The organism is Micromonospora sp. NBRC 101691 (assembly GCF_030269285.1).
GTDB lineage: Bacteria > Actinomycetota > Actinomycetes > Mycobacteriales > Micromonosporaceae > Micromonospora > Micromonospora echinospora.
Window position 1 is genome coordinate 57,672 of sequence record NZ_BSTB01000022.1, and the last position, 57,671, is coordinate 115,342.

The 57,671-nt window shown below is 70.9% G+C and carries 50 protein-coding genes and 2 tRNA genes (2 of these 52 cut by a window edge); 26 read left to right on the plus strand and 26 right to left on the minus strand.

What is annotated here, in order from left to right; genetic code table 11:
* Positions 1–103: the 5' end (the start) of a hypothetical protein gene (locus QSK20_RS26890; RefSeq protein WP_285791403.1), read on the minus strand. Its footprint begins 485 nt before the window's first position; only the first 103 of its 588 coding nucleotides appear in the window; the start codon lies at positions 101–103; its stop codon lies beyond the left edge, outside the window.
* Between the two features lie 304 nt (positions 104–407).
* On the opposite strand from QSK20_RS26890, the gene QSK20_RS26895 reads away from it, so the two are divergent.
* Positions 408–761, plus strand: a complete 354-nt coding sequence (locus QSK20_RS26895) for a hypothetical protein (protein WP_285791404.1) — start codon at positions 408–410, stop codon at positions 759–761.
* Between the two features lie 212 nt (positions 762–973).
* Here the strand turns inward: QSK20_RS26895 and QSK20_RS26900 are convergent, their stop codons facing one another.
* Together QSK20_RS26900 and QSK20_RS26905 are read right to left on the minus strand one after the other, a co-directional pair.
* Positions 974–1,207, minus strand: coding sequence for a hypothetical protein (locus tag QSK20_RS26900; protein ID WP_285791405.1), 234 nt, complete (start codon positions 1,205–1,207; stop codon positions 974–976).
* A gap of 155 nt (positions 1,208–1,362) precedes the next feature.
* Positions 1,363–2,406: a trypsin-like serine peptidase gene (locus tag QSK20_RS26905; RefSeq protein ID WP_285791406.1), complete on the minus strand. Its 1,044-nt coding sequence runs from the start codon at positions 2,404–2,406 to the stop codon at positions 1,363–1,365.
* Positions 2,407–2,616: 210 nt separating this feature from the next.
* On the opposite strand from QSK20_RS26905, the gene QSK20_RS26910 reads away from it, so the two are divergent.
* From QSK20_RS26910 to QSK20_RS26935, 6 genes are all read left to right on the plus strand, one after another.
* On the plus strand, positions 2,617–3,729 hold the full coding sequence (locus QSK20_RS26910; protein WP_285791407.1) for an NB-ARC domain-containing protein: 1,113 nt from the start codon (positions 2,617–2,619) through the stop codon (positions 3,727–3,729).
* Between the two features lie 309 nt (positions 3,730–4,038).
* Positions 4,039–6,435 carry a lantibiotic dehydratase gene (locus QSK20_RS26915; protein ID WP_285791476.1) on the plus strand — a complete coding sequence of 799 codons (2,397 nt, stop codon included), beginning with the start codon at positions 4,039–4,041 and terminating at the stop codon, positions 6,433–6,435.
* On the plus strand, positions 6,432–8,765 hold the full coding sequence (locus QSK20_RS26920; RefSeq protein ID WP_285791408.1) for a lantibiotic dehydratase: 2,334 nt from the start codon (positions 6,432–6,434) through the stop codon (positions 8,763–8,765). The genes QSK20_RS26915 and QSK20_RS26920 overlap by 4 nt, the downstream gene beginning before the upstream one ends.
* 20 nt (positions 8,766–8,785) lie before the next feature.
* Positions 8,786–9,742, plus strand: a complete 957-nt coding sequence (locus tag QSK20_RS26925; RefSeq protein ID WP_285791409.1) for an ABC transporter ATP-binding protein — start codon at positions 8,786–8,788, stop codon at positions 9,740–9,742.
* A gap of 71 nt (positions 9,743–9,813) precedes the next feature.
* Complete coding sequence (locus QSK20_RS26930; protein ID WP_285791477.1) at positions 9,814–10,566, plus strand: ABC transporter permease; 753 nt, start codon at positions 9,814–9,816, stop codon at positions 10,564–10,566.
* A complete protein-coding gene (locus tag QSK20_RS26935) occupies positions 10,553–11,338 on the plus strand; it encodes an ABC transporter permease (protein ID WP_285791410.1) in 786 nt (261 codons plus the stop codon). The genes QSK20_RS26930 and QSK20_RS26935 overlap by 14 nt, the downstream gene beginning before the upstream one ends.
* A 66-nt stretch (positions 11,339–11,404) precedes the next feature.
* Here QSK20_RS26935 and QSK20_RS26940 read toward each other — a convergent pair whose 3' ends face one another.
* Complete coding sequence (locus tag QSK20_RS26940; protein ID WP_285791411.1) at positions 11,405–12,712, minus strand: condensation domain-containing protein; 1,308 nt, start codon at positions 12,710–12,712, stop codon at positions 11,405–11,407.
* A gap of 339 nt (positions 12,713–13,051) precedes the next feature.
* The gene (locus QSK20_RS26945; protein ID WP_285791412.1) at positions 13,052–13,282 is read right to left on the minus strand and encodes a phosphopantetheine-binding protein; all 231 of its coding nucleotides are present in this window, start codon (positions 13,280–13,282) and stop codon (positions 13,052–13,054) included.
* A gap of 259 nt (positions 13,283–13,541) precedes the next feature.
* Between QSK20_RS26945 and QSK20_RS26950 the strand changes: the two genes are divergently transcribed.
* Positions 13,542–14,399 carry a phytanoyl-CoA dioxygenase family protein gene (locus QSK20_RS26950; protein WP_285791413.1) on the plus strand — a complete coding sequence of 286 codons (858 nt, stop codon included), beginning with the start codon at positions 13,542–13,544 and terminating at the stop codon, positions 14,397–14,399.
* A 67-nt stretch (positions 14,400–14,466) separates the two neighbouring features.
* A complete protein-coding gene (locus QSK20_RS26955) occupies positions 14,467–15,456 on the plus strand; it encodes an NAD-dependent epimerase/dehydratase family protein (protein ID WP_285791414.1) in 990 nt (329 codons plus the stop codon).
* A gap of 51 nt (positions 15,457–15,507) precedes the next feature.
* On the opposite strand, the gene QSK20_RS26960 is transcribed toward QSK20_RS26955, so the two are convergent.
* From QSK20_RS26960 to QSK20_RS26970, 3 genes are all read right to left on the minus strand, one after another.
* Positions 15,508–16,341 carry an SAM-dependent methyltransferase gene (locus tag QSK20_RS26960; protein ID WP_285791415.1) on the minus strand — a complete coding sequence of 278 codons (834 nt, stop codon included), beginning with the start codon at positions 16,339–16,341 and terminating at the stop codon, positions 15,508–15,510.
* 59 nt (positions 16,342–16,400) lie between these two features.
* Positions 16,401–17,618, minus strand: a complete 1,218-nt coding sequence (locus tag QSK20_RS26965) for a cytochrome P450 (RefSeq protein WP_285791416.1) — start codon at positions 17,616–17,618, stop codon at positions 16,401–16,403.
* A gap of 326 nt (positions 17,619–17,944) precedes the next feature.
* A complete protein-coding gene (locus QSK20_RS26970; RefSeq protein ID WP_285791417.1) occupies positions 17,945–18,904 on the minus strand; it encodes a sulfotransferase domain-containing protein in 960 nt (319 codons plus the stop codon).
* Positions 18,905–19,758: 854 nt separating this feature from the next.
* Here QSK20_RS26970 and QSK20_RS26975 point away from each other — a divergent pair.
* Positions 19,759–21,564 (plus strand): hypothetical protein, encoded by a 1,806-nt coding sequence (locus QSK20_RS26975; protein ID WP_285791418.1) that lies wholly within the window; start codon positions 19,759–19,761, stop codon positions 21,562–21,564.
* 140 nt (positions 21,565–21,704) lie between these two features.
* On the opposite strand, the gene QSK20_RS26980 is transcribed toward QSK20_RS26975, so the two are convergent.
* Positions 21,705–22,442, minus strand: a complete 738-nt coding sequence (locus tag QSK20_RS26980; RefSeq protein ID WP_285791419.1) for an SDR family oxidoreductase — start codon at positions 22,440–22,442, stop codon at positions 21,705–21,707.
* A gap of 409 nt (positions 22,443–22,851) precedes the next feature.
* Here QSK20_RS26980 and abc-f point away from each other — a divergent pair, with 409 nt between their 5' ends.
* The gene (abc-f, locus tag QSK20_RS26985) at positions 22,852–24,489 is read left to right on the plus strand and encodes a ribosomal protection-like ABC-F family protein (RefSeq protein ID WP_285791420.1); all 1,638 of its coding nucleotides are present in this window, start codon (positions 22,852–22,854) and stop codon (positions 24,487–24,489) included.
* An 84-nt stretch (positions 24,490–24,573) separates the two neighbouring features.
* Here the strand turns inward: abc-f and QSK20_RS26990 are convergent, their stop codons facing one another.
* The 4 genes from QSK20_RS26990 to QSK20_RS27005 form a co-directional block, all read right to left on the minus strand.
* On the minus strand, positions 24,574–25,608 hold the full coding sequence (locus QSK20_RS26990) for a hemolysin family protein (protein WP_285791421.1): 1,035 nt from the start codon (positions 25,606–25,608) through the stop codon (positions 24,574–24,576).
* Positions 25,605–26,948 (minus strand): hemolysin family protein, encoded by a 1,344-nt coding sequence (locus tag QSK20_RS26995; protein ID WP_285791422.1) that lies wholly within the window; start codon positions 26,946–26,948, stop codon positions 25,605–25,607. Before QSK20_RS26995 ends, QSK20_RS26990 begins: the two co-directional genes overlap by 4 nt.
* Positions 26,949–27,133: 185 nt before the next feature.
* Positions 27,134–28,231 (minus strand): sporulation protein, encoded by a 1,098-nt coding sequence (locus QSK20_RS27000; protein ID WP_285791423.1) that lies wholly within the window; start codon positions 28,229–28,231, stop codon positions 27,134–27,136.
* Positions 28,232–28,438: 207 nt separating this feature from the next.
* Positions 28,439–29,749 (minus strand): hemolysin family protein, encoded by a 1,311-nt coding sequence (locus QSK20_RS27005; RefSeq protein ID WP_285791424.1) that lies wholly within the window; start codon positions 29,747–29,749, stop codon positions 28,439–28,441.
* Between the two features lie 125 nt (positions 29,750–29,874).
* Between QSK20_RS27005 and QSK20_RS27010 the strand changes: the two genes are divergently transcribed.
* Complete coding sequence (locus QSK20_RS27010; RefSeq protein WP_285791425.1) at positions 29,875–30,915, plus strand: sodium:calcium antiporter; 1,041 nt, start codon at positions 29,875–29,877, stop codon at positions 30,913–30,915.
* Between the two features lie 20 nt (positions 30,916–30,935).
* Here QSK20_RS27010 and QSK20_RS27015 read toward each other — a convergent pair whose 3' ends face one another.
* The gene (locus QSK20_RS27015; RefSeq protein ID WP_285791426.1) at positions 30,936–31,880 is read right to left on the minus strand and encodes an SDR family oxidoreductase; all 945 of its coding nucleotides are present in this window, start codon (positions 31,878–31,880) and stop codon (positions 30,936–30,938) included.
* A 197-nt stretch (positions 31,881–32,077) separates the two neighbouring features.
* Here QSK20_RS27015 and QSK20_RS27020 point away from each other — a divergent pair, with 197 nt between their 5' ends.
* Positions 32,078–32,917: a helix-turn-helix transcriptional regulator gene (locus tag QSK20_RS27020; RefSeq protein WP_352232317.1), complete on the plus strand. Its 840-nt coding sequence runs from the start codon at positions 32,078–32,080 to the stop codon at positions 32,915–32,917.
* Between the two features lie 10 nt (positions 32,918–32,927).
* Here QSK20_RS27020 and QSK20_RS27025 read toward each other — a convergent pair whose 3' ends face one another.
* Both QSK20_RS27025 and QSK20_RS27030 read right to left on the minus strand, forming a co-directional pair.
* Entirely contained in the window at positions 32,928–33,344 is a 417-nt protein-coding gene (locus QSK20_RS27025; RefSeq protein ID WP_285791427.1) for an Atu4866 domain-containing protein, read from the minus strand.
* Position 33,345: 1 nt separating this feature from the next.
* Entirely contained in the window at positions 33,346–34,068 is a 723-nt protein-coding gene (locus QSK20_RS27030; RefSeq protein WP_285791428.1) for an SDR family oxidoreductase, read from the minus strand.
* Positions 34,069–34,165: 97 nt separating this feature from the next.
* Here QSK20_RS27030 and QSK20_RS27035 point away from each other — a divergent pair, with 97 nt between their 5' ends.
* Positions 34,166–35,017, plus strand: coding sequence for a helix-turn-helix transcriptional regulator (locus QSK20_RS27035; RefSeq protein WP_285791429.1), 852 nt, complete (start codon positions 34,166–34,168; stop codon positions 35,015–35,017).
* Positions 35,018–35,060: 43 nt separating this feature from the next.
* Here the strand turns inward: QSK20_RS27035 and QSK20_RS27040 are convergent, their stop codons facing one another.
* A complete protein-coding gene (locus QSK20_RS27040) occupies positions 35,061–36,272 on the minus strand; it encodes a sensor histidine kinase (RefSeq protein WP_285791430.1) in 1,212 nt (403 codons plus the stop codon).
* 90 nt (positions 36,273–36,362) lie between these two features.
* Here QSK20_RS27040 and QSK20_RS27045 point away from each other — a divergent pair, with 90 nt between their 5' ends.
* The 7 genes from QSK20_RS27045 (at position 36,363) to QSK20_RS27075 (ending at position 42,046) form a co-directional block, all read left to right on the plus strand.
* On the plus strand, positions 36,363–37,592 hold the full coding sequence (locus QSK20_RS27045; RefSeq protein WP_285791431.1) for a sensor histidine kinase: 1,230 nt from the start codon (positions 36,363–36,365) through the stop codon (positions 37,590–37,592).
* A gap of 178 nt (positions 37,593–37,770) precedes the next feature.
* A complete protein-coding gene (locus tag QSK20_RS27050; protein WP_285791432.1) occupies positions 37,771–38,418 on the plus strand; it encodes a response regulator in 648 nt (215 codons plus the stop codon).
* 147 nt (positions 38,419–38,565) lie between these two features.
* The gene (locus QSK20_RS27055; RefSeq protein WP_285791433.1) at positions 38,566–39,303 is read left to right on the plus strand and encodes a hypothetical protein; all 738 of its coding nucleotides are present in this window, start codon (positions 38,566–38,568) and stop codon (positions 39,301–39,303) included.
* Positions 39,304–39,450: 147 nt separating this feature from the next.
* Complete coding sequence (locus QSK20_RS27060) at positions 39,451–39,630, plus strand: hypothetical protein (protein WP_285791434.1); 180 nt, start codon at positions 39,451–39,453, stop codon at positions 39,628–39,630.
* Between the two features lie 87 nt (positions 39,631–39,717).
* Positions 39,718–40,137 carry a peptidase inhibitor family I36 protein gene (locus tag QSK20_RS27065; RefSeq protein ID WP_285791435.1) on the plus strand — a complete coding sequence of 140 codons (420 nt, stop codon included), beginning with the start codon at positions 39,718–39,720 and terminating at the stop codon, positions 40,135–40,137.
* A 207-nt stretch (positions 40,138–40,344) separates the two neighbouring features.
* Entirely contained in the window at positions 40,345–40,878 is a 534-nt protein-coding gene (locus tag QSK20_RS27070) for a SigE family RNA polymerase sigma factor (protein ID WP_285791436.1), read from the plus strand.
* Positions 40,865–42,046: a hypothetical protein gene (locus QSK20_RS27075; protein WP_285791437.1), complete on the plus strand. Its 1,182-nt coding sequence runs from the start codon at positions 40,865–40,867 to the stop codon at positions 42,044–42,046. The genes QSK20_RS27070 and QSK20_RS27075 overlap by 14 nt, the downstream gene beginning before the upstream one ends.
* A gap of 239 nt (positions 42,047–42,285) precedes the next feature.
* Here the strand turns inward: QSK20_RS27075 and QSK20_RS27080 are convergent, their stop codons facing one another.
* The 5 genes from QSK20_RS27080 to QSK20_RS27100 form a co-directional block, all read right to left on the minus strand.
* Positions 42,286–42,942, minus strand: coding sequence for a response regulator (locus tag QSK20_RS27080; protein WP_285791438.1), 657 nt, complete (start codon positions 42,940–42,942; stop codon positions 42,286–42,288).
* Positions 42,939–44,042, minus strand: a complete 1,104-nt coding sequence (locus QSK20_RS27085) for a sensor histidine kinase (RefSeq protein ID WP_285791439.1) — start codon at positions 44,040–44,042, stop codon at positions 42,939–42,941. The genes QSK20_RS27080 and QSK20_RS27085 overlap by 4 nt, the downstream gene beginning before the upstream one ends.
* Positions 44,043–44,141: 99 nt before the next feature.
* On the minus strand, positions 44,142–46,358 hold the full coding sequence (locus QSK20_RS27090) for an MMPL family transporter (protein WP_285791440.1): 2,217 nt from the start codon (positions 46,356–46,358) through the stop codon (positions 44,142–44,144).
* Between the two features lie 510 nt (positions 46,359–46,868).
* Positions 46,869–47,126 carry a hypothetical protein gene (locus QSK20_RS27095; RefSeq protein WP_285791441.1) on the minus strand — a complete coding sequence of 86 codons (258 nt, stop codon included), beginning with the start codon at positions 47,124–47,126 and terminating at the stop codon, positions 46,869–46,871.
* Between the two features lie 162 nt (positions 47,127–47,288).
* Entirely contained in the window at positions 47,289–47,531 is a 243-nt protein-coding gene (locus QSK20_RS27100) for a helix-turn-helix domain-containing protein (RefSeq protein ID WP_285791442.1), read from the minus strand.
* 100 nt (positions 47,532–47,631) lie between these two features.
* On the opposite strand from QSK20_RS27100, the gene QSK20_RS27105 reads away from it, so the two are divergent.
* Together QSK20_RS27105 and QSK20_RS27110 are read left to right on the plus strand one after the other, a co-directional pair.
* Entirely contained in the window at positions 47,632–48,600 is a 969-nt protein-coding gene (locus QSK20_RS27105; protein ID WP_285791443.1) for an AAA family ATPase, read from the plus strand.
* A complete protein-coding gene (locus QSK20_RS27110; protein ID WP_285791444.1) occupies positions 48,593–51,118 on the plus strand; it encodes a S8 family peptidase in 2,526 nt (841 codons plus the stop codon). Before QSK20_RS27105 ends, QSK20_RS27110 begins: the two co-directional genes overlap by 8 nt.
* 182 nt (positions 51,119–51,300) lie before the next feature.
* On the opposite strand, the gene QSK20_RS27115 is transcribed toward QSK20_RS27110, so the two are convergent.
* Together QSK20_RS27115 and QSK20_RS27120 are read right to left on the minus strand one after the other, a co-directional pair.
* Positions 51,301–51,373 (minus strand) — tRNA-Arg (locus QSK20_RS27115).
* 35 nt (positions 51,374–51,408) lie between these two features.
* Positions 51,409–51,499 (minus strand) — tRNA-Ser (locus QSK20_RS27120).
* 158 nt (positions 51,500–51,657) lie between these two features.
* Between QSK20_RS27120 and QSK20_RS27125 the strand changes: the two genes are divergently transcribed.
* Positions 51,658–52,911 (plus strand): hypothetical protein, encoded by a 1,254-nt coding sequence (locus QSK20_RS27125; RefSeq protein WP_285791445.1) that lies wholly within the window; start codon positions 51,658–51,660, stop codon positions 52,909–52,911.
* Here the strand turns inward: QSK20_RS27125 and QSK20_RS27130 are convergent.
* Positions 52,872–53,642, minus strand: a complete 771-nt coding sequence (locus tag QSK20_RS27130) for a CPBP family intramembrane glutamic endopeptidase (RefSeq protein ID WP_285791446.1) — start codon at positions 53,640–53,642, stop codon at positions 52,872–52,874. The genes QSK20_RS27125 and QSK20_RS27130 overlap by 40 nt on opposite strands.
* A gap of 244 nt (positions 53,643–53,886) precedes the next feature.
* On the opposite strand from QSK20_RS27130, the gene QSK20_RS27135 reads away from it, so the two are divergent.
* On the plus strand, positions 53,887–55,002 hold the full coding sequence (locus tag QSK20_RS27135) for a globin domain-containing protein (RefSeq protein WP_285791447.1): 1,116 nt from the start codon (positions 53,887–53,889) through the stop codon (positions 55,000–55,002).
* Positions 55,003–55,079: 77 nt separating this feature from the next.
* Here the strand turns inward: QSK20_RS27135 and QSK20_RS27140 are convergent, their stop codons facing one another.
* Positions 55,080–56,612, minus strand: a complete 1,533-nt coding sequence (locus QSK20_RS27140; RefSeq protein ID WP_285791479.1) for a peptide deformylase — start codon at positions 56,610–56,612, stop codon at positions 55,080–55,082.
* A 276-nt stretch (positions 56,613–56,888) separates the two neighbouring features.
* Here QSK20_RS27140 and QSK20_RS27145 point away from each other — a divergent pair, with 276 nt between their 5' ends.
* A protein-coding gene (locus tag QSK20_RS27145) for a hypothetical protein (protein ID WP_502889039.1) crosses the window boundary here: on the plus strand, positions 56,889–57,671 show its 5' portion. 6 nt of this gene lie beyond the right edge of the window; 783 of the gene's 789 nt are visible here — the first part of the coding sequence; it begins with the start codon at positions 56,889–56,891; its stop codon lies beyond the right edge, outside the window.

Consider the following 57,671-nt stretch of genomic DNA (forward strand, 5'->3'; position numbering starts at 1 on the left):
CCAGGACGAGGGCCACCGCCACCAGTCCCGCCCCGGTGGCCAGCAGCCGCTCTTCCCGGCGTGCCCCCGTCCCGTGAACCGGGTCGGGCCTGCCGACCGGCACCGTCCAATCCACCCGTACGCGCACCCGCGCCCCCTCACCACGACCACCGGCACCGCAGCCGCACCGGCAGGACTTAGGCGAGTGTACAAAAATCTGTGCCGGCAGCCAGCCCGGCCCGCGCCCCACCGCCGCGCGACCGGCGGCCGGTGGCCGGTCGCCGGCCGGGGGACGGCGGCAGCGCCGACCCGGATCGGAGAGCTCACCCCCGACGCACCCGTAGCAAAGTCATGACATTTTCGTGTTTCGCGATTCCTCATTTTGGTATTGACTGTCACGGATGTCTTCGACGATGGAAGGACGACAGATGCGCAAGCCTCTCGCCGCGATCGGGATCGCCTCCGCACTCACCGGCCTGCTGGCCCTCGCCACGCCGGCCAGCGCCGCTCCGGGCGACCCGACCAGCGGGCAGCCGGGCGGGGCCCCGATCGTCGCTGCCACCTGCGAGTGGGTGGTCACCTGGCCGTCGGCGGGCGTGTACGAGCTGCCGACCCGGATGGACCCCGCGCTGAAGGTCAAGAACTCCGGTGACCGCGTCGGCGGTGGCTACTGCATGGAGCACTACAACACCAGCGAGCTGGAGTGGTACGTCTCCGTGTCGTGCAGTTGCGCCAGCGACGGGATCGGCTGGATGCGCCGCAACGCGCTCCGCCCGGCCTGATCCGGCACGCGGTCCGGCCCCGTCCATCCCGGGCACGGGGCCGGACCGCGCCATGTCCGGGCGCGATGCGTGCGGGCGCGATGCGTGCGGGCGCGATGCGTGCGGGCGCGATGTGTGCGGGCGCGATGTGTGCGGGCGCGATGTGTGGGGACGCGAATGCGTGCGGGTCGCGCCGGCCGGGCGACGTCAGGGCGCCCGGTGCGGGCCACGCCTCACCGGGGCGGCATCGGCGCCGGCTCGGCCTCGTCCATCCGCTCCGGGCTCCAGTAGGAGGAGTCCGGGGACGGCAGCCGGGTGCTGGTAGCGCCGGTGTCACCGACCGCTCCCCCGGTCGACCCGGACTCCTCCGTTCCGGACCGGCGCGCCGTGACCACCCCGGCCACCACGACGGCGACCAGGACGACGGCAACCGCCGCTCCCACCGCGGCGCCCCAGCCACGTGTCATCTCGACTCCCCTCCAAGGTTTCACGTCCTCGGCAGGCGGTCCTCGACGGCCGGCCACCGGACGGACGTGAACGACCACGACTGTGGGACGCGGGCCGGCCCCGACCGGATCCAGTGGACCACGGTCGGGGCCGGACGGGACTGTCACCGGTGGGATCAGGTGCGGTTCGCGACCGAGTTGAAGACGTCCATCACCGCGGTGTCGAAGTACGGGCTCCGGTTGACGCCGGCGCCGTCCAGGGTGCTCATGATGCCGTTGACGTAGCCGTAGGCGTCGTTGTACTGCCGCAGCCAGACCGAGCCGCTGGACCCGCCGGTGAAGCCGCAGTTGAGGGCGATCTTGTTCTCCTGGAAGGGCCAGATGCCGGGCCGGTACGTGGTGCCCTGGCAGTACTGCTGCCAGCCGCCGTCGAACGGCGGGGCCGCCGGGTAGGCGAGGATGGTGATGGGCTGCTCGTAGCTGTAGTTGACGGAGAGGCCGTTGCCGCCGACCACGTCGACCACACGCTGGGAGCCGTTCGGCCACACGGTGACGTAGGCGACGTCCCGGTCCAGGTTGCTGTCGTTGATCCAGACGTTGAAGGTGGTCAGGTACTTCGCCGACCAGCGGCCGTACGGCTCGGCGCCGTAGTTGTAGAGCGGGACGAAGATCCAGTTCTGCATCCACTGGCCGCCCCGGCCACCGTGGACGCAGTGCCCGGCGCTCATCACCAGCAGCTTCGAGCCGCTGTTGACGGTGCCCGCCGAACAGACGTAGTTCTTTCCGTCCGCCGGGTTGTAGAAGAAGACCTTGCCGACGGTCGCGGAGGCGGCGACGGCCACGGAGGGGTCGCCCTCGGCGGCACCGGCGGCGCCGGCCGCATTCGGAACGGTCGGCGCGGCGGGCGGCGTGGACGCGGGCTCACCCGTCGGACGCGCCCCCTTCCGCGTGGCACCGGCCTTCCCGACCAGCGCGTCCGCCGACAGGGCGGTCCGCATCCGCTCGGGGGTCCAGTAGTTGCTGGCCTGGTCGGCCACGCTCAGCCCGCTCCGCGCGGCGGTCGCCGAGGTGGTCGCCCGGGCCGTGCTGACCGCAGTGTCGCCGGCGCCCCCGGCGGCCGGTGCCGCCTGTGCGCCGGTGGTGCCGACCAGCGCCATTCCCGCAGCGAGCGCGGCGGCCGCGGCGACCGCGCCGATTCGCCGGATGTCTGGAAGGTGCATGTCCTCTCCCCTCGGGTGGCATCGGCGCTCGTCGAAGCGCCTGGCACAGCATGGCCAGCCGGCGGAGGCCCTGGGAAGCGGTGCGCACCGTCAACCCTGTCGCTGACAGTTCTTCCACAAGATGACACATCGTCACCGGGGAATACCTGGGAGTGATATACATCGGTATCGGTTACCGGGAACCGCGTCGCTCGCGTGGGGAGACAACTCATGGGCCGGCTCAGCCGTCCGCTCGTACCAACGGGTGCCCTGACCGACTTCTACGAACAACTGCACGCCCTGCACCTCGCAGCCGGCCAGCCCAGCATGCGCCGGCTGCAACGGCTGACCCGCACCGATCGACGTCCCACGGGGATCAACCCCACGTCGATCCACGCCGCCTTCGTCCGCCCGCACCCGGCCCGGTGGGAGGTGGTGGCGGAGATCGTCCGGGTGCTCGGCGGTGACGTCGACCGCTTCGCCACGCTGTGGCGCAGAGCACGGCACTGCCAGGTCCGGGACGACCCGGACGGCTTGCCGCCCGCCCGCCCCGAACCGGCGACGCGCGTGCCCGTACCCCGGGAACTACCGCCGGACGTGCTGCCGTTCACCGGACGCGATCCGCTGTGCGACACGCTCGACGGCCTGCTGACCGAGGGCACCGACCGGGCGGCGATGATGACGGTGCTGCTCACCGGGGCGTCCGGGGTCGGCAAGAGCGCGTTGGCCGTGCACTGGGCCCACCGGGTGGCCGGACGGTTCCCGGACGGTCAGCTCTACGTGGACCTGCGTGGCGAGGACCCGGGTGAGCCACCGTCGGCGACCGAGGTGCTCGTGGCCTTCCTCCACGCCCTCGGCGACACCGCCGACCTGCCCGGCACCCCGGCCGCTCTGGCCGCCCGCTACCGGACCCGGATCTCGGGCCGGCGCATGCTGGTGCTGCTGGACAACGCGGCCTCGGCCGAACAGGTGCGCCTCCTGCTGCCCGGGTCGCCCGGTTGCCTCGTCCTGGTGACCAGCCGGGACAGCCTGGCCACGCTGGTCGTCCGGCACGGCGCGCGACGGTTGGAGCTGGGCCCGCTGGACGCCGGGGCAGCCATCGAGTTGCTCCGCGACCTGATCGGCGACCGGATCGACGCGGAGACGGAGACGGCCCACGCTCTGGTCCAGCGTTGTGGCGGCCAGCCGCTCGCGCTCCGTGTCGCGGCGGAACGGGCGACGGCCCTCGGCAGCGTCCCGCTGTCCACGCTCTTCGGGGCGACCGCCGCGCCCGCCCGCAGGACGACCGGGTGCACCCCCGAGCCCCGACGGCCCGTCCGCGTCCGCCTTCCCGGCGGCGGGTAGCGACCGGCCACCGGCTCGACGCCGCAGGCCGCCACGGGTCAGACGGAACGAAACGCCGGCCGCCGCACCCGATGACTGAGCAGACAGTCAGCACGCACCGATGGTCGACGCTCCGGTTCCCCCTGCTCACCACATGTGTCGGCGCACCCCGTCCGGTCTCCAACGGCCCGGCGGAGCCCCTTGGCGGATCTTCATCGACGGGTAAGATCACGCGGGTCGACAGGTCCCCCTCCCCCCGCACCCTGTGGCGATCCGCATCGCTTCGGAAGGGCTGTCCCGATGAGACACGATCCAGTGACAGACGTGGCGATGATTCCCGGATCCACCGCCGCCTCCCGGCGGGCCGCCGAACCGGGTCGCCGGGTGGCCCTCCCCTCGGGCCAGTGGGCTGCCTGGAACCAGGTGATCCTGCGCGCGCCGGGCTTCCCCGCCGCCGGGCTGGACGCGCTCGCCTCCCCCGAGATCGGACGCGCGGCCGACGCCGCGCTCGACGCGCCGGCCGGTGGTGAGCAGGACCAGACGTACCGGGCGGTGTTCGAACGGGAGATCCTCCGCGTGGGGGCCGCGCTCCAGGACGTCGCCCGGGGCGACCGGTTCCGGCTCGCCCTCGGCTGGCAGAACCACCGCGCGCTGGCGACGGCGGTCGAGCCGCTGCTGCGTCGCCGGCTCGGCACCGACCGGCGGCACAGCAACCACCGTCAGCACGAGGAGCTGGTGGCCGGCTACTGGCAGCGCTACTGCCTCAAGAACGACACCATCGGGTTCTTCGGCCCGGTGGGCTGGACCCGGCTGGATCCCGACCGGCCGGCCACCACCCTGACCGCCGGGCCGGGCCTGGTCGACCGCTTCGAGGTGTTCTTCGAGTCCTGGGCCATGGACCGCCTGGCCACGGTGATCGCAGCCGAGTCCGGCATGCCGGCCTGGCTGCCCCCGCGCCGGATGCCGTACGTGCGGCTCGACGGCGACACCGCCCGGCTCCCCGGCCGGCCACCGATCCCGCTGACCGACCTGGAGGCGTCGATCCTCCGCCACTGCGACGGGGTAACCCCGGCGGTGGAGGTGGCCGCCGTGGTCCGCGCCGAGGTGCCCACCCGGCCGGACGACGCCGAGGTGTTCGACGCCCTGAACCGGCTGTGCCGCCGGCGGCTGGCGAGCTGGAAGCTGGAACTGCCGCTCACCCCGTGGCCGGAGCGCTACCTGGAGCGGGCCCTGCGCCGGATCGGCGATCCGGAACTGGCCCGGACCCAGTCCGGACGGTTGGACCGACTACTCGCCGCCCGCGAGGCGGTCCGCGCGGCGACCGCCGACGCGGCCCCGGATCGCCTGGTCACCGCGCTGCGCGAGCTGGACCGGAGGTTCGTCGAGGAGACCGGCACCGCCGCCACCCGGCACGAGGGCAAGGCGTACGCCGGCCGCACCCTCGTCTACCACGATGCCCGCCGCGCGGTCGACCTGGTGCTCGGCGCCGAGGTGTTCGACGCGCTGCGCCCCATCGAGTTGTTGCTGACCAGCGCACGGTGGCTGACCTACCAGGTCGGGCGGGCGGTCACCGAGGTGCTGCGCGGAATCGCCTCGGCCGCGATCGAGCGCGGTGGCGGAACGCTGGACCTCAGCACCTTCTGGTTCGACTGCATGGCCCGGCTGCACCAGGAGTCGGCGCGGGTCGCCGACGGGGTGCAGGCGGAGTTCCAGCGCCGCTGGGACACCCTGCTCGACCACTCCGGGGACCGGGCCAGGGTCGCGTACGCCGGCGCGGACCTGGCCGACCGGGTCGCCGAGGTGTTCGCGGCACCCCGGTCGGGCTGGGGCGGAGCCCGCTACTGCAGCCCGGACGTGATGATCGCGGCACCCGACCTGGCCGCGCTCAACCGGGGCGAGTTCACCCTGGTCCTCGGCGAGATGCACCTGAGCCTGAACTCCTGCCGGCACCACTGCTTCGTCACCCAGCACCCGGCGGCCGAGCAGCTCTTCGACTGCCTCACCGAGGACTTCCCCACGCCCCGCCTGCTGCCGGCACTGCCGAAGGAGAACGTGGGCCGGCTCTCGGTCCGTACCCACTCGGCGCTGACCCGCGAGGACGACTACGTGGTGGTGCTCGCCCACCACACGGTGGACGCGGCCCGTCCCCGTACCCTCCCGGCGGTCGACCTGACCGTCGAGGTGGAGCCGGACCGGGTGGTCGCGGTGCTGCCCGACGGCAGCGCGCGGTTCGACGTGCTCGACCTCTTCTCGGAGATCCTCACCGACGTCGTGCTGGACCGGTTCCGGATCCTGCCCGAACGGGCGCACACCCCCCGGGTCACCGTCGACCGCATGGTGATCGCCCGGGAGACCTGGCGGTTCGACCCGCACGACCTGGCCTTCGCCACCGTCAAGGACGAGGCCGGGCTGTTCCTGGCGGCCCGCCGCTGGTGGCGTTCGACGGGCCTGCCGCAACGGGTGTTCGTCAAGGTGCCCGGTGAGGACAAGCCGTTCCACGTGGACTTCGACAGCCCCACCTCGGTGCGGATGCTGGCCCGGTCGCTGCGCCGGCTGCGCACCGCCGAGCCGGACGACAAGGCCCTGATCACCGTCAGCGAGATGCTGCCGGACCCGGATCAGCTCTGGCTGACCGACGCCGAGGACAACCGCTACACCTCGGAACTGCGTATCGCCATGGTCGACCTGACGCCGACCGATCCGGTGCCGCCCGGAGCAGTGTCGTGACCGGCGACCGGCCGGAGTCGGCCGAGCCCGACCGCCTGCCGGTCGCCGACGGGCGTCGGGTGTGGTGGACGCACCTCGTCGTCCGCAGTGCCGGCTTCCCGGCCGCCGGGGTCTCGCGGTTGGCGCAGCCCGCCCTGGCCGCCGCCGTCGACGCGGCGAACGGCACGCCCGCCCCGGGGACGGCTCCGGCCGGCGGTGGACCCGACGCCCGGTGGACGGCTGCCATGCGGCGGGAACGGGTCGCGATCCGGGAGATCGCCGCTACCGAGCGCTTCCGGGCGGCGGTCACCTGGCAGAACCCGGGGGTGCTGGACACCGCGTTCACCCCGCTGCTGGCCCAACCGCTCGACGACGACCGGGCCGCAGCCAAGCGGCGCTCCCGGGAGCGGCTGGTGACCAGCTACTGGCAGCGGTACTGCGTCAAGAACGACTCGATCGGCTTCTTCGGACCGGCCGTCTGGGGGCGGCTGTCCGACGACCCGCCGGCCGTCCGGTTCCGGCACGGCCCGGCCCTGACCGACCGCCAGTGGACCGACGTGGAGCCCTGGGCGGTCGACCTGCTCGCCCGGGAGCTGAACCGGGACCGTCGCCTGGCCCCCTGGCTGGCCCCTCGGCGGGCGCCCGTCCTGTGGTGGGACGGCGCGCAGGCGGCCCTGCCCGGTCGCCGACCGGAACCGGTCGACCCGGTGGCCCGCGCCCTGCTCACGCACTGCGACGGACGGCGTCCGGCGCACGTGGTGGTCGCCCTGGCCGGCGCGGAGCTGGGCCGCCCGGCGGAGGAGCTGTTCCCGGCCCTGGACGGACTGCGCCGACGGCGCTGGCTGCTGTGGGACGTGGACACCAGCGGCGACCTCGACTCGCTCGACCAGCTCCGCGCCCTGGTCGACACGATCGACGATCCGGCCGTACGTGGACCGGCGTCGGACGCGGTGGCCCGCCTCGACCAGGCTCGGCAGGAGGTCGACCGGGGCGCGGACGCGGACTCGCTCCGGTCCGCGCTCGACCGCGCCGCGGAGACCTTCACCACGTTGACCGGTGCCGCGCCGGTCCGGCGGGCCGGTCAGACGTACGGCGGCCGGACGCTGGTCGTGCAGGACTGCCGGCGGGACCTGCGACTCACCGTCGGTACCGACCTGCTCGCCGCGATCAGCCCGGTCGACCTGCTGTTCCAGGCGGGCCGATGGCTGACCTGGCAGGTGCGGACCAGGCTGCTGGAGCGGGTACGCGAACCGTACGAGCGGGTCCGCCAGCGCGGCGACGGACGTCCGGTCGACCTCGCCTCGCTGTGGCTGGAGTGCATGCCCCTGCTCGGTACCGCCCTCGACGACCTGGTCGAGGAGGTCTCCGCCGAGGCACGTCGGCGCTGGCGGGAGATCCTCGGGTGGCCGGCCGGCGCACGTCGGTTCGACGTCGATCCCGACCTGCTGCGCCCGGAGGTCGAGCGGCTCTTCGCCGCCCCGGCGAGCGGCTGGGGCGAGGGGCGGTACGCCAGCCCCGACTTCATGATCGCCGCGTCCGACGCGGACGCCCTCGACCGGGGCGAGTTCACCCCGGTCCTCGGCGAGCTGCACCTGGGCGTCAACTCGCTGGACTACGCCTACTTCGCCCGGCTGCACCCGCACCGCGACGACCTGCTGCGCGAGGTCGACCTGGACTTCCCCCGGCCACGACTGCTGGTCATGGCACCGATGGAGGCGGGCGCGAACCTCGTGCCCCGGACCCAACGGGCGCTGGTCCGTCCGCAGGACCACGTGGTGGCGCTGACCAGCCGGGTGCCGTTCCCGACCCGGGGACGACCGCTCGACGGTGCCGACCTGACCGTCACCGAGCAGCCCGACGGTTGGGAGATCCGGCTGCCCGACGGGGAGCGGTTCGATCTCATGGAGATCTTCGCGCAACCGTTGAAGACCGCGCTGATGGCCCGGGTGTCCTTCTTCCGCGACGAGCACCTGCCCCGGATCAGTTTCGGCCGGCTGGTCGTGGTGCGGGAACAGTGGCGGATCGCCGCCGACGAACTCGGCTTCGCCGACGTCCGGGACGTGCGGGACCGGTACGCCCACGCCCGCCGCTGGTGGCGGCACCGCGACCTGCCCACCCGGGTCTTCGTCAAGTCGCCCCTGGAACGCAAGCCGTTCCACGTCGACGCCGACAGCCCCGCCCTGGTGGAACTGCTCTGCGCCGCGGTACGCCGGCTGAGGACCGACGGTCCCGGTCACCGCCTGACCATCAGCGAGATGCTGCCGGCCACCGACGAGTGTTGGCTCACCGACCAGGGCGGCGAGCGGTACACCGCCGAACTCCGGCTGGTCGCGGTGGACCGGGCCGGCTGACGCGAGTGAAGGAGAAACACGTGGCCCGTCCGGTGGTGGAGGTGTCGGGGCTCTCCCGTACGTTCACGGTCCGTAAGGAGACCGTGAGCGCGTTGCGCGACGTCACGTTCACGCTGCACGAGGGGGAGGTCGTCGGGCTGCTCGGGTCGAACGGCGCGGGGAAGACCACGCTGACCAAGATCCTCAGTGCGCTGCTGCTGCCGACCGGCGGGTCGGCGCGGATCCTCGGCCACGACGTGGTCCGCCATCCCCGCCAGGTACGCGAGCGGATCGGCGTCATCTTCGGGGGCGAGACGGGGCTCTACGACCGCCTGACCGGCCGGGAGAACATCCGGTTCTTCGCCATGCTCAACGGCGTACGGCGACGGCAGATCACCGAGCGGATCGCGGCGGCGCTCGACGAGGTGGGGCTGACCGGTGCCGCCGACCGGCCGGTGGAGACCTACTCCAAGGGCATGCGGCAACGCCTGCACATCGCCATCGGCACCGTGCACCGGCCCCGCGTCCTGCTCCTGGACGAACCGACCATCGGACTCGACCCGATCGAGGCGGAGCGGCTGCGTACGGCGATCGGCCGGCTCCGTGACGACGGGGTCTCCGTGCTGCTGACCAGCCACTACCTGCTGGACGTGGAACGGCTGGCGGACCGGGTGCTGGTCCTGGCCGACGGGACCATCAGCGGGAACATGACCACCGGAGAGTTCGCGCGGGCCGCCGGCTACCGGGCGGTGGTCACGGTGCGCGCCCGGGGCAAGGTGCCGCCCGCGCTGACCGACGGCGGTGTCGGTGTGCTGGTCGACGGCATCGTCGAGGACGACGACGTGTGGTCCGCTCGGCTTCGGGTGCAGGACTGGGGACCGACCTCGTTCGCCCACCTCAGCCAGGTGTTGAGCGACGCCGACGTGCTGGACGTCGACGTGGCGCCGGTCCGGCTGGAGGACGTGTACGCGACCCTCGACCTCGGCGGTCGGCGGTGAGCCGGGCCGCCGCCCCGGTCCGGCCGGACGACCGCACCGGGTCCCCGGGGCCGGATCGGGAATGGCTCTGGGTGCTGTTCTCCTCGCTCCGGTTACAGACCCGCCTGATGCGGGGCAGTCCGTTCGCCCTGCTGCTGGGGGTCGTGCAGCCGGTCGTCCTGCTCGCGGTCACCGTCGGCGCGAACGACCAGCTCACCGCAGAGGCCACCACCCGGTTCACCGTCGGCGTGGTGATGATGGCGTTCTGGGGCGCCACGATCTGGACCGCCGGCGGCATCCTCCAGTTCGAGGTGCACGCCGGCACCCTGCGCGCCAACGTGACCAGCACCCGGTCGCCGCAGGTGATCCTGCTCGGCAAGTGTCTGGGCGCCAGCCTGTACACGCTGCCGATGATCGTGGTGACGACGATCGTCACCGTGCTGCTGCTGGGCGCGCCGCTGCGGGCCGAGCGGCCCGGTCTGTTGCTGCTCGGCCTGCTGCTGGTCGCGGTCTCGGGCACCGGGCTGGGGATGCTGCTGTCCTGCCTGTTCCTGCTGACCCGGCACGGCAACCACTGGTCGAGCGCGCTGATGTACCCGATCTACATCCTCGGTGGCTTCATGATCCCCATCGACCTGCTGCCCGAGGGCGTCCGGTGGATCTCGACGGTGGTCAGTCTGCGGTGGGCGACCGACTTCCTCACCGCCGCCGCAGCCGGTCGCTTCGCCGCCGGCTCGCTGGCCGTCATGGTGGCGCTGACCGTCGGCTACTTCGCGCTCGGCTGGTACGCGCTCCGGCAGATCATCCGCCGGGCCAAGCGGGAGGCACTCCTTGACCGTCGCTGAGCACCTGCACCGGTCGGCCGAGACCGTACGGTTCGGCGTACGGGAGTTCTACGCCGAGAACCCGCCGCACATCGTGGTCACCGTCCTGATTCCCCGGGCGGTGCTCCAGGCGCTCTTCATGACGCTGCTCGGCGGCGTGATCGGCGGCCCCGAGCTGCGGGAGTACGCGTTCGTCGGGTCGCTCGCGGTGATCCTGCCGCTCGCCGGGGTGATCGCGGTCGGGGAGATCCCCGGCAACGACAAGTGGAACGGGACCTTCTACCGGGTCCGCAGCGGACGGATGCACCCGTTCGTGATCTTCTTCCTGCGGGCCCTGCCGTACGTCCTGCTCGGCGTCGTCTTCAGCGCGGTGTCCCTGCTCGTGGTCGGCGCGCTCGCCGGCATGGGCGGGCTGATCCTGCGGCTCGTCCCGCTCCTGCCGCTGTACGTCCTGATGTCGGTGACCGTGACGGCCGCCGGGCTGGCCGCGGCGGCCTTCGCGGTCGGCCGGCGGGCCGACGTGCTGATCGGCAACCTGCTGTCGTACCTGATCCTGTTCGCCGGGGGGATCCTGGTGCCACCGGGCCGGCTCGCGGTGGCCGACCTGGTCGGTGCCGTGCTGCCGGTCCGCCACGGCCTCCAGGCGGTGCACGCGGCGCTGGCCGGCGAGCCCTGGCTCGGCCACGCGGCGCTGGAGGTCGTGGTCGGCGCGGGCTGGGCGGCGGCGGCCCTGCTGGTGGTCACGCTCCAGGTCCGCCGGGCCCACCGGCACGGTCACGACGACTTCACCTGACCCGGCCGCCGGGCGTGGCCGGGGGCGGGCGTCACCGCGACCGGAGGCGTGGTGCGGGTCGGCTGGCTAGCGCGCCCGGAACAGCTCCGTGTCCAGGTCGGCGTCCGCTCCGGCAATCGCCGTCAGCACCTGTACGTAGCGGTCCACGAACCGGTCCGCCCAGGACTGTTCGTACTCGCTGGGCCAGCAGAGCAGCACCACCGCCAGCTCGTCGTCGCTGGCGTGCACGGACAGCTCGAACGGGAAGGGGGTGTCGAGGACGTCCGCGTCGTCCTCGAACTCCAGCCCCGCCACCTCGTTGTCGCCGTGCAGCCGGTTCATCAGCTGGAACACCATCATCCGCCGGAACCCGTCACCGCCGACCCCCAACTGCTCGCGTACGTCGTCGGGGTACTGGTGCAGGTACAGCTCCTGGTGGGCGAAGGCGCCGACGAACGTCCGATGGGTGTCACGGACGAACTGCGCCGCGTCCCGGGAGTCCGGCACCCGGCACCGCAACGGCACCAGATGGGCGAACGGCCCGACCGTCTCGTTGACCTCCGGCCGGCCCCGGTTGGCGAACAGCGAGAAGATGGTCAGGTCGTCCTGACCGCTGGCCCGGTGCAGCTCGGCGGCGAACGCGGTGAGCAGGAGCGGGAAGAGCGTGGTGCGGTGCCGCCGGGCGAGGCCGCGCAACCGGCCGGCGAGTTCCCCGGGGAGGCGGCGGGTCACGGCGACCCGCTCCGGCCAGGGCGACGACGGGACGCCCCGGTCGGGCAGCGTCGGCAGGCCGGCCCCGTCCAGTTGCTTCGACCAGTAGTCCCGCATGCGTCGGAGGCCGTCCCCGGTCGACCACTGCCCGGCCCAGGACGTCCAGTCGGAGAACTGCCAGGGGACCGGCGGCAGCTCGACCCGTTCACCCCTCCGGCGGCGGTAGAGCGCCTTCAGGTCCCGGGCGATGATCTCGCAGGACCAGTCGTCGGCCAGCAGCGCGTGCAGGTTGAGCCGGATCTGGTGGTCGGTGGGCCCGAACCGCTGCACCGTCAGCCACACCGCCGGCCGGCTCGACGGGTCGATGTCGGCGGCCTTGCAGGTGGTCGAGCGGTCCCGCCGGGCCTCCTCGGACAGGTCGAGCTCGGTGAGGTCGAGCAGGTCGTACCGGAGCGGTGCCGGCTCGTGGAGACGCTGCCGGAGCGTCCCGTCGCGGACCTCGAACGTGGTCCGGAGGATCTCGTGCCGGGCCACCAGGTCCTCGACCGCGCCGCCCAACGCGTCGAGATCCAGTGCGCCCCGGATCCGGAAGCGGATGGACGAGTCGAGCACCTCCGCGCCGTCGCGCTGGTACGCGGACCACAGTTGACGCTGGCCGACGGACGCTTCGATCTCAGAAGTCACGACAGCTCCACTCGCGATCGTCCGGGCATCGACGGGTGACTGACGCTGCGCCTGGGCGTCGGACACTGTCGGTGACCGGTCTGCTCGCCCGTCCATATCCGGGGTTCGCCACGAATCGTAGCCGGTCGACGCCCGATGCTGAAGGTCACCAGGACGGTGCCCAGCGCCTTTCAGGCTTCGAGGCTTCGGCGTGCTCCCGCCGGCCGATGCCTGTCGGTAACGGCGCCGACTGCACGCAGCACCGCCGACCACTACGGAACGTCACACCCGACGGAGATCCACCGCCGGCCCGCCCGTCAGCAGCCCGACGCCGCCGCAGGCGGGCACGCCCGGGGCGCGTCAGGCCGACAGCGAGGAAAGCGCCTCGGCGAGCTCCTCGGCCGTCGGGTAGATGAACATCTGGGCGATCGGTACCGCCACACCGGTCTGCTGGTTGATCATGGAAGCCGCGTCGACCGCGGCGGTCGAGTCGCCGCCGCTCTCGAAGAAGTCGTCCTCTGCGGACATCGCCGGGTTCTTCAGCACGACCCGGAAGACGGCCAGGATCTGGTCGCTGAGCTGAGCAGTCATGCCCGGGATCCTAGCGTTGAGCTGTGCATACGAACGCAACTCACCTATTGCCGAATCAGTTTGATCGACTACCGTACCTGCTCGGAGCGCCCCACCACGGCACACGGTGAAGACGGCCTCCGACGGCCGTGATCCTCTCCGGCCCCGGTCGATCCTGCCCACGCGACTGAGGCCACGGCGGACGCCACCGACAACCCCGACAGTCACCGTCAACACCGGCGGCGGCTTGGCACAACCACACGAAATGTGGGGAGAAGTCATGTCATCAGGCCATCACTCGATCTTCGTCGAACCGCACCGGTCGCCGGACGGTGTGCGGCGGCTGACCGAGGACCAGCTCGACCAGGCGCGAAACCTCCTGCGGGTCGAGGGGGCGGTGATCCTGCCGGGAGTCGTGCCGGCGGAACTGGTGGCGCGGCTCCGCGACACGATGTTGGCGGATCTCGCCCGGCGCGAGCAGCCACTGCCCATCAACTTCGTCACCGGTCACATCCAGCAGGACCCGCCGCCGGTGCCCGAGCTGCTCTTCCCCGAGGTCCTGTTGAACGAGTCGGTCTACCGGGTGACCACCGCCCTGCTCGGTCCGGACGCCAAGAACGCGGTCTACAGCGGAAACATCAACCTGCCGGGCAGCCTGGAGCAGCCGGTGCACCTCGACGAGGGGCACCTCTGGCCCGGGCCGACCGAGCACCCGCCGTACGCGATGGAGGTCGACATTCCGTTGATCGACTTCACCGTGCACAACGGCACCACCGAGTACTGGCTCGGCACCCACCAGCTCAACCCGGAAGGCTGGTACGACGACTCGGGCCGGGTCGAGACGGTGGCGCTGGAGAAGCGCCGCGCGGTCCGGCCGCCCCAGCAGTTCGCCATCCCCGCCGGGTCGGCGGTCATCCGGGACGCCCGGTTGTGGCACCGGGGCACGGTGAACCACTCCTCCTCGCCCCGCCCGATGGTGGCCATGACCCACTACTGCGACTGGTTCGAAACCCCGCCGATCGTCCTGCCGAGCGCGGTGCGGCCGTGGATCGAGGCCTCGCCGTACCGGACGAGCGCGACGTTCACCGAGGAACCGATCGACCACTTGACGTCGGAGCATGCCTTCGCGATCCAATGAGCACGGATCGCCCGGCGGTCGGACCCGGCCAGCGGGTGACCGGGCGGATGCGGAAGGGGAGTCACTGGTGAGGACATTGGTCGTCGGGGGTACCGGCACGGTCGGACCGGGGGTGGTCCGTGGACTGGTCGATGCCGGACACGACGTGGTGGTCGCCCACCGGGGCGAGACCGTCGCCGATCTGCCCGTCGGTGTGTCGGTCGCCCAGGTCGACCGGCACCTCGACGGGGCGCTGGCGGAGCTGGTGTCGACCGTACGCCCGGATGCGGTGGTGGATCTGACCTGCGACGACGGCGACGACGGCCGGCTCACCGTGGCCGCCTGCCGGGGAGTCGACCGGTTGCTGGTCGTCTCCTCCGTCAACGCTGCCGGCGGCCCGCTGCCGACGCCGGTGCACGAGCGGGTGACACCTGCCCCGGTGTCCGAATACGGTCGCGACAAGCTCGGCCTGGAGCAGGCGGTCCGGGACAGCTGGACGACCGGGGACTCCCGCGCGCTCGTGGTCCGGCTCGGACCGGTGTACCGGCCGGGCAGCGGGCTCGACGGTCAGCTCGCCGAGGACACGTACTGGCTCGGGCAGGCACTGGCCGGTGAGCCGGCGGTCCTGGCCGACGAGGGTGAGCGGTACTGGAACCTGCTGCACGCCGAGGACGCCGGACGCGCCTTCGCCGCCCTGCTGGCCAACCCGGCCGCCGAGCGGGAACTGGTGCTGGTCGCGTCCCGACGCCCGATCCGCTGGCGTGACCTGTACCGGACCGTCCACTCCGGGCTCGGCCTGTCGACACGGACCGTGTCCGCCCCGGCGCAGTGGCTCGTCGAACAGCTCGACGACGACGAGTGGCTCCAGGAGACGTCGCTGTGGGACCAGGTCTACGACCTGAGCCTGCTGGACCGGCTGGCCCCGGACTACCAGGAACACGCGGGCGACAAGGAGCTGGTGGCGACCGCCGCGTGGCTGGTCGACCAGGGCGAGACCGGGGACCCGGAGCTGATCGCGGAGATCTCCGGCCTCGGCCGGGCGTGGGCCGCCCGCGACGGGTCGTCCACGGACGCGTAGTCGCCCGTTCCCCGGGCGGTCCCATCGGGTCCGCCCGGGGCCGGCGGGTCGTCAGTCGGTCGGACCCTCGGTCGGGCCGGGCTTGCGGCCGACGGCGACGTAGAAGGTGAGGATGCCACCCGGGGCGAGGGCGACGGTGTCGTCGTGCGGACGCCAGTCGGGATACTCCACGACTCCCGGCTCGGCCAGCTCGTAGCCGTCGAACAGGGCGACGATCTCGTCGCGCGATCTCGGGGTCAGCTCCGCGCCGACCTCGGTGTTGTACTTGTCCTGCATCTGGGCCATGTCCGGGATGGCCGACGACCACGAACTGTGGGAGAGCACCAGGAAGCTGCCCGGCGCCGTGGCGTCCCGCAGGCGACCGACGATCCCGGCGGGCCGGGCGCTGTCCGGGATGTAGTGCAGCAACCCCAGCAGGAGGACACCGACCGGTTCGCTCAGGTCGATCAGGGCACGCAGCGCGGGGTCGGACAGGATCTTGTCCGGGTCCCGGACGTCGGCCTGGATCACCGCCACCCGGTCGTTGCCGGCGAGGATCTCGCGACTGTGCGCGACCGCCACCGGATCCACGTCCACGTAGACCACCCGGGCGTCGGGCGCCGCGTCCTGGGCGACCTCGTGGGTGTTGTTGAACGTGGGGATGCCCGAGCCGATGTCGACGAACTGCCGGACGCCCTGCGCCACCAGGAGCCGGACGGCCCGGACCAGGAACTCCCGGTTGGCCCTGACCAGTTGGGGGAACTGCGGCTCGGTGGTGAGCATGAACTCACCGAGTCTGCGGTCGGCGGCGACGTTGTGGCTGCCACCGAGGAAGTAGTCGTACACGCGGGCGATGCTCGGTTGGTGGAGGTCGACGCCTTCGGGCGCCCAGTTCGGTCGGTCCACACACGCCTCCTGTGGGTCTGTGCCGTTCGCCGATTGGCTGGGATGTTCTTCGGAGCGGGTCAGCCGAAGCGCAGGGGGAGCATCTCGGGGCCGTAGATCCCGATGGGGGGCCGCCAGGTGACGGCACCGGCGATCGACGGCGGCCCCAGGCGCCGGGCGAGCACGAGCAGCGCCTCGCCGAGTTCGGCGCGGGCCAGCGCGGCCCCCAGACAGGTGTGCGGTCCCCCGCCGAACTGGAGGGGCGGGGTCTGCCGGGCGACCGTGATGTCGAAGGAGTCGGGGTTCTGGTACGCCCGGGGGTCCCGGTGGGTCGCGGGCGTCATGACGATCACCGTCGCGCCCTTCGCGATGTGCAGGCCGTGGTACTCGAAGTCCTCCTCGGCCCACCGCAGGACGGTCCGCGCCGACGGGGACCAGCGCATGACCTCCTCCACCGCCTGGGCCGCCAGCTCGGGACGCCGACCCAGCAGACGCCACTGCTCGGGGTGCTGGGAGAACGTCACCATGGCGTTGGCGAGTTGGTGACGTGTCGCGTCGTGAGCGGCGAACATCAGGGTCACGATCAGGTTGAGGACCTCGTCCCGGCTCACCCGACCCTCGTCCCGTTGGGCGGCCAGCAGGGCGGAGATGAGGTCGTCGCCCGGCTCGACCGACTTCCGGTCCATCAGGGCGCCGACGTAGTCGTACAGGCCGACGACGGCGGCCTCGACCCGCGCCGGAACGTCACCCCCGTGGGCGAAGCTGAGGACCAGGCCGATGTCCATCGTCCAGTTCTTGAACGTGTCGTAGTCCTCGCCGGGCACGCCGAGGAGCTGGCACATCGCCGCGAGGGGCAACGGGTTGCCGAAGTCGTCGACGAACTCGCACACGTCCACCGACTCGATGTGGTCGGTCAGGCGCTCGGCCTGGGACCGGATGAAGGGCCGCAGATCATTGATCATGCGTACGGTGAACGCCTTCGTGACCAGGCTGCGCAGCCGACGGTGTTCCTCCCCGTCGAACGTGACGATCATCGAGACGTACCAGTCGTAGACCGGCCCCTCGGTGATGCCCTGCATCTCGATCAGACGCGTGCCGCCGTGGCCGAGTCTCGGGTCACGCAGAAGCTCCTGCCCCTCGGCGTAACGCAGCACGACGGGACCCACCGGGCTTTCCGCGTACCAGCTTTTCGCCTGGGCCTCCGCAACCGCTGCGGAATTGAAGTCGAAGTTCGGGTCGGCGATGTCGAGAAAGGGCACGTCGTCGGTTACCGGTTCTGGGCTTGCGGTCGATGTCATGCTTCACTCCCGTGGAGCAGGATCCCGCTCCGGCGCATCCGGCCGCGCCGGAAGACTAATGACAGGGAGTATGCCACGGCGTCACTCCCGATGGGAGCGCTTCCCCGCATCCGGCGACAAATTCTCACAACTGCCGGCAATACGCTTCCAGCGGGATTCCCAGGAGCCGTAAATGGGCGCTGGAATAGGTTCGGCAGGGTCACACGAATCGCGGTCGCCGCGGATCATTCCGCCGACCGGAAACCGATCAGAAAGGGATCGTCGCCATACGCACGGGTGGGCTGTTCGGGGCGAGGCCGCCTCGACCTTCCAGGTGGCGCGGAGTGTCAGCGATCGGTGACCGGCTCGGCCGGGTGACGCACGTGACCGTCTGCGGGCGCACCGCCCTCACGCCCGGTCGGCCCGAAGCCCAACCAGCCCGTGTGGAGCCATTCGGCGAGATCGGGAGGCGCGAGTTCCGCCAGACGGTCCTGGTAGCGCCGGACGTCGGACGCGCCCAGCAGCGCGCGCCACTGCCCACTGGTGCCGGAGTGGAAGAACTCGCGGTTGCTGCGCCAGAGGTTGGCGCTGACGCCGGGCGCCAGCTCGTCGGCACGCTCCCGCATGCGGGCGAAGCTGGCCGCGGCGGCGAGCTCCTCGACCCGCCCGTCGCTGACATCGACCGCCAGCACGGTGGCCAGACGCCGGAGCTGGCCGGGCAGATCCGTCAGGAGATCGTTGTAGTGGAACAACGCCACCCCGGGCTCGTGCCGCCGCTCCCAGAACGTCCGCACGTGGTGAACCAGGTTGGCCAGGGTCACGCCCGGGCCGGTCGGGTCGTCGACGAACTCCCCGTCCGCCCACAGCCAGAACCGTTCGAGCGGGTCGGCCGGCGGAGTCGGGACCTTCCGGGGGTCGATGCCGGCCCTGGCGGCCTCGGCCACTCTGACCGCAGGATTGATGTTGGCGCTGGCCGCGTCGAAGGACATCGCCACGTCGCGCGGATCCCGACCCTGACAGACATAGGTGACCCGCTCGTCGAAGGGAAGTCCGTCGAGCGGGGTGTGGGTCTTGATGAAGCGGCGGTGCTGTTGGGCTTCGAGCGTCGCGCGGGTGACGGCGAAGTCATGATTCACGGCATCGAGCCACGGGGAGATCTCGGTCAACGGACGAGGAAACTCGGGCGATTCGAAGACCAGCAGAGCGCACAGCATCTGCATCCAACTCGTTCCGCATTTCGGCGGCGTGCTGATCACCACGTCACCGTCCCGCAGCGGGAATCCCACCCACAGCGCACTGTCGGACACCCTGGTTCGGTACCGTCGGACCTCCGCCATAACCACAGATCCTTTCGCGCCGTCGACCCGACCCGCCTTTATCCGGCTCGGAGTGTAGCAAGCGACGAGCCCGACTATCGGGATCATGATTACGCAACGCCAATGACGAACTGATCCACTACTGGAACTTTTCGCGGACCGCAAAACATCACGGACAACGCCCGCCGCCAACCCCTCCGAGCGGCACCGCAAAGGTGACCACTGGCCGTTTTCAGCGCCCTGTTCACATTGGTCCGATCGCTCATTAACTGCACAACCCCCGCGCGTACGGCAGCTTCCCGCCTCCCGCAGCGCGCCCGTCCCGGTCGACGCGGACGTGTCGGCGCCACCCACCGGACCGGTGACGATCTCGGCGTACCGCGCCGACAGCGGGACCTCCGACCGGGTGTCGACGGCGACCGGCGACCGCAGATCGCGCTCGACCGGCGGCACGACACCAGCGCGATCGAACTGCCGGTCGCAACCTCGCCGATATCGCGTTAAACCCGTAATCACCACTGGACAGGGCGGCTTTTCACCTCATCGGCGACCACCGTCGGCACATCCACAGTGGATTGCTGACAGGAGTTTCGGGCGCTAGTACGCTGTGGACACTTGAGATCGACATCAAGCTATCCAGCCCAGTCGTCCGCCGTTGTGACCGCCTGTCCCGTGACTGGCGGCGTTCGCGGGTGCCCACCGCACCGGCGTCCGAGATCCCGTCACGGCGCACGGACCACCGGGCCGATGCACGTCGATATATCGGCGCGGGCGTACCGCGCCGAAAGAGAGGGAAAAGGATGCACCGGGTCAGAAAGTCTCGCTGGCGGCTACTGTCCGCCGTCGTGGTTCTCGGGGTCCTGCCGGCTCTTGCCGCCACCCCGTCCGCGGCGGCGGGACTGTTGCCGTCCACGCCCCCGACCTTCCAGCACGAACTGCTCGCCAAGGCCACCCCCGACGAGTGCTTCGACGGGATCGGCCAGCCCTACCCGGCCGGCCCCCCGTGCGCGCAGGGCCAGGCCAAGGTCAACCAGGCGTACGTCTGGTCCCTCGCCCGGGCGAACAACCGCCTCTGGTTCGGCACCGGGGCGAACGTCAACTGCATCGTCGGCGGTACGACCCTCTCCCGGCCGAATCCCCGGCTCAACGACGACTACGTGTGTGAGTACGCCGAGAGCCAGGTCGTGCGGCAGAACCCGACCATGCCGACCAACGTCGGCGACCACCGCCACCCCCGGGCCTACGTCTACGACCAGTCCTCCCGGGTACTGACCGAGAAGACGGACGACATCAAGAACGCCTCCGCCGACGACACCTCTCGGCTGCGGCGGACCCTGGGGCTGCGGGCCGGCGCGACGCACCAGGGAGTCGTCATCCTGGCCGGGCCCGCCCTCGGGCAGTCGGTCAACATGTTCGCGTTCGACACGGCGACCGGGCAGTACCTCGGTTCGACGAGCTTCGCCAAGTACGGCAACATCCGCAACTTCGTGGTCGCCGACAACGTCCTCTACGCCGGAGTGGGGGTCGGCGCGAACGGCCGCGAGGGCGGGTACGTCCTGCGGTGGGCCGGGGACCGCACGAACCCGTTCAACTTCGTCGAGGTCGGACAACTGGCGGCCCAGGTGGCCGACCTGGCCGTACACGAGGGGCGGATCTTCGTCAGCACCTGGTCGGCGGCGAGCGGTGGCGCCCTCGCCGCAGGTTCGACGGCCCGGGGTTCCGGCCTGGTCGGAAACCTCACCGGGTCGCTGCTCGGCCTCATCGGCATCAAGCCGGTCGAGGAGGCGGATCCCGGAGTCGCCGGGGTGTGGATGAGCCCACCGCTGGCCGAGGGCGAGCCCGGCCTGACGGCGGGCGACACCGGAAGCTGGAAGCTGGTGTGGAGCGCGTCCTCCTACGAGCCGGACCCGATCATCGCCGGCACGTACGGCCTCGGTGCCCTGATGTCGTACGACGGGTACCTCTACTGGGGCACCATGCACGTCCCGATGAAGTCGACGAGCAAGGTCGCCGAGGTGTACCCGCCGGGGGACGAGGTCGAGGCGCGGGCGCTGCTGGAGAACTCCCAGCGCGCGGTGAGCATCTTCCGGGGCAAGCGGTTCGGCACCCTCCTCGAAGACGTGGACCTGCTCTACGGCGAGGCGAAACTGCCGGCGTACGACGCGACCGCGAACAACGGCGCGGGCGCCTGGGAGTACACCTCCACCGGGCACCGCGCGCTCCACGGGCGGATCGGCTTCGGCAACATCTACACCAACTACACCTGGACCATGGAGGTGGCCGGCGGACGACTGTTCATCGGCACCATGGACTGGAGTTACCTCGCCAAGGACCTGCTGCCCGAGACCGCGGCGCAGATGGGCTTCCGCAACGCGGCCAAGGGTCTCAGCAGCGAACTGGACCCGATCGTGATCGACCCGGCGCTCTACGGCGGCGATCTGTGGATGTACGAGTCGAGCCTGCGGCCCGCCACTGCGGTCGACACCAAGGGACTGGGCAACCACCTGAACTACGGCTTCCGCACGATGCTCCCGGACGGTGCGAACCTGTACCTCGGTACGGCCAACCCGATGAACCTGCGGACCGACCCGACCGACGACGTCCCGGAGGGCGGTTGGGAGTTGCTCAAGCTGACCCCGGTCGCGGGCTGAGCGACCATCCTGCCTGACGGGGCGCTCGCCGGCCCTACGGTTCCTGCACCACCGGAGGCGGCAGCCGGGTGACGGACGACGTCATCCGGCTGCCGCCGCCCGGCGGCCGGCGATGACCCGCGCAGACGCGGAACGGGGGGTCAGGCGGCCGCCCCGTTGACGTACAACACCTGGCCGTTGATCCAGCGGGCGGCCGGGCTCGCGAGGAAGGCCACCAGGTCGGCGGTGTCGGTGGGGTCGCCGAGCCGGTTCATCGGCGACATCGCCGCCATCCGGGCGATGGTCTGCTCGTCCTTGCCCTTGAGGAAGAGGGCCGTGGCGGTGGCGCCGGGGGCGACAGCATTCACGGTCACGTCGCGTTCCCCCAGCTCACGGGCCAGGATCAGGGTGATCGCGTCCACCGCGGCCTTGCTCGCCGCGTAGGCGGCGTAGCCGGGTAGGGAGAGCCGGGGCGTCGTACTGGAGATGTTGACGATCGTGCCCCCGGGCCGGACCCGGCGGGCCGCCTGCTGGTCGACCACGAAGGTCCCACGGATGTTCGTCCGGTGCACCCGGTCCAGGTCCGCGAGGTCCAGCTCGGCGATGGGGGCATGGACCACGATCCCGGCCGAGTTCACCACGACGTCGATCCCGCCGTACGTCCGCTCCGCGATGTCGAAGAGCCTGGCCACCGCGAACTCGTCGCCGACATCGGCCTGCACCGCGACGGCGTTCCCACCGGCGGCGACGATCTCGGCGACCGTCTGCTCCGCCTCGACCTTGCTGGTGGCGAAGTTCAGCACCACCGCGTAGCCGTCCGCCGCCAACCGCTTGACGATCTGGCGGCCGATGCCCTGGGAGCCGCCGGTGACGATCGCGACGCGCTGCGAGACGGCCATGATGAGCTCTCCTTGATCCTCAGGACCCCGTCGCGTGCAGGTGCTCCAGCGACCGGATTAGATCAAAGAAAGCCGCCGACGGCTGCCCCCAGCTGCCCATTCGGCACTGTCGGAGCGACGGATCAGCCCTGTCGGAGCGACGGATCGGCCCTGTCGGAGCGACGGATCGGCCCTGTCGACGGATGGGATCGCGCGGTACCGGCGGATCCCACGGTTGCTAGGCTGGCACTGCGGCGGAGACCGCAGCGAGGAAACCAGGGAGCAGATCATGGTTACGGGGGACGACGACATCTCGGGGTGAGCGGCCCCACCGCCCGCCGGCCGGCGCCGGGGCGGTCTGTCTCGTCATGCTCCTGTCTGCCCGACCGGGGCGCCTGTCGCGTTCCCGGCTTCTCCCCGAGGTCTTTCGATGTCCGACGCCTGCGTCATCTGCACGAACCTGTCCTTCTCCTGGCCGGACGACACCCCGGTCTTCTCCGACCTCTCCTTCACCGTGCCGCCGGGTCGCACCGGTCTGGTGGCGCCGAACGGTGCCGGCAAGACCACCCTGCTCCGCCTGATCGCCGGTGACCTCACCCCCACCGGGGGCACCGTGACGATCGACGGCATGCTCGGCTACCTGCCGCAGAACCTTCCCCTCGCCGGTGACCTGACCGTCGCCGAGGTGCTCGGTGTCGACGCGACACTCGCGGCGCTACGGGCCATCGAGGCGGGCGACGCGGCGGAGGAGCACTTCACTGCCGTCGGGGACGACTGGGACGTCGAGGAGCGCAGCCGGGCCGAACTCGACCGGCTCGGCCTCGGTGACGTGACGTTGGAGCGACGCCTGCGCACGCTGAGCGGCGGGCAGGTGGTCTCCCTCGGCCTGGCGGCCCAACTGCTCAAGCGTCCGGACGTGCTGCTGCTGGACGAGCCGACCAACAACCTCGACATCGACGCCCGGCACCGGCTGTACGCGGTACTGGCGGACTGGCCCGGGTGCCTGCTGCTGGTCAGCCACGACCGGCTCCTGCTGGACCGGATGGACCGGATCGCCGAACTCGACCGTGGCGAGGTGCACCTGTTCGGCGGGAACTTCACCGCGTACGAGGAAGCGGCGCGGACGGCGCGCGAAGCGGCGGAGCGCGGCGTGCGCAGCGCCGAGCAGGAGGTGAAGCGGGAGAAGCGGGAGATGCAGCAGGCCCGGGAGCGGGCCGACCGGCGGGCCGGCAACGCCGCCCGCAACCTCGGCAACGCCGGCCTGGCCCGGATCGTCGCCGGTGGGCTCAAGCGCAGCGCCCAGGAGTCGGCCGGTCGGGCACGGCAGGCCCACGCCAACCGGGTCAGCGAGGCCCAGGCCCGGCTCGACGAAGCCAGCCGGTCGCTGCGCGACGAGCAGGTTCTCACCCTGGAGTTGCCCGACACCACCGTTCCCGCCGGCCGCACCGTCGTCGCGGCGGAACGGATGCAGCTCCGTCACGGCGGCCGGCCGGTCTTCGCCAGCGACGGTGTCGACCTGACCATCCGGGGGCCGGAACGGATCGCGTTGACCGGGCCCAACGGCGCCGGCAAATCCACCCTGCTACGACTGCTGCACGGTGATCTCGAACCGGACACCGGGCAGGTGCGCCGCGCCGAGGGCCGCGTCGCCTACCTCTCCCAGCGCCTGGACCTGCTGGATCCGGACCGGACGGTCGCGGAGAACTTCACCGCGTACGCCCCCGACCGGCCGGAGGCCGAGCGGATGAACCTGCTGGCCCGCTTCCTGTTCCGCGGCGCCCGGGCGCATCTCCCGGTCGGCGCGCTCTCCGGTGGCGAACGGCTGCGCGCCACCCTCGCCTGTGTCCTCTACGCGCAGCCGGCGCCGCACCTGCTGCTGCTCGACGAACCCACGAACAACCTCGACCTGGTCAGCGTGGGCCAACTGGAGAGCGCCCTCACCGCGTACCGGGGTGCGTCCGTGGTGGTCAGCCACGACGAACGGTTCCTCGCCGACATCGGCGTACAGCGGTGGCTGCGCCTCGACGGCGGCCACCTACGCGAGATCCCCGCGCCGGACGGCGTGTGACCGCCGACGAAAGCGACGCCACGGCGTCACCGTGGCCTGTTCCGGGGGCCGGGCAGCCTCCGGAACAGGCCACGGGACCCGTCGTCAGCGGGTGGTCGCGTCCTGTACCTCGCCGACGAGTTCCTCGATGATGTCCTCGAGGAAGATGACGCCGGTCACCTCTGCCCGCTCGTCGAGGACCTGGGCGATGTGGGTACCGCTCCGACGGAGCGCGGCCAGGGCGTCTTCGAGTTCGCTGCTGCGGGGTACGGCAGCGAGCTTGCGGACGCGTTTGCCCGGAACGGCAGCGGTGTAGGCGTCGCCGGTCAGGTCCATGACGTCCTTGATGTGCACGTACCCGCTGGGTCCACCGTTGTCGGTGAGCAGGTAGCGGGAGTACCCGTGCACGGCGACGGCCTGCTGGATCTCCGCCGGAGTCACGGTCATCGGTAGCACGACCAGGTTCCCGAGGGGGACCTCCACGTCGCCGACGGTCTTCGCGGTGAACTCGAAGGCTGCGGTCAGCGTCCCCGAACCGTCGACGAGCACGCCCTCACGGGTCGACTGCTTCACGATGGTCGCCACCTCGTCCAGGTTGTAGGTGCTGGTGGCCTCGTCCTTGGGCGTCACCCGGAAGAGTCGGAGGATGCCGTTGGCGACCCCGTTCAGGCTCCAGATGATCGGCTTGAAGATGCGGGCGACGAACACCAGCGGCGGAGCGAGGACCAGTGCCGCCCGGGTCGGCACGGAGAACGAGATGTTCTTCGGGACCATCTCGCCGAACACCACGTGCAGGAAGGTGACCAGCACGAGCGCGACGGCGAAGGCGAGGACGGTGACCGCCTCGGGTGAGAGCGGAGTGTTCGCGAGCGGGATCTCCAGCAGGTGGTGGATGGCCGGCTCGGAGACGTTCAGGATGAGCAGCGAACAGACGGTGATGCCGAGCTGGCTGGTCGCCAGCATGAGGGTGGCGTGCTCCATGGCCCAGAGCGTCGTCTTGGCGGCCCGGCTCCCGGCCAGGGCCTTGGGCTCGATCTGGGAGCGCCGCGCGGAGATCACCGCGAACTCCGCGCCCACGAAGAACGCGTTGACCACCAGCAGGACGACGAGCCAGACGATGCCGGGCAGGTACTCGCTCATCGGATCTTCTCTTCCGTACGGTCCGCGTCGTGCCCGGCCTCAACCGGCGTCCCGGTGGGGTGGAACCTCAGTCGGTCGGCCTGAACCCCGTGGAGGTGCTCCACGCGCAGGACCCCGCCCTCGATGGCCACCTCGTCGCCGACCTCGGGGAACCGGTTGAGGCGGGCGGTGACGAAGCCGGCCACCGTGTCGTAGTCGTCGTCCTCCGGGACCGTGATCCTGGTCCGCTCGAACAGCTCGTCGGGGCGGAGCGAGGCGTCGAACACGATCGACTCACCGCGCCGCAGCACGACGGTGCGGGCGCGGTCGTGCTCGTCCTCCAGGTCACCGATGATCTCCTCGACCAGGTCCTCCAGGGTGACGATGCCGGCGGTGCCGCCGTGCTCGTCGTAGACGACCGCGAACTGGAGTCCCCCACCCCTCAGGGCGGGCAGCAGCGCGTCGAGGTCCATCGTCTCGGGTACCCGCAGCGGCTCGACCATCAGGTCACGGGCGCGGACGTCGTCCCGACCGGCGGCCGGGACGGCGAAGGCGTGCTTGACGTGCAGCACCCCGATGAGGTCGTCGATGTCCCGGCCGACGACCGGGAACCGCGACAGGCCGGTGGTCACGGACCGGGAGATGATCTCGCTGGCGGTCGTGGTGGCGTCGACCGCCGTCATCCGGACCCGGGGGGTCATGACGTCCGAGGCGTCCCGGTCGGAGAAGCGCAGCGTGCGGTCCAGCAGGGTGGCGTGTTCCGGGTCGAGCACACCGGCTCGGGCGGAGTGCCGCAGCAGCGCGCTCAGCTCCTCGGCGGTTCGTGCGGCGGACAGCTCCTCCTTCGGTTCGATGCCGAAGGCACGGATCACCGCGTTGGCGGTGTTGTTGAAGAGCACGATCACGGGTTTCAGGACGGTGGTGAACAGGGCCTGGAACGGCACCACGACCTTCGCCGTCTGGCGGGGCACCGCAAGCGCGAAGTTCTTCGGCACGAGTTCGCCGATCACCATGGAGAAGAGCGTCGCCAGGAGGATGCCGACGACCGCTCCGACCGCAGGGACCGCCGTTTCCGGCACACCGGCGGCCCCGAGCGGGTCGGCGAGCAGCGCGCTGACCGCCGGCTCGAAGGTGTACCCGGTGAGCAGGGTGGTCAGGGAGATGCCGAGCTGGGCGCTCGACAGATGCGTCGACGTGATCTTCAACGCCGCGATCGTCGGGCCCAGCCGGCGCTCACCACGTGCCTGGCGCGCCTCGAGGTCCCCCCGGTCGAGATTGACCAGGGCGAACTCGGAGGCGACGAAGAGACCGGTGCCGACGGTGAGCAGCAGCCCGATCCCCAGCAGGATCCACTCGTTCATCGATCAGCCCCTGCCGATTGGGCCGCCACTTCGGCGGCCTCGACGATCAGGGGCCAGGGACTATGGGAAGGAAGATCGTTCATAAGACGCCCGAGGTTAGCCCGCCCGGCTGGGAACAAGCTGTGCAGCACGTCCGCGATCCGGCGACCGTCGGGTGGGCCGACCGGAGACCTCGGCCGGGATGCTCAGCCCTCCTCGTCGCCGCCCTCGTCGTCGCCGAAGGAGTCGAAGACCTCGTCGGCGACCATACCGCCGGCGAAGCCGAGGGCCACGCCGCCGACCACGCCGGCGGCGACCGCGCCCATGCCGGGCCCACGCCGCTCGTGGTGCTCCTCGTAGTGGTCGCCCGGGTGGCCGTGGACCACGTGCCCGTGTCCCGGAGCACCGTAGCCGGGCTGACCGTAGCCCGGCGGCGGGTAGCCGGGGGTGCCGTAGCCCGGCGGCGGGTAGCCGGGGGTGCCGTAGCCCGGCGCGGGTGGGGCGTAACCGTGGCCGGCGTGCAGGCTCTGGTAGCCGTCCAGGGTCTGGCGGACCCAGGTGTCGACCTGCGCGGTCCAGTCGACGCGGTCGGCGTCGGCGTGCGCGACGTGATGGCGGCCGAACGAGTCCTGGCCACCGGTGAAGAGGCCGCCACGCTTGTCGAACTCCAACACGACGTCCACGCCGTGTTCGTTGGCGACGAAGGTCAACTCGACCTCGTTGACGCCGTGGGCGTACTGCGGGGCGGCGTAGTACTCGATCTCCTGGTAGAACGGCAGGCTCTGGTGCACACCGAGGAGGTGCCCCCGCTCCAGGTCGGCCCCCTTGAACTGGAAGCCGAGCCGGCCGAACGCCTCCAGGATGCGCTCCTGCACCGGCAGCGGGTGCACGAACACGGGATCGAGGTCACCCTTGTCGACCGCGCCGCGGATCGCCACCTCGGTGCGCAGGCCCATGGTCATACCGTGCAGGTTCTGCCCGTACAGGTCGGTCACCGGGGTCTCCCAGGGCACCGCGACCTGGAGCGGTAGCGACAGGTGCTGCCCCTCACGCAGGTGCAGGCCACCGGCGACCTGGACGCGGTGGAACTCGACGAGGGCGTCGTACTCCTCCTCCGCGCCCTCCATCTCCACCCGGGTGACCAGACCGACGGTGATGTGGTCGATCTCCACATCGTGGCTGCCGCCGGTCAGGTTCACCTGTCCGTCGAGCACCAGCCCGGGACGGACGTTCGGATTGGACAGGACCGCATCGACGCTGGGGCCGCCCACCCCGAACGCGCCCAGCATCTTCTTGAACACCACGAGCCTCTTCTCCCGACGGCAGCAACACGCGACGCCCGGCGCCGCAGGAGTCCCACGGAGCACCTGCGCCACGACGAGCTGCGACGACATCCACAATGGATGCGCCGTGGCGGGAAACTAACAACGCCACCTGGCAGGAAGCTGAGTACGTTCGGGCGGTGACCGCCGCGTGTGCCACGGGACGGGTCGTGACCCGGGCCCCGACGGTCAGGCGCGCGCGTCTTCCTCGTCGGCCTCGTGATCCTGCGGGGGCGGGACACGCAGGCGTACGCGGGTGATGGCCCGGCCCGTCACCTCCACCACCTCGGCCGTCAGACGGGGCAGCTCCACCATCTCACCCGGGCGCTTCGGAATGTGTCCGAGGTGGGCCAGGACCAGCCCCGCCACCGTCGTGTAGTCGCCCGATTCGAGGGTGCCCTCGTCGAGGTCGACTCCCACGTCCGGCAGGTCGTGCAGCGGAAATCCACCCGGTAGCAGCAGCGACCCGTCCGTGTCCCGGACGGCGGACTGCACGTCCCGGTCGGTCTCGTCGTAGATCTCGCCGACGATCTCCTCGACCAGGTCCTCCATCGTGACGATCCCGTCGATCGCGCCCCGTTCGTCCACGACGAGGGCGAACTGCTGCCGCTGCGCACGCATCTCCCGGATCGCCTCGGTCACCCGCAACGTCTCCGGCAGGTACAGCGGCGGGCTGGCGTGCGCGACGACCGGGCCGTCCTGGTCGAGCAGGTCCCGCAGGTGCACCACGCCGAGCGTGTCGTCCAGGCCACCACGGCCCACCACCGGGGCCCGGGTCTGCCCCGACCCGCCCAGCTCCCGCAGCGCCTGCGGCGCGGACAGCGACGCCGACAGGGTGACCACGTCCCGGCGCGGGACGAGGATCTCCCGCAGGATGCGCTCGGCGACCTCGAACGCTCCTGAAATGATCATCCGGTGCTCGGGGGTGAGGTTGCGCTGCGCGGCGACCATGTCCCGCAGTTCCTCGGTGGTGACCTCCTCCCGTCGCGCCCGGGGGTCACCGCCGGTCAGCCGCACCACCGCGTCGCTGGCCTTGCTCAGCAGCCACACCGCCGGACGGGAGAACGCCGACAACGCGTCCAGCGGACGGGCGACCAGCAGTGCCCAACCCTCCGCGCGCTGCATCGCGATCCGCTTCGGCGCCAGCTCGCCGAAGACCAGCGTGACGAAGGTCAACAGGATCGTCACGATCACGATCGCGACCGGCTCCGCCGCCGATCCCAGGAACCCCAGCGGGCCCACGAGGGGTGCCGCGAGGGACACCGCCGCAGCCGCCGAGGCGAGGAAACCGGCCAGGGTGATGCCGATCTGGATGGTGGCCAGGAACCGGTTCGGGTCCCGGGCCAGCCTCGCCAGCACCCGGCCGCCCCGGGAGGTCCGCTCCAGGCGCTGGAGCTGGCTTTCCCGCAGCGACACCAGGGCCATCTCGCTGCCCGCGAACACCGCATTCACCAACACCAGTACGAGCACCAGCGTGACCTGCACGCCATAGCCGCCCACGGCCTGTTCGACGCCTCCCTTGTCCGGACCGTCCGGAAGCACCAACGGTAGTGGCTGCCGCCTGCCGTCCCGGCCAGGCCGACAAAAGTAGGCATCAACCGTTTCATTCCGGGAACGGACGGCAGGTGCCGGACATCACGGCCCTGCCCTGGCCCCTGCCCTGGAGCGTCGGCGTGTTCGTCGCCGCCGGAGCGATCACCGTCGCGGGCAGCATCCGCCTGGCAGGACTCGGGGACGCCCTCGCCGACCGCACCGGGTGGGGCGAGGCCCTGTTCGGCGTGGTGTTCTTCGGTGTCGTCACGGGACTCTCCGGCATCGTCATGACCATCGTCGCAGCCGGCAGCGGCGAGGCGGGGCTGGCCTACGGCAACGCCGTCGGCGGGATCGCCGCGCAGACCACCGCCGTGGCCGTGGCCGACGCCTTCCACCGCCGCGCCAACCTCGAACACGCCGCCGCGTCGCTGTCGAACCTGCTGTCCGGAACTCTGCTCATCGCGCTCCTCGCTCTCGCCCTGCTCGCCAGCTACACCCCCGAGGCCACCGTCGCCGGCGTCCACCCCATGTCAGGCGTCCTCGTCGCCGCGTACCTGGGCGGGCTCATGCTGATCCGCCGCGCCGGCGCGCAACCCATGTGGCAGGCCATCGCCACCGACGAGACCCGGCCCGACATCCCACACACCGACAGCCCGCTCAACCAGCGTCCCCTGCCCTGGTTGTGGACCCAGTTCGCGATCGTCGGCGCCACCGTCGCCGGCGGCGGGTGGCTCGTCGCCCACGCCGCCGAGAGCCTCGTCGAGGTCACCGGGCTCACTACGGGATTCGTCGGCGGCGTGCTCATGGGAATCGTCAACGCCCTGCCCGAAACCGTCACCGCCATCGCCGCGGTGCGCCGTGGCGCCGTCACCCTCGCCATCGCCGCCGTGATCGGCGGGAACCTCCTCGACGTGCTCACCCTCGTCGCCGGGGACGTCGCCTACCGCCACGGATCGATCTACCACACCGCCGGCAGCGACGAGCTGCTGGCGACCACCACCAGCCTGTTCATGACCGCCACCCTGCTCGGCGGGCTGCTCATCCGGCAGACGTGCGGCTGGGGACGCCTCGGCTTCGAAGGCGTCCTGCTCCTGGCCAGCTACGCCGCCATGACCGCCATCCTCGCCCGGTAGCGAGAACGCCGCCCCGATGGTCAGGCCGCGACGAAGGCGGTCCTGGTGAGCCGCTCGGAGACCTGCCAGACGCGCTGGGCCTCGTCGGTGCTGCGCAGTGGCGGATACATCCGCTGCTCGGAGGGCGGGCCGCCGAGGTTGCCGGGGCCGCCGGGCCCGTAGAGGACGCCGGCCTTCGCGCCGGGGTCGGTCGCGGCCAGGAGCGCGGGCAGCTTCGCGCTCTCGACGGTGCCCAGCAGGATGCCGCGAGCGGACAGGGCCCGGATCAGGCGGATCTGGGGGACGTCCTGGCTGCGGCCGAGTTCGGGGCGGGCGGCCAGAAGGCTGGTGGGGGCCACCCCGGGGTGGGAGAGGTTGCTGGTGATGCCCCAACCGTGCGCCCTGCTGCGGCGGTCCAGCTCCAGGCCGAACAGCCCGAACGCGATCTTCGACTGACGGTAGGCACGCATGCCGTCGTACGAGCGGTCCCAGTTCAGGTCGTCCCAGTTGATACGGCCGCGACGCGCGGCGATGCTGACCTGCGAGGTCACCCGGGCAGCGCCGGCGCGCAGCAGCGGGAGGAGCCGGGCGACCAGCGCGAAGTGGCCGAGGTGGTTGGTGCCGAACTGCAGCTCGAACCCGTCGGCCGTGGTCTGCCGGTTCGGCGGTCGCATCACGCCCGCGTTGTTGATCAGAATGTGGATCGGGTGGCCCTCCTCGCGCAGGGCGTCGCCGAGGGCCGCGACCGACTCCAGCGAGGACAGGTCGAGGCTGCGCAACGAGACCTTCGCCCCGGGGACGACCTGCCGGATCGTGGTGATCGCGGTCTCGCCCTTGCACGGATTGCGGACGGGCAGGATCACCTCGGCACCGGCCGCGGCCAGTCGTGCGGCCATTCCCAGGCCCATCCCGTCGCTCGCGCCGGTGACGACGGCGCGCTTCCCGGACAGATCCGGGACGGTGATGTCGATCGGGGTACGTGGCATCGGCCTACGCCTTCCATCTGGTTGTCCAGGACATCGGGTGACGCCATCGATCGTCGGTTGAAGGCGGGACGGTAACCACGGCCTACCGATCACAGGCTCGCCAGGTCCCCCTCCGGCCCGGACGGGGGGATCGGCGGGCCGTGGCTACCTGTATCTCCGGGCGGTAGAAACGAGGCAGCACTCGAAGGGGGAGCGTCGTGATCGATCGCACCGGGCTGGCGGAGTTCCTCCGCAATCGGCGTGCGGCACTGCAACCGGAGGACGTCGGTCTGCCGCGCGGGCAGCGTCGCCGGACGGACGGGCTACGGCGCGAGGAAGTCGCCTCGTTGTGCCACATGTCGGCCGACTACTACTCCCGGCTCGAACGGGAACGCGGCCCTCAGCCGTCACACCGGATGCTCGCCGCGATCGCCCAGGGCCTGCACCTGTCGATCGACGAACGCGACCACCTGTTCCGTCTCGCCGGCCACAACCCGCCCCCGCGGGGTGCCTCCAACGACCACATCAGTCCCGGCCTGCTACGGGTGCTCGACCGTCTGGACGACACCCCCGCCGAGATCATCACCGAGCTGGGCGAGACCCTGCGGCAGTCCCCGATGGGCGTCGCGCTCACCGGGGACACGACGCGGTACACCGGCCCGGCCCGCAGCGCGGGGTACCGGTGGTTCACCGACCCCGCCGTCCGGGAGTTCTACGCGCCCGAGGAGCACGCGTTCCTGACCCGGATGTACGCCTCGGGGCTGCGCGAACTGGTCACCCTCCGGGGCCCCGACTCCCGGGCGGCGCACCTGGCCGAGCTGCTGCTGGCCCGCAGTGAGGAGTTCCGGCGGGTCTGGGACGACCACGAGATCGGGATACGTCCGCACGAGGTCAAGCACTTCGTCCACCCCGAGGTCGGGGCGCTGGAGCTGAACTGCCAGCGGCTGGTGGACCCGGGCCAGGCCCACTCGTTGATGGTCTACACCGCCGTGCCCGGCAGCGAGAGCTACGAGAAACTCCGGATGCTCTCCGTCATCGGCGCGCAGACGCTCCGCTGACGTCCACCCGTCACCTCTGCTCGGCAGCGGCCCGCCGGTGGGCAGCGCTGCCCTCGCGGTAGAACAGGTAGCCGCCGTGGTGCAGGACATCGCCCTCGAAGCGGCCGTCGGCGGTGAACCCGCTGTCGTCCCAGTAGTCGATGTGCTCGCCGGTCACCTCGTACCGGCCGGTGTAGGCGCTGTCCCGTTGGCCACGCGCCTCGTCGTACCGGCCGTCGGCGAGCAGCTCCTGCCGGATGTGGTTGTCGGCGGTCACCCACATCCCCACGTACGGGTGTGTGGTCCCGGTGGCCGGGGGCCGCGCCTGCGCGGTGGACTGTGCGGGCTGTGGCGCGGACGGTGTCTCCGCCCCGCAGGCGGTGAGCGCCACGGTCGCGCACACGGCGGCGGCCGCCCCGGACAACCTGCTCCGCTCGGTGCCGGCCATGTCAGCCCCGCTGCCGGGCCGGGCGGATGATCATCTCGTTGACGTCGACGTCCGCCGGCTGGTCGACGGCGAACGCGATCGCGCGGGCGATCGCGTCCGGCGGGATCGAGTCCTTGCGGTACTCCTTCATCGCCGCACGGGCGACCGGGTCGCTGATCGTCTCGGCCAGTTCGGACTCGACGACGCCGGGCGTGATCGTGGTGACCCGCAGGCTCGGGTCGGACTCCAGTCTCAGGCCCTCGGTGATCGCCCAGGCCGCGAACTTCGTCGCCGAGTACACCGCGGAGGTCGGCACCACCTCGTGGGCGCCGACGGAGGCGACGGTGATCAGGTGGCCGCTGCCCTGCCGGCGGAAGACCGGCAGGACGGCCGCGATGCCGTGCAGCAGGCCCCGCACGTTGACGTCGAGCATCCGGTCCCACTCGTCCACCAGCAGTGCGTCGAGCCGGGACAACGGCATCACGCCCGCGTTGTTGACGAACACGTCGACCCGCCCGAACTCGGCGACCGCGCTGTCGACGAACGCTCCGACGTCGCTCCGGTCGGTCACGTCGAGCTGCCGTACCCGGATGTTGTCGTGGCGTCCGGCGAGCGCGGCGAGCCGCTCCCGACGCCGGGCGCCCGCGACCACGTGATGCCCCTCGCCGGCCAGGCGCAGTGCGACCGCCTCGCCGATTCCGCTGCTCGCGCCGGTGACCAGAATGACCTTCGTGGTGGATTCCATGGATCCACCTTCCGGGTTCCGGTGGCCGTCAGGCAGGGTGTGTCGCACCCAGGCTGACCGTCCCGGCAACCGGTCGTCCCGGGGTTATGTTGGGGCCATGGACCGCACCAATGCGCTCGGCGAGTTCCTGCGTGCCCGGCGTGAGATGACCAGCCCGGAGGGGGCCGGGATCATCTCTTCGGGCCGACGCCGGACCCCGGGTCTGCGGCGGGAGGAGGTCGCCCAACTGTCCGGGGTCAGCACCGACTACTACACCCGGTTGGAGCAGGGGCGGGAGCAGCACCCTTCCGAACAGGTGCTGGACGCCCTGGCCCGCACCCTGGGATTCGATTCCGAGGAGCTGGCACATCTGCACCTGCTGGCGCGGGCCAGCCGTGGTCCCGTCCGCAGGAGTACCCGCGAGACGGTCCGGCCGAGCCTGCTGCGCCTGATGGACGGCTGGCTGCACACCCCCGCGCTGGTCATCGACCGCAGGATGGACGTGTTGGCCGGCAACCGGCTGGGACGTGCCCTGTTCGCCAAGGTGTTCGAGTCGGACGAACCCAATCTCGTCCGGTTCGTCTTCCTCGACCCGGCGGCTCGTTCCTTCTACCCCCGTTGGGCGGAGGTCGCGCAGTCCAGCCTCGGCGCGCTGCGCGCCGCCGCCGCCGACCTGCGCAACGACGCCCGGCTCATCGATCTCGTCGGGGAACTGTCCCTGAAGAGCCCGGAGTTCGGCCGGCTGTGGGCCCGCCACGACGTACGGGGCAAGGCCCACGAGGCGAAGGTGTTCCACCATCCCGAAGTCGGCGAACTGACCCTCACCTACGATTCGCTCAGCGTGGACGGTGCGACGGGCCAACAGTTGATCGTCTATCAGGCCGAGGCCGGCAGCCAGTCGGCGCAGGCCCTGGCGCTGCTGGGAACGGTGGCCGCCGAACTGCCCTGGTCATCACCGGTACCGCGCTAGACCGGCACGGTGCCGCCGGTGCTGGTTCCACCGGCCCGGGAATTCAGTGCCTGATCTCGGTCGCCCGCAGCGGCACGTCGGCGAGCACCTGCCAGCCCCCACCGGGCAACCGGCCCGCCTCGAACCGGCCGCCGAGCAACTCCACCCGCTCCCGCATGCCGACCAGGCCGTAACCGCCGCCCCCTGATCTTCTCGGCCGGTCGGTGTGTCGGCCGTCGTCCCGCACCTGCACCCGGGCGGCCCCGCCGCCGGCTCGTACCGTCGCGGTGATCTCGTGGGCGCCGGTGGCGTACCGCCGCGCGTTCGTCACCGACTCCTGGACCAGCCGCAGCACCGTGGTCGCGACCTCCGCCGGTACGGTCTCGGCGAGCTCCACCGTCAGGCGGACCGGAGTGCCGCCTTCCGGAGTGGCCGTCACCGCCTGCAGGTCGGCGACCAGGTCCGTGGTCAGCGTCGCCGGTTTCCCGCTCTCCCCCTCGCTGCCCTCGCTGCTCTCGCGCAGCATGGCGACCATCCGCTGCATCGCCGACAGGGCGTCCGTGCCGGCACGCTCGATCACCGGCAGTACCCGCGCGGGCGCGCCGGGATCGGGCACCGCCACCGCCTGCGCCGCCTGGGCCTGCACCACCATCCCGCCGATGTGGTGCGCCACCACGTCGTGCAACTCCCGGGCCAGGGCGACCCGCTCCCGCAACCGGGCCGCGACCACCACCGCCTGCATCTCGCGCGAATGTTCGGCGTCGCGCGCCCGCAGGTACCACCCGGCGAGGATGGCCACGACCGGCAGGACCGCGTTCCAGCCCAGGTCCTGGGGAGAGTCCGGGTGCTCCGGCCGCAGGACACGGACCGCGAGACAGCTGAGCAGGAGCAGTCCCACGAGGCCGGTGGCGGTGGACCTGGGTGACCGGCGGACCACGGCGACGACGACGGCCAGGACCGCGGCGACCTCGGCGGCCAGCAGCCCGCCCGCGGCCGAGAGGACCGGGACGCCGGCCAGCCGCATCACCGCCGACCACACCAGCAGGACCACCGAGACACCCAGGCCCGCGACGACCGGCCAGCGGGACGCCAGCAGCGCGAGGGCACACAGGGCGAGGGAACTCGGCAGCTCCCACTGCTGGCCGTAGTGCGTCAGCTCGCTCGCCGCCGCTCCGTCCAGGGCCAGCGCGAGCACGAGCAGCCCGGCCAGGGGCCACTCCCAGGTGATCAGGCCTCGCCAGTCGAGCTTCACGGTGCCACCAAGCAGTCCTCGCACCGGTCCGGATCCCGGCAGCCGCAGGGGACGATAGCGCAGCAGCCGGTCGGGTCCGGTGACGATGAGCCGTACGCGAGGGTGACCCGTACTGTGTCCGACGTCCTCCCCGACAGTGTGGAGGCGCTGCGGGTTGGTGAGAAGACTGTGGTGATGGCACCGGTGCTGCGGCAGTGGCCGTCGGCTGTCCTGCTGGTGGTCCTGGCCCTGCTCGACGTGCAGTTCTCGATGGAGCTGGGAGCCGCGGGCCAAGGGTGGGTGGCGCCGGGCGTCGTCGCGATGGCGGCCATGGCGCTGCTGGCGCAGGCGCGGCCGGTCACCGCGACACTGGGTGCCGTGGCGACGCTCGTCGTCTCGTCGGCGGTTCTGCGGGTGGTCGGCGCCGAGATGCTGGCGGGCCTGGCGGTGACCGAGTTCGGCGCGTTGGCGGTCATCATCGTGGCGGTGGCCCGCCGGGTTCGGGCGGTCGTGGCGACCGGGCTCGTCGGGTTGCTCCTGGCCACCGCCGTGGCGGCGGCACGGCTCCGGCCGGACTACTGGTCGCTGCCCGACGGGTCGGTGCCGGAGCCGTGGTGGAGCGTGTCGCTGTCGGGAGTGGCGATGGCGGTGCTGCCGGCGGCGTACGGGTGGTATCTGCGGGGTCGTGACCGGGAGCGGGCCCGTGCCAGCCGGGCCGCGGTGCTCGCGGCACAGCGACGTGAACGGCTGCGCCTGGCGCAGGAACTCCGCGACGTGGTGGCGCACCAGGTCGGCACGATGATGGCGCAGGCACGTGCCGCGCAGGTACTCTCCGCGACGGACCCCGGTGCGGCGGCCCGGGTGCTGCCGGTGATCGAACGCTCCGGTATCGAGGCGCTGTCCGCGATGCGTCGCCTGGTCGCCGCGCTGCGCGACCGCGAACAGGGCGAAGGCCCGGCGCTGGCACCGCTGGCGCGGACCACCGACCTGGCGGCCGACCTGCGGGCGATGACGTCGGCCGGCAGTCCGCCGGTACGACTGACGGTCGACCTGGCCGAACCGGTGGCCGACGAGGTCGCGACATCGGTGCTGCGCCTCGTGGAGGAGTCGGTCACCAACGCCCGGCGGCACGCCGCCGGGGCACGGGAGATATCGGCATCGGTACGGACGGAGCAGGGGACCGTCCGGGTCGAGGTCCACGACGACGGGAAGGCCACCACGGCGGTCCGCCGGCACCGCAGTGGCTTCGGGCTCGTCGGCCTGCGGGAGCGGGTTCACCTGCTCGGTGGCCGGTTCACCGCCGGCCGTACGACCGGTGGCTGGCGGGTGACCGCCGACGTGCCGCTGCGCCGGGTCGGGCGGTAGGCACGGGCATCGCCGTACCAACCCGTATCATTCGTGCTCGATCGGCGGGTATCTCCGTTGACATCAGGGGTACGGCCGGCGGGAACGGGACGACTGTCGTGGTGGTGTCGTGCGCGGTTCGCCGGGGCAGGCCTGCGGACGGTGGCCGGCGGCGTCACCAGGACGGGGACGGTAGGCAGTGCGGGTCTTGATCGCCGATGACCAGGAGCTGATGCGGGTCGGGTTCCGGATGATCCTGGAAGCCCAGCCGGACATCACCGTGGTGGCCGACGTCGCCGACGGGCGGGCAGCGGTCGAGGCGGCACGCCGGCTGCGCCCGGACGTGTGCGTGCTGGACATCCGGATGCCGAACCTGGACGGACTGCAGGTCACCCGGCTGCTCGCGGGTCCCGACGTGGCCGACCCGATCGCCGTCGTCGTCATCACCATGTTCGACGACGACGAGTACGTGGACACCGCCCTCCAGTACGGAGCGAGCGGCTTCCTGCTCAAGGACTGCGGACCGGCCCTGCTGGTCGAGGCGGTGCGGGCGGCCGTACGCGGCGACGCACTGGTGGCGCCACAGGTCACCGTCCGGCTGCTGCGTCATTTCCGGCACCGGCCGCTGCTCCGGACGACCGCACCGGCGGAGGCCCTGACCGACCGGGAGAACGACGTCGTACGGGCGGTGGCACGGGGACTGACCAACCAGGAGATCGCGGCCGAGTTGTTCGTCGCGGTCTCCACCGTCAAGACCCACCTGGCTGCCGCGCAGTCCAAACTCGGCGTACGCAACCGCGTCGAGGTCGCATCCTGGGCGTGGCGCGCCGGTCTGGTCCACGCCTGACAGTTCCGCGGCGGGACCCCCCGAGCCTGACGCCCGCACGCCTCCACCTTTCGGAGGAGGCGCGGGGCCGGAAATCCGCCCAGCGCCGAGCCGGTGCCGGCTCGCGGAGGGAGGGCATCGCGGCCGTCGTTCGGCAGGCTCTACGGCATGAACCCGACACCGCTGTACGAGGCAATCCGACCGGGCCAACGGCGGATGCGTCACACCCGTTCGTTCGTCATCGGAGCTGTCCTCGCCGCCACCACCCTGCTCACCGCCTGCACCAGCGACCAGGGCACGGCCGGAGCAACGTCGCACACGTCCGCACCCGCCACGTCCGCCCCGGCCGGGTCGCCGTCTGCCCCGGCGTCCTCCGACGAGACCTCGACCGCACCGGCCCCTGCCGCACCGACCGGAAGGACGGCTCCCACCCCGGCCAGGCCGACGGCCGGGGCGAAGGTCACCTCGGATCTGTCCGGGCTCGGCATCACCGGCATCAGGGCCGGCAAGAGCGTCCTGATCGACGTCGCCGACGACGGCGTGGACCGCTTCCTCCAGGTGGGCCAGGCAGGGGTCGACTTCACCGGGACCGGCCGGACGGACTCCACGATGATGTCCCTCCACCCGGCCACGGTGTCGGCGAAGAACCGGGTGGTCATCAAGCCGCCGTTCTGGAACGAAGAGATCGGCGGCGGGTACTGCGTCGCGGACACCCCTGGTGCCGCCCTGAAGCTGGAGAACTGCCAGGACGGAAAGGCGTCGCAGGTCTGGCGGGTGGCCCTGGCCGGTGACTCCGGCCTGTTCGAACTGCACGGCGCCTACGGCGTCGTCAGCGTCAAGGACGGCCGTATCACGACCTCCGGGGACGGGAGCACCACCTTGCAGGTCCTGCCGTACGCCGAGTGACGGCTTCCGGGGGCTCGCCTGTTCGTCGACGCTCGCGCCGCCGCTGCGATGCGCTGCCCCGGCTCCACACCATCACCGGCCGATTCCTCCGCACCGCTCGCAGAGTTCGGCGCTGCGGTACGCCCGCCTGAAGGAAAGAAGCAGACAATGGGATTCTCGGTTTATCTGGCGCTGTTCGCGGTAGCCGCGTCCGCAGCCGTGTTCGTCGTGTCCCGCAAGCGCCTGGGTCTCGGTGCTGCGTCCGGGCTGTCGGTTCTCACCTTCCTGGGCATCGCCGCAGCCTCGGTCCTGTGGGTGCAGGTGGCCATCGGCAACATGGACGGCTGAACGTCACGATTCGGCAATCGAGGTTCAGCTTGGCAGGAAAATGATTGTGACACCCGCCAGTCTGGCGCGGAAGAAAAGGAGTGTGGCATGTCGGGTAACGTTGCGGGGTCTGGGCTGGACTGGCTCAGGAGGATCGCCGCCGCCGGAGCGGCAGTCACCCTGGCGACGGTCGGGGTCGTGACGGTTCACAGTTCGCCAGCTCAGGCCCACTTGCAGGACTGCCCGGACAACTACGTCTGCATCTGGGGAGACGCAAATTACCAAGGACGATACCTGTTCGTCCCGCACGTCGCAGTCATGTCGAACATCGGCAGCTTCATGAACGACCTGGCGTCCTCGTACTGGAACAGAACGCCGACCGGAATGTGCTTCTACCGCCACACGAACTTCACCGGCCACGATTCATTGTATGTTCACCCGGGCCAGTCGATTCCCCGCGACCAGTGGTCCACCAACGACACCATCAGCTCGTTCCGGCCGGCGGCCACCAATGACGACTGCGTATGACACGCCGGAGCGGTAGGCCCGACGTGCCACCGCTCCCGGCGGTCATCCCACAGTGGTGGGTCCGCCTCGAAGGGAACGGCACCATGCGGAACAAGGTGATCCGGGTCGGCAACAGCACCAGGGATGTGGCACCCGTCACACCGCCTTCTGGTGCAACCTTCTTCGCGGCTGCCACCGTTCCACCTCCGTCGAAGGGGGCAGGCGATCTTGAATGCCGAGGAAGAGGAAGGGTTCCGTCAGTTCGTCGCGGCCCAGTATGGCCCGCTGCGCAAACTGGCGTACCTGACTTGCGGTAACTGGCACACGGCGGAAGATGCCGTGGGCAACGCCCTGGCCAAGCTGTACCCGCGCTGGCGCAAGCTCGACCGTCCTGACCTGTACGCCAAGACGATGGTGTACCGGGCCGCGGTCGACGAGACCCGCCGGCCGTGGCGCCGGGAACGCTCCGCCGGTGACGAGATGCCGGATGTCGCCCTGCGCGACCCGGCGGCTGCCACCGACGAGCGGATCCGGGTTCAGGCCGCTCTGCGTGCCGTGCCCCGCAAGCAGCGGGCCGCTCTGATCCTTCGCTACTACCTCGGGATGACTCTCGAGGAGAGCGCAGCGGTCATGGGGGTCTCCGTCGGCACCGCCAAGAGCCAGACGTCGCGGGGGCTTTCCCGCCTCCGTGAGGTTCTGGCCACCGAGAACATCGACCTGCAGGTCGCCGATGTCAAGGAGTTGTCCCGTGCGGTTGCATGAGGTGGTGGATCTGGCGACGTCGAACGCGCCGCCGGACCGGAACACGATCGACGAGATCGTCGGTAAGGGCCGCAGGGCGCAGCGTCGCCGGCGGGCCGGCTTCGCCGGTGCGGGCGCGGCGCTCGCCGTGGCCGCGGTGACTGCGGCGGTCGCCCTTCCGTCGATCTTCGGGGGTACGGGTCAGAGCACGGTCATCGACGCGGCGGCGCCGTCGACCGTCACCCAGCGGGCCGACACGGTCAAGTGGGAGTACCCGGCCGACCCGTTCCAGTTCACGTTCGGTGCCTTCGAGGTCGGCCGTTGGAAGGTGGCGGCACCGGTCGTGGCGTCGACGTCGTACCAGATCGCGTCGGTGTACCTGGACGGCCGGACCACGAACGACAAGGCGATCACCGAGGAAGAGACCGCCCGGATCGGCGACAGGCCGAAGAAGGGCGGGCCGGGCGCCACGCCAGAACCGACGATCTACGCGTACCTGGTGCTGTACCGGCCGGGCGCGTTCAACCCCGCCGGACTGGCCGGAGCCACCAGACTGACCGTCGACGGCAAGGAGGCGTACCAGGTCGACGGCCCGGGCAACGGCGGTATGACCCGCCGGACGCTCGCCTGGTCGTACGACGCGGACGCGTGGGCGGTCCTGTCGACGCACTCGAACTCCGGGCAGGACCCGTCCGACACGGAACTCCAGAAGATCGTCGCGGGCCTCAAGCCCACCAAGGCCACCCCGGCCAAGCTGCCGTTCACGCTCGACTACGTCCCGGCCGGCTACCAGCCCGTCGAGCTCGGCTCGCACGCCATGTCCGGTCTCAACGGCATCGCGGCCGCCCGGAACGGCGACTACGGTGGCGCGATCTTCGCGAACCCGGCACCGCCCACCACCGGCCTCGTCGAGCCGTACGGCGGCGTCGACGGCAGAAGCCTCCCCGGCAGCTTCCAGATCTTCGTGGTGCCGTCGAAGAACTCCAACCAGACGACCGGCGACACGACGATCAAGTGCGGCAACGGCTTCTGCACCCACCGCAGCAAGGACGGCAGGACCAGCATCCAGGTCGCGAGCGACGGACGCCTCTCCGACGCCGAGATGACCAAGATCCTCCAGGGCCTGAAGCTGAGGAACGTGAAGAACGACTCCACCTGGGCGGACGCGGCCACCGCGCTCGTCAGGTGATCGTCGTCTGACGAAACGGCCGGGCCTCGCGGCCCGGCCGTTTCTGTTTACAGGTCCGGAAGACCCACCAACCGGCGGCGCTTCCCCGGACCCCAACACGAAGCTGAGTGACGTGGGAGTATCCGGCCCGGTCGACGCCGTGGCGCAGAGCACACCAACGACGAGCTGTCGTCGCCCAACGAGGTGTCAGGAGTGTGTTGGGACCGGCGCGAGCGGCGTGCCACGCCCCCGATCAGCGGCTATCCGCGGGGCTGTACGACGCCCGCGTCGTAGGCCATGACGATCGCGGCCGCGCGGTCCCGGGCCCCGAGCTTGCTGAAGACGGCGCCCACGTGGGTCTTCACCGTCGTCTCCGCCAGGAACAGGCCGTCGGCGATCTCCCGGTTGGAGGCGCCACGGGCCATCAGCCGCAGCACCTCCAGTTCGCGCTCGGTCAGGGCGGCGACGCGGCTGTCCCCGCTGCCGGACCTCGGCTGGCGCAGCTTCCGGAACGTCGCCAGCATCGGGCCGAGCAGCGTGCCATCGATCCAGGTGCCGCCGGCCGCCACGGTCCGGACCGCCTCGATGAGGTTCTCCGGCGTCGCGGACTTCAACTCGAACCCCGCCGCCCCGGCATCCACCGCCGACCAGAGCACGTCCTCCTCGCCGAAGGTGGTCAGCACGCAGACCGGGGGGCCGCCGGCCGCGCGTACCCGGCGGGTCGCCTCCACCCCCGAGACACCGGGCATCTTGACGTCCATACAGATGACGTCGGGCCGGTGCGCGGCGACGGCCGCCGGCACCTGGTCGCCGTCGCCGCACTCACCGACCACCTGCATGTCCGGCTGGCTGCGCAGGATCAGACCGAGCCCGGCGCGGACCAACGGCTGATCGTCGACCAGCAGTACCCGGATCACGAGGTCACTCCCGCCAGGCGGCGCGGCAGGCTCACGTCGACGATCCAGTTCCCGGCCTGCGCTCCGGCCCGGAACACGCCGTCGATGGCGCCCACCCGGTGTTCGAGGCCGGTCAGGCCCAGGCCGGAGCCGGCCGGGGCGACGCCGAGGGCGTTCTCGATGCGGAGCGCAACCTCGGCGGGGCCGACGTCGATGCGGACGGTCACCTCGGGGGTGCGGGCATGTTTCGCCGCATTCGTCAGTGCCTCGCGCAGAACGTCGCAGAGCACCATGCGCGGCGCCGCCGAGACGCCGTCGAGGGCGCCGTCGACGACGAGGTCGACCCGCATGCCGGCGTCCCGGTAGCTCGCCACCAGCCGATCCAGGTCGCCCGCCTCGCCCGCCGTCGGCGCGGGCGAACCCTCGTGCATCAGCATCAGGGCCTGGCGCAGTTCGTCCATGCCCTGCCGCCCCACCGCCTCGGCCTCGCGAAGGGCCTCGGCCGCCGCATCGGGAGAGGAGTTCAGGATCATGCGGGCCCCGGAGAGGTGCAGCAGGACCACGCTGAAGCTGTGGCCCACCAGGTCGTGCAGGTCACGGGCCATCCGCTGGCGGTCCTCGGCGACCGCGGCCTCGGCCAGCCGGGTCCGGGTGCGATCGAGTTCGGCGATCAGCATCCACTGCCGGCGGACGACGTGGCCGAAAGCCAGGCCGACGAGGAGCCCGCCGAACCAGAGCCAGGCGCCGATCCGCCGGTGCCAGTCGCTCGCCTCGAACAGCAGCGGGAAGAACGGCGACGCCATGGTGACGCCGATCGCCACGGTGTCGAGCCGGCTGCGGCGGCCTGCGGCGACGACCGCCAGCGCGGCGGTCACGGTGAGATAGGTGGTCTGGGTGACCTGGAACGCCTCCCCGACGATGGTCGGGACGGCGACCCAGGCCAGCAGCAGCCAGCCGGGCATGTTCGGCCAGCAGGCCCGCACGACCAGCGCGGGAAAGAGGGCGAGCGCCAGGACCCAGCCCCACGACTCGGCGTAGGCGAAGGTGAGCACCCCGGCGCCGAGGCCGAGCATGGCGGCCGTCGCGGCGAACCGGTCGCGACTGCGCAGGGGCGAGGGCATGCGTGCAATATAGGACAGGTCCATCAGAGTTCCTCCGCTCGTTGCAGACGGCCCGGCACCGCCCCGGGTGCGGGGCGGCGCCGGCCGGATGGACCGAGGTCAGCCCACCGGTTCCAGTTGACGGACCTCCCGCTCGGTCGTGGTGGAGAGGGTGCCGCCGGTCTCGTCGAGCCCGGCCTTGTCGTGCAGCCTGCGGGCCCACGCCGGCGCCCACCAGTTGGCCCGGCCGGCCATCTTCATCAGCGCCGGCACCAGCGTGGCCCGGATGAGGAACGCGTCGATCAGCACCGCGAGGCCGAGGCCGAGGCCGAACATCTTCATGAAGGTGATCCCGGCGGTACCGAACGCGAAGAAGGTGATCGACAGCACCAGGGCGGCGGCGGTGACGATCGGGCCGGTACGGGCGATGCCGGAGACGATCGCGACGCGGTTGTCGCCCGTCCGGTCGTACTCCTCCTTCATCCGCGCCAGCAGGAACACCTCGTAGTCCATCGAGAGGCCGAACGCGACGGCGAGCATCAGCAGCGGCATCGAGACGTCGGTGAGCCCGGTCGGGGTGAAGTTCAGCACCTCGGAGAGGTTGCCGTCCTGGAAGATCCAGACCATCACGCCGAGCATGGCGGTCAGGTTGAGCGTGTTGAGCAGGATCGCCTTGAACGGCACCAGGAGGCTGCCGAACATCAGGAACAACAGGGCGAACGTCGCCACGACGATCCAGAGCGCGGCCCAGGGCGCGACCGCCGTGATGCCCGCCTTGGTGTCCACGAGTTCGGCGGTGCTGCCACCGACCAGGGCGTCGAACGGCGCGTCGATGGCCCGCAGGTCGTGCACGACCGCCTCGGCCTCGATCGAGATCGGCTGCACCGCCGGGATCACCTCCAGCCACTCGCCGGCGTCCGCGGCGTACCGACCGGCGTCAGGGGCGGGGCCGGCGGTGCGTTGCCCGCCTGCCCAGGTGCCGTAGCGGGTGTCGACCTCGGTGACGTTGCCGATCCGCGAGGCCGCTGCGGCGTACGCCTCGATCTCGCTCTGGTTCCTGGTCCCCTGGATGACGACGGGCAGGGCCTCGTAGCCGAAGTCGCGCTGCGCTGCCTCGGTGGCCTGGCGCGCCGCGACGTCGGCGGGCAGGACCCGGGCGTCGGGGTTGCCGAACCTGGTGCCCAGCACGGGCGCGGAGAGCAGCAGCAGGACCGCGACCGCCGCACCGGTGACCAGGCCGGGCCGGCGCAGCACGCCCTCGGCGACGGCCGCCCAGCGGCGCGAGCCGCCCTCGGCGTCGCGGCGCATGCCGGGCAGGCGCCACGCATCGACCCGGTGACCCAGCAGCGCCAGGACCGCGGGCAGGATGATCACCGAGGCGAGGACCGCGACGAGCACCACGCCGACCCCGGCATAGGCGAACGAACGCAGGAAGAACATCGGGAAGGCGATCAGCGACAGCAGCGCCACGGCCACGGTCACCCCGGAGAAGACGACCGTACGACCGGCGGACTCCACCGTCCGGATGGTGGCCAGCCGCGGGTCGTGACCCGCCCTGAGCTCCTCACGGAACCGGGAGACGATCAGCAGCGAGTAGTCGATCGCCAGGCCGATGCCGAGCGCCGTGACGAGGTTGACGGAAAACACCGACACGTCGGTGAACTGCGCGAACGCCCACAGTACGAAGAAGGCGCCGAGGACCGCGGCCCCACCGACGAGCAGCGGGAGCAGTGCCGCCACGACCCCGCGGAACACGACCAGGAGCAGCAGCAGCGTCAGGGGAATCGCGATCAGCTCGGCGCGTACCAGGTCCTCCTCAAGGCCGTGGCCGAGCGCCGCGTCGACCGCCGCAGCCCCGCCGACCTGCACGGTGACCGCGCCCCGGTCACCCTCGATGCTGTCCTGCACCCGGGCGACGGTGGCCTCCACGTCCGCCTCCGAGCCGCCGGCACGCGCCATCACCAGTGCCGACCCGCCGCTCTCGGAGCGCAACGGTGGTGGCGAGCCGAGCAACCAGTAGGAGGTCACCTCGTCGATGCCCGCCGTCGCGGCGAGATCGTCGGACAGCGCCCGACCTGCGGCCGCCGCCTCCGGGGCGTCGACATCACCCCCCTCCGCCGTGACGACGAGCAGGAGGTTGGGCGACCCGGCACCGAGTTCCTCCTCCAGGATCACCCGGGCCCGGGCCGAGTCGGACGACGGGTCGTCGAAGCCGCCGTTCTTCAGGGCCGTGAAGGCGCCGCCGCCGAGGATCGCGGTCAGCACGACCACGGCGAGCGACACGAACAGGGTCAGTTTGGTCCGCCGGACGACGAGTCTGCCGAGTGCGGTGAACATGTGAGCCTCCCCGCGGCCCGGGGATTCCGGGCCTTACGAGAGGAAATCCTGTCGACGGCGGGCCGTGAAGTCGTCGGAGCGCAGTGCCGTTGCCCCCCTGCCCCGGACGGAGATCACGGCCGCCTCCTCCTACCACGGTAGGAGGCTCCCCGACTCCGACCCGACGCCGTACGGGGAAAGGCAGACCGGACCGGCGGGTCAGTTGATCCGGCGGGGGCCACGGATCACATAGGCGGCAGCACCGGAGGCCGCGACGAGCACCCGAACATCCACAAGGGGTAGAGCAAACTAAGGGGTCTGACTGCCGTTTCGGCAGGTCAGACCCCTTGCTACCTTGCGCGCCCGAAGGGACTCGAACCCCTAACCTTCTGATCCGTAGTCGGAAGGAGCGGATACCCGTGACCTGCAGCTATGCGGGTTTGTCCGGTTTGGGTATGTAGCAGTGTCGACGGAACGTGACGCCAACGTGCGTTTACCTCCCCCGAGGTGCACCCCTGGGTGCATGATCAATCAACCTTCGGATCCAGGTTCGTCGCTCGCATCTTGATCTGCCGGCGAGCCCTCCACCGCTCGGCGCGCCTCGATAACCATCGAAGGGTTGACGCAGCGACGGTCGGCCTCCCTGGCCACCCACATGCCGTCGGCGGGGCCGAGCCGCAACTGGAAGACGTCCACCGCCGAGCGAGGCTCGTACTCCACGTCAGCGTTGGCCCAGGCGGTCACCGGCTCGTTCGCCAACAGCAGCGCCTCTTCACGACTCAGCCTCATGGCCCCCTACGAGTGAGGATCGTGATCAGGCGGTCGACGTCGGCGGATGGGAGGATCAAGTCCGGCCGCGTGCATCCAGCCCGAAGCGCCGCGCGTCGGCTTAGCCCGCGACCTGCACATGCAAAGATCGACGTGCTGGCTCGCTCCTGTCGAGTCGCACGGTCAAGCAAACTCGCGCAGGTCGACACCTAGAGCGTTGGCGAGCGCCAGCATCGTGAAGTAGCCGGGCTCGATCACTCGTCCCGACTCGATCTTCCTGAGGGTTGAGACAGCGACCCGAGCACGTCCTGCGAGTTGCTCCTGAGTCAGCCCCCTGTCGCCGCGCAGCGCTCGGAGCCGGATGGCGAGCACTTCGGCTTCACCCCGGAATCGGCTGTTCTCACGTCGACTGCGCCCTGCTGGCACGTCAAGCAGTGTAGTGGTAAAGTTCGACCGGTCAAACTTTATCGCTACCGGTGATCATGCCATTTGGCTAGGTTGGGGTTAGCGAAGGGGGATCGAGTTCGTGGCGGCGTCAGGTGAACACATCAAGGCACTCGTGCGTAGTCACGCTGCCGGTGATGACGCCGCGTTCTACGCAGTCGCGCTTCAAGTGGCGGCGAAGGCAGCCCGTCAGGGCCATGGGACATTGGCCAACGACCTCAAGCAGGTAGTCGAGGCTGCCCGACGCCAGCCAGTCGCGAGCAAGGTCACGGCGATCGCCCGGCCACGAGGGGACTTGGCGGATCTAGTCACGGCCGCGTTCCCGGACGTGTCCCTGCAAGATCTGGTAGGCCCGTCGCAGTTGAAGGACGCCGTCGCTCGCGTGCTTCATGAACAACGGCAGCGGCACGCCCTTTCAGAACACGGATTCGCACCAGCCCATCGACTTCTGCTTGAGGGACCCCCGGGGACGGGAAAGACGATGACAGCAGCGGTGATCGCTCACGAGCTGGCGCTGCCGTTATTGACGGTCCGCTTGGACAGCTTGCTCAGCAAATACCTCGGCGAGACAGCGAGTAAGCTGCGCGCAGTGTTCGAAGCCGCGGCGTCCCAGCGGGCGGTCTACCTATTCGACGAATTCGATGCTCTCGGCGGCCACCGAAGCAGCAACGACGTCGGCGAAGCCCGACGAATTTTGAACTCGTTTTTGATCTTTCTCGAGCAGGCCAACGCCGAGAGTATCATTGTGGCCGCCACGAACCATCGGTCGATTCTTGACCACGCGCTGTTTCGCCGTTTCGACGTCGCGATCAGGTACGAACTCCCCGACGGAGCACAGGCAGCGGAAGTCATGAAGGCCCGACTTGGCCCGATGGGCCGTAGCATCCGATGGCAGACAGTCCGAAACCACACGGCGGGGCTGAGTCATGCCGAACTGGTCAAAGCCGCTGAAACCGCTGCGAAGCAGGCCATCCTGCGGGGCGACAAGCAGGTCACGGTTGCTGACCTGACGGCGGCATTACAGGATCGCCGGGCGACGGGCGGTGAGTAATCCAGCCCGGTCGCTGGCGCATCTGACGATCACCGGTCGCGCCGACGACCACGCCTTCAACCGTCGCGGTGGGAGTAATCCGCGAATTCGTGAGGTAGAGCGTCGTGCCCATGGGCGCAAGTTACGGGGAGACCTCGCACGTTCGCTCCAGGATGCGGACCTCGAACGCGGCGCCGTAGCGGACGACCTGACCTTGGAGGAACTCAAGGCCCTCGGCGTCATCCTGGTACTCGACGCAGCGGATTCTGCCTTCCCCTTGAAGGTGGACTCGCTCGAGCGCATGTCGACCCACAGGACAAAGCGCCCCAAATGGCTGCTGCTGGCGGTCAACCCAGCGTCAGGCAATCGGCCTGAAAGCGCCGTCGTCTGGGTCAGCGACGCTTACCGCCAAGCCTTCCTGAAGACGTTCGAGGATTACCTCAACCGCAACACCTCAACCGGACAGCCGCAGAACCGCCCGCTCGTCGCAAATATCGCGTCGATTCGGCGAGCCGTGCTGAGAGACCTCTGGCAATCCGCCGGAGATCCGCCTGCAGGGACGACTTGGTGGGAGATCTGGCTGACTCGGACCGACAACGGCGTCGAGCTTCTACGTGCGTTCGCAGCCGGCCGCTTCCGGATGTCCGAGCGGCGCATGGACCTGGTCGATCGGACCGTGGTCTGGTTGGAGGCACGTTGGGACGACTTGCAGGCGCTGCCGTTCACGGCTATCCCCGTCGCTGAAATCCGGCGGCCTGAATTCGTCGACACCGTCGAGGACTTACCCCGGGATGACCAGGACGATTTGACGACGGATCTGGTGGAACGAACGACGGTTGCCCCTGATACGGCCCCGGTGGTGTGCCACCTCGACAGCGGCGTGCGTCGTTCCCACGTGCTGCTGTCGGAGTCGCTTCATGGCAGCGACGTCCATTCAGTTGTAGGCGACAGCGGCGCGGACCAACTCGACCACGGCACGGTAATGGCTGGGCTTGCTCTCTACGGCCCCCTCGATGACCTCCTGCTGGCGAGCGGGCCGGTCGCATTGGCGCACCGCCTTGAATCGGTCAAGATGCTGCCCGATAAGCCGGCCACGAACGACCCAGCCGCCTACGGGCTGATCACCGCACAGGCTGCGGCAGCCGTAGAAGCGGCAGCACCTCACCGGCGGCGCGCGTTCTGTATGCCAATTACGGCGCCGCCTGAGGGCCGAGCAGGTGAGCCCTCACTCTGGTCGGCGGCTATCGATGCGCTGAGCGTCGGCACCGACATCGGCCAGTCTGACAGCGGGATCGCGCTCGTCGGTCAGCCTGACCTCAGCGCTGCCCGACTGTTCCTAATCTCAGCCGGTAATGTCCGGGATCGGTCGGGAGGGTTGGACCACCGCGAACTGTGTGACCTCTCGCAGATCGAGGATCCTGCGCACGCCTGGAATGCCCTCACCGTGGGCGCCTACACCGACCTGACCGCAGCTCCAACGGACCCGACCTTCGCAAACTGGGCCGCTCTGGCTGGCGAAGGCGAGCTGTCCCCGCATAGCCGCACGTCGGTGTCATTCTCCAGCCGGACCTGGCCCATCAAGCCCGACATTTGTATGGAAGGCGGCAACGTCCTCAGTGACGGGGTCGACTTTCACGACAGGCATCCGCTCCTGTGCGTCCGTAGCACCTCGGCTCGGGACGACCTCGCCCTCGTCTCGGCCAACGCGACAAGTGCCGCTACCGCGCAGGCGGCCCGGCTAGCGGCGAAGGCGATGGCCGCCTACCCGTCCTACTGGCCCGAAACGATTCGGGGACTGCTGGTCCACTCGGCCGAATGGACGCCGGCCATGAGAGCCGAGGTCGACGGCGCCTCGACGAAGACCGCACGGCAGACGATGCTGCGCAGATACGGGTGGGGCGTGCCGACCGAAACCTCGGTCCTCACGTCCAGCACGAACGCTGTCACCCTCGTGACCCAGGACGAGTTCGTTCCGTTCGATGGTCCGGACCACGCTGCACGACGGTTCCGCCTGCACCGGCTGCCGTGGCCAATCGAGACGCTTCGAGAACTGGCTGAGGCAACCGTCCAACTTCGCGTCACCTTGTCGTACTTCATCGAACCTACGGCTTCTCGGCGTGGCTGGCGGCGCCGCTACACCTACCCGTCACACAGCTTACGGTTCGAGCTAAACACACCCCTCGAACCTCTCAGCGCCTTCGTGGATCGAGTGAATCGGGCGGCGCAGGACGAGGAAGCAGGCACCCGTCCAGCCAGCGGGTCGGAACGCTGGCTTGTTGGGGGCAACCAGCGCAACCTCGGTTCACTCCATCAAGACATCTGGGAAGGAAGCGGGGCAGACCTCGCCGACTGTAGCCTGATCGCCGTCCATCCGGTGGGAGGCTGGTGGAAGAACAACAAGCGAGCGGACCGCGCCAACCTGCCTCTGCGCTATGCACTCATCGTCTCGCTGCGCACGGCCATGCAGGATGTGGATCTATACACGCCGATCGCCGTACAGCTCACCGTCCCCGTCCAAGCCGCCGTCACCGAGGCATAGTCGGGGCAAGGCTGACGCGGGAAATCGCTGCACATCGGGCCAGACCCGTCGTACTGAAGCAAGGGCGGCAACCACTCTCGGTAACTACGTATGTACTTCAGCCCGAGTCGTGCACCCATGGGTGCACGAAGAAACGCCCCTTCGTCGATGAACGAAGGGGCGTTTCCGCAGGTCAAACCCTGCGCGCCCGAAGGGACTCGAACCCCTAACCTTCTGATCCGTAGTCAGATGCTCTATCCGTTGAGCTACGGGCGCTGGTGCTCGGCCAGTCTACACACCCGGCTTTCGCGCGGAGACTCCGGGATTCGAACCCGGGAGGGGCTTTAAGACCCCAACCGCATTAGCAGTGCGGCGCCATAGACCAGACTAGGCGAAGTCTCCTCGGTGGCCCAGCAGACCACCGCCGCCCGAGAATACAGCCCCGCCCCGGCAGGGAGCAAAGCGACTTCCTCCTCCAGCGGTACCGGTCGACCAACTTCCCTCCCTGAGCAGGAGTTTCCCCCTGCGCGGCACCGCGATCGGGACTAGGCTTCGTCGATATGCAGGAGCAGCCGCCGAGCGATCCGCCTCGCCGCGAGCCGCGCACAGCGGCACGTCGCGGCCGTTCCCCCAAGCCGACCTTCACGCCGCCGGCCGTCCCGGCGACCGAGCCCGACCAGCCGGACGACCCGCCCCGGGCTCGGCCCCGGCGCAAGGCGTCCGCTCCCACGGTGCTCTTCCAGCCTCCGGAGACCACCGGACCGACCGACCCCGAGCAGTCGGCGATGCCCCCTCGGCGGGCCCCACGCCAGAAGGTGGTCCGGACCGCCACGCCGGGGCAGGTGACGACGCCTTCCCGCCCGGCCCGCCCCGCGGCCGGTGATTCGGAACACACCGTGCTGGTGGACGCCGGAAACGCGCCCACCAGCGGCCCGAACGCCGAGGCGGGTGCCCCGCGTGAGGCCACCGCGAAGAAGAGCACAACCCGGAAGGCGACCGAAAAGCCGGCCGCCACCGCGCGGAAGAGCACCCGGAAGGCGAGCAGCCCCGGGGCAGCGGCACCGGAGCCGGTCGACCATCCGGTCAAGGCCACGGCGGAGGCCGGGACCCCGCAGCCCTCCGGGGCACCGGAGACGGCGGCCGGAGGACATACCGTCGATCTCGACCGGCTGTTGGCGCACCCGGCCTTCACGCCGGAGCTGCTGGCGCTGGCGGCGGTGGAGCGGCTCGGGCCGCAGGCCGGCGCCTGGGCAGCAGCGCTGCGCGAGGCGTACCCGAATGCGGGTTCCGCCGGCCTGGCCCGGCTCGCCACCCGGCGGTTCGTCCGACTGGCCGGGTGGGGTGGGGCGACCGCCGCGCTGGCTGGTCTCTTCGCTCCCCTGGCCGAGCTGGTGACGGTCCTCTGGACCCAGTCCGGCCTGGTGCTGCACCTGGCGGCGGCGTACGGGCGCGACCCGGTCGACCCGGAGCGGGCGGTCGAGCTGTTGGTGCTGACCCGGGTGCACCCGGACACGGACAGTGCCCGGACGGCGCTCGTCGCCGCCCGTGCCGAGACCGGGGAGGGCGAGCCGCCGTGGGATCGGGTGGCCGAGGCGGCCTGGCGGCTGGCCACGCCGCTCGCCGCGCAGGCGGGCGGGTGGTTGGCGTTACGGATGGCGTCCCGGCTGCTGCCCGGCGCGGCGGTGCTCGCCACGGCGGCCGGGAACTCGGCCGCGGTGGAGCGGTTGGCCGCCCGGACGATCACCGCCTACCGGCAGCCGGGGTTCCGCTGGCCTCAGAGCCAGTCGAACCATTCCCTGGGCAGCAGGGAGTAGCCGACGAAGGCCACGATGTCGAGCAGCGTGTGCGCGACGACCAGCGGCATCACCCGCCGGGTCCGCAGGTAGAAGAGGCTGAAGACCACGCCCATCACCACGTTCCCGACGAACGCCCCGAAGCCCTGGTAGAGGTGGTAGGAGCCGCGCAGCAGCGCACTGGTGGCGATCACCGCGCCGACCCGCCACTGGAGCTGCCGCAGCCGGGTCATCAGGTAGCCGACCACGATCACCTCCTCCAACACGGCGTTCTGCACGGCGGCGAGGATCAGCACCGGCACGGTCCACCACAGCTCGGGCAGCGCGGCCGGCACGACCGTGGCGTTGATCCCGAGCTGCGCGGCGACCCAGAACAGCGCCAGGCCGGGCAGGCCGATCAGCGCGGCCAGGCCGGCTCCCCGGGCCAGGTCCCGACCGGGCTGCCGGGCGTCCAGGCCGAGGGTCCGTCCGGCGTCGCCCGGGTCCCGGTTGACCAGGTGTACGGCGAGCAGCACCGGCACCAGCGCGAAGACGATGCCGAGCACCTGGTACGTCAGGTCCAGCCAGGGCCGGGGTGACGCCGAGGTGTTCAGCGCGGCGGTCTGCCGGGACAGGCCACCCTCGGCGGTCAGCTTGGCGGTGATGGAGACCATGGCGTAGATCGCGGACTGCCCGAGCGACAGCCCGAGCACCAGCCACGTCTCGGTGCCGAGGACCCGGCGCGACACATCTCGGGTGAGCTCAACCGTCACCGCACCACTCTGCCCGATCCCCACCCCGGCCGACACCGTCCCGACCCGTCGATCAAGGACTTTGGGCACCGCGCAAACCGCACAACAGACGCCAACCGGGCGCCACTGTTCCATGATCGGCGGTGCGTCGGGGCGCGGGCGGACAGACAGCGCGAATCGGTCGCACATTCTGTGCGACCACCATCGACGCTCCGTGGTCATGCTGGGGCCTGCCCGATCCACCGTCCTGCCGAGGGGAGCGCCGATGGAGAACTTCGCGCGGCTGTTGAAGGAGAGCTGGGCTCTGGTCGAGGGGGACCGGGAGCGCCTCAGCGACTACTTCTACGCCCGCCTGTTCCTCCTCGACTCCGACCTGCGAAAGCTCTTTCCGGTGCAGATGCGCGGCCAGGGTGACCGCATCCTCGACGCGATCGTCGCCGCCACCCAGGCCGTCGGCGATCCGGAGAGCTTCGACGAGTACCTGCGCGGCCTCGGCCGGGACCACCGGAAGTACCACGTCACCGCCGACAACTACGCCACCATGGGGGTCGCCCTGCTGGACGCGTTACGCACCGCCGGTGGGGACGGCTGGAACCTGGAGTACGACCAGGCGTGGCGGGACGCGTACGCGGCCATCGCGGAGAAGATGCAGGCCGGCGCGGCGGCCGACGAGAACCCGCCGTTCTGGCACGCCGAGGTGCTGACCCACCAGCGGTACGGCCCGGACACCGCCGTGCTGACCGTCCACGCCCTGCAACATCCGCTGCCGTACCGGGCGGGTCAGTACGTCAGCATCGAGGCGCCCCGGTACCACCCACGGGTGTGGCGGACGTACTCGGTGGCGAACGCCCCGAACGACGACAACATCCTGGAGTTCCACATCCGGACGCCCGGCGCGGGTTGGCTCTCGGGCGCCCTGGTCCGCCGGGTCAAGCCGGGCGACCTGCTGCGGATCGCCGCGCCGATGGGCGGGATGACCCTGGACCGCGCCTCGGAACGGGACATCCTCTGTGTGGCCGGCGGGGTGGGGCTGGCCCCGGTCAAGGCGCTGGTCGAGGAGTTGACCACGTACAACCGGACCCGCTGGGTGCACGTCTTCTACGGTGCCCGGCACGTTGACGACCTGTACGCCCTGGCCGGGTTGCAGGAGCTGGTGGCCGCACACCCGTGGTTGTCCGTGACGCCGGCGTGCAGCGCGGACCCGGACTTCGACGGTGAGCAGGGCGATATCTCCGACGTGGTGACCCGCTACGGGCCGTGGACGGCGCACGACTGCTTCGTCTCCGGGTCGGCCGGGATGGTCCGGGCCACCCTGCGGGCGCTCGCCGCCGACCAGGTGCCGCCGCAGCACATCCGGTACGACACCTTCGGCAACCTCTAGACATTCCTCCCCCCACGCCGGGTCGCGTGCCCCCGCCCCCTGGGGCACGCGACCCGGCACCCGCCGGGCCGCCCGGGTCAGTAGCGCCAGGCGTGACTGGTCTCGCGGTACTCCTCGACCGGCACCAGCGGCACGCCCGGCGCCATCCGGTCGACGTAGAGCCGCCCCTCCAGGTGGTCGATCTCGTGCGCGACCAGCCGGGCCACGCCGAACTCGAAGGACGTGATCAGCCGGGTGCCGTCGACCCGGGCGTGTTCCACGTCGAGCCGCAGTGACCGGGGGACGAGACCCCGGTGGTCGAAGAAGGAGAGGCAGCCCTCGTACTGCTCGTCGGTGTCCGGGGAGGAGTCGACCACCCGGGGGTTGAGCAGCACGATCGGGTCGGCGGTGCGGTCCGGCGGGCGCACCACGGCGGCGGCGCAGCTGAGCCCGAGTTGGGGGGCGGCCAGCCCGACGCCCCGGCTGAACCGGTGCAGCTCGTCGAGTTCGGCGAGGGCGTCGAGCAGCCGTTCCACCACGTCCCGGGCGACCGCCCCCTCCTCGGGCAGGTCGAACTGCCGGACGGGCTGACGGAGCAGGTCGGCGCCGCGCTGCACGATGCCGGCGGCCCGCATCCGGTCGCTCGGCCGGGGGCGCGCCGGGTCGGCCGGAGTGCCGGTCGGGGCCGGTGTGGCGGGTGGGTTGCGGAACCGCCACTGGAGCCGGTAGCGGGCGTTGAGCGGCGGGTTCTCCGTCGCCCACTCGAAGATCGCCCGGTCGTCCTCGTCGTGCCGCTGCACCGGGGTGCGCAGCGGCCCCTCCTCCGCCGACAGCGAGGTCTCCAGTCCCCAGACCTGCGGTTCGAGCGCGGCGGGCAGGTCCAGCCGCACGTCGAGCGCCCGGGTGGGCACCCGCACGGCGCGCTGGAACCAGCGTCCCCACTTCTCCTGCCCGACGCGGTACTCGTACTCGATGGTGGCCCGGTCGCCGGGGTAGAGCGGGAAGCGGCCGTCGGCGTTCTCGAAGAGGAGCCAGAACTCCTTGAACGCGTCCCGGTCGTGCTTGGCCCGCCAGTGCATCGGCTCCCGTTCGCCCCGGTCGTCCCGGTACGCCCGCAGTTGCAACTCGGCGAAGGTCAGGGGGTGGTCCCGGTGGTGCCGGTTGGAGCGGCCGGGGTCGTTCGGGTAGCGGTCGACGGCCACCCGGGCCAGGTAGCGGGTGACGGGGTCGGTGCCGGCGTTGTAGAGGGCCCGCCGGACGGCGCAGCGGTAGACGCCGTCGCGGTAGGTGAGACTCGCGAACTCGTGTTCGACGATCAGGCCCGTGCCGGGTGGCATCCACTGGCTGGGGACGGGCGGGTCGCGGTGCGGCGGGGCGGGGCGGGCGTGCCGCAGGTCGTCGTACTCCCGGAAGCGCTGCCAGATCGCGCCGCCGGCCTCCAGGACGGCCTCGGCGCGCCGGGCGAAGTCCTCGGTGGGACGGTGCCGGCGGCTCTCGACGTGGCTGACGTACGACGGGTCGAACCCCATGAGGGTGGCGAGCTGCTTCTTGGACAGCCCTCGCTCGATCCGGTGCCGGCCGAGCTCAGCTGCGAACGAGTCGGCGGCCCGTTCGAGGGGCGAGGTCGTCATCAGCTTCCTCATGGCCGGGAGTATTCAGTTTCACGTTTGGTCGACGGGATTCCACAGAAGTGGCACGTTGCCGACTCTGACCTTGACAAAGCTTCCTCGAACGGTTCTCAGCGTGTCCGGTATGACCGCTTGTCGGACACGTTTCCGACTCGCGCCCCCGGGTACCAGCCGGACACGCCGGTGCGGCACCCACCGTCACCGGCCACCCCTCCCCCCGGAGCGCGAGTTAGGTTAGCCTTAGCTCATGCGGCGGGCACGACGAGGGGAGCGCGACACATGACAGCGGTGATCCCACCCCGTCTCGCCACCACGCCGCTCGCCCCGGTCACCACCACGCTGCGGGCCATGTTCGGCACCGACGACCTTCCCGGGCTCGCCCCCGGGCTGCTGGTCACCGACGAGTACGGCTGGTCCCCGGCCACCACCCTGGTGGACGGCACCCGCCTTCCCGAACTCCTGGCCGCCGCCGCCCACCGCTGGGGTGGCACACCGCACGCCTGCGCTGCCCTGGCCTGGAAGTCGTACAGCTACTGGGCGGCGCTGCCGGCGGTCCTCGGCTGGGCCTCCGCGCGGCGGGTTCCCCTGCTCGACCCGGCCGACGTGCTGATCCACTTCGAGGACCAGCGTCCCCTGGTCACGCTCGGGCTCCGGCGGTCGACCACGGTGGCGGTGCTGCCGAGCGACCCCCTGGCCCTGGCGCCCCCGCCCGAGGTCCGGGTGGTCGCCGACGAGGCCGAGCTGCTCGGCCTGCTCCGCGCGTCGCTGCGCGACGCCCACCTCGACCCGCTGCTCGGGGCGATCCGGACCGAGGTCCGCATCGGCACCCGTACGCTGCTCGGCTCGGTCGCCTCCGGCATCGCCCACGGGATCCTGCGGGCCGCCGACGCCCTGCCCGGCTCGGCGGTGGAGTCGGTGGACACCCTGCTCGGCACGCTCGGCGTCCGGGACCTGGTCGACCTGGTGCCCGGGCCGTCCGGTCAGCCCACCGTCCAGCGCCGCACCTGCTGCCAGGCGTTCACCCTGCCGAACCCGAAGTACTGCCAGGGCTGCTGCGTACGC

What these genes read in the sequence shown, in the direction of transcription:
- QSK20_RS26895 (WP_285791404.1), top strand. Translation starts at nt 408, where the DNA reads ATGCGCAAGCCTCTCGCCGCGATCGGGATCGCCTCCGCACTCACCGGC.
- QSK20_RS26995 (WP_285791422.1), bottom strand. Translation starts at nt 26,948, where the DNA reads ATGAACGAGTGGATCCTGCTGGGGATCGGGCTGCTGCTCACCGTCGGC.
- QSK20_RS26945 (WP_285791412.1), bottom strand. Translation starts at nt 13,282, where the DNA reads ATGACTGCTCAGCTCAGCGACCAGATCCTGGCCGTCTTCCGGGTCGTG.
- QSK20_RS27140 (WP_285791479.1), bottom strand. Translation starts at nt 56,612, where the DNA reads ATGACGACCTCGCCCCTCGAACGGGCCGCCGACTCGTTCGCAGCTGAG.
- abc-f (WP_285791420.1), top strand. Translation starts at nt 22,852, where the DNA reads ATGTCCGACGCCTGCGTCATCTGCACGAACCTGTCCTTCTCCTGGCCG.
- QSK20_RS27055 (WP_285791433.1), top strand. Translation starts at nt 38,566, where the DNA reads ATGAACCCGACACCGCTGTACGAGGCAATCCGACCGGGCCAACGGCGG.
- QSK20_RS26950 (WP_285791413.1), top strand. Translation starts at nt 13,542, where the DNA reads ATGTCATCAGGCCATCACTCGATCTTCGTCGAACCGCACCGGTCGCCG.
- QSK20_RS26915 (WP_285791476.1), top strand. Translation starts at nt 4,039, where the DNA reads ATGATTCCCGGATCCACCGCCGCCTCCCGGCGGGCCGCCGAACCGGGT.
- QSK20_RS27025 (WP_285791427.1), bottom strand. Translation starts at nt 33,344, where the DNA reads ATGGCCGGCACCGAGCGGAGCAGGTTGTCCGGGGCGGCCGCCGCCGTG.
- QSK20_RS26910 (WP_285791407.1), top strand. Translation starts at nt 2,617, where the DNA reads ATGGGCCGGCTCAGCCGTCCGCTCGTACCAACGGGTGCCCTGACCGAC.
- QSK20_RS27095 (WP_285791441.1), bottom strand. Translation starts at nt 47,126, where the DNA reads ATGAGGCTGAGTCGTGAAGAGGCGCTGCTGTTGGCGAACGAGCCGGTG.
- QSK20_RS27030 (WP_285791428.1), bottom strand. Translation starts at nt 34,068, where the DNA reads ATGGAATCCACCACGAAGGTCATTCTGGTCACCGGCGCGAGCAGCGGA.
- QSK20_RS26900 (WP_285791405.1), bottom strand. Translation starts at nt 1,207, where the DNA reads ATGACACGTGGCTGGGGCGCCGCGGTGGGAGCGGCGGTTGCCGTCGTC.
- QSK20_RS27135 (WP_285791447.1), top strand. Translation starts at nt 53,887, where the DNA reads ATGGAGAACTTCGCGCGGCTGTTGAAGGAGAGCTGGGCTCTGGTCGAG.
- QSK20_RS27060 (WP_285791434.1), top strand. Translation starts at nt 39,451, where the DNA reads ATGGGATTCTCGGTTTATCTGGCGCTGTTCGCGGTAGCCGCGTCCGCA.
- QSK20_RS27090 (WP_285791440.1), bottom strand. Translation starts at nt 46,358, where the DNA reads ATGTTCACCGCACTCGGCAGACTCGTCGTCCGGCGGACCAAACTGACC.
- QSK20_RS27085 (WP_285791439.1), bottom strand. Translation starts at nt 44,042, where the DNA reads ATGCCCTCGCCCCTGCGCAGTCGCGACCGGTTCGCCGCGACGGCCGCC.
- QSK20_RS27125 (WP_285791445.1), top strand. Translation starts at nt 51,658, where the DNA reads ATGCAGGAGCAGCCGCCGAGCGATCCGCCTCGCCGCGAGCCGCGCACA.
- QSK20_RS27035 (WP_285791429.1), top strand. Translation starts at nt 34,166, where the DNA reads ATGGACCGCACCAATGCGCTCGGCGAGTTCCTGCGTGCCCGGCGTGAG.
- QSK20_RS26990 (WP_285791421.1), bottom strand. Translation starts at nt 25,608, where the DNA reads ATGAGCGAGTACCTGCCCGGCATCGTCTGGCTCGTCGTCCTGCTGGTG.
- QSK20_RS27065 (WP_285791435.1), top strand. Translation starts at nt 39,718, where the DNA reads ATGTCGGGTAACGTTGCGGGGTCTGGGCTGGACTGGCTCAGGAGGATC.
- QSK20_RS26905 (WP_285791406.1), bottom strand. Translation starts at nt 2,406, where the DNA reads ATGCACCTTCCAGACATCCGGCGAATCGGCGCGGTCGCCGCGGCCGCC.
- QSK20_RS27015 (WP_285791426.1), bottom strand. Translation starts at nt 31,880, where the DNA reads ATGCCACGTACCCCGATCGACATCACCGTCCCGGATCTGTCCGGGAAG.
- QSK20_RS26980 (WP_285791419.1), bottom strand. Translation starts at nt 22,442, where the DNA reads ATGGCCGTCTCGCAGCGCGTCGCGATCGTCACCGGCGGCTCCCAGGGC.
- QSK20_RS26965 (WP_285791416.1), bottom strand. Translation starts at nt 17,618, where the DNA reads ATGACATCGACCGCAAGCCCAGAACCGGTAACCGACGACGTGCCCTTT.